Raw genomic sequence first — 56,744 nt, 5'->3', positions numbered from 1 at the left:
CGACGCCGGGGGCCTTCATGTTGAACAGCAGATCCAGCCTGCGCCCCTCGTCCACCCCGAGGATCTGCCAGGAGTCCAGCATGTCCCCCTTCACGAAGCGATCCGGGTTGGTGCGCCCCCGGGTCAGGGCCGGGCCGCCGATCAGGTGATCCATCCACTCCCGTACCACCCACAGCTCGTTCATGTAGAAGTAGCGCTGCTCGCCCCCCAGCTGCTGCAGCACCTGCCACACCACCTCGGGGGAGGCGAGGCTGTCCGCCTCGCCGCTGGCGGTACGGTCGTAGAAACCATATTCGGGGTGGCGCCAACGCAGGCCGAGCGGCGTCTCCTCTCCCTGCTGCTCAGCGCCGAGCCTCTGCTCCAGGGCCAGGCTCTCGGTCAGCGCCTCATCGAAGCTGAGCAGGGTCTGGGGCAGCAGGGCGCGCAGCGGGCCGTCGTCCGCCGGGATGTCGTGCTTGAGGCCGCCCACCAGTGCCTTGGCCACCGGCTGGGGCACCGAGGTGGCGAACTGCAGCCACCAGGCGGAGAGCCGCGGGCTCAGGAAGGGGAGCGGGATGATGGGGCAACGCTTGCCGATATGGGCGGCGAACTTCTGGAGCTGCTGCTGGTAGCTGAGCAGCTCGGGGCCGGCGGCGTTGAAGATCTGGCCGTCCACCCCTTCCGCTTCCACCAGCCCGACCAGATAGTGCAGCAGGTTGGAGAGGGCGATGGGGGGCGTGCGGGATCGCACCCATTTGGGCGTCACCATCATGGGCAGGTTGAACACCAGATCCCGCATCACCTCGAACGCCGCCGATCCGGGACCTATGATGATGCCGGCCCGCAGCTCCACCGTGGGCACGCCGGCCTCCCGAAACAGCTCGCCGCAGTAACGGCGGGAGTTGAGGTGGCGGCTGTTGCAGGGGTCGGGCTGGATGGCACCGAGATAGACGATGCGCCGCACCCCGGCCGCGCGGGCGGCGGCGGCGAAGTTCTTCACCCCCTGCTGCTCCAGCCGGTGAAAACCGGCTCCCGCCCCCATGGCGTGCACCAGATAGAAGACGGTGTCGACCCCCGCCAGCGCGGGCAACAGGGTGATGGGCTTGAGGCTGTCGGCGAGGCGAAACGCCACCCCCTCCGGCAGGCGGCAAGGGTGGCGAGCCCCGGCGATGACCCTGTACCCCAGACCCTGCAGATGGGGCACCAGGTAGGATCCTATGTACCCGGCCGCCCCCATCACCAGACATGTGCGCATCGGCTCTTCTCCCTTGGTTGAGCCAACACCATAGGGCAAAGCGGGGAATTACAGAATGCCGCGCAATAAAAAAGGCACCCGATGGGCGCCTTTTTCAGAATTCTTCAGAAGCAAGATTACTTCTTGGAGGTCAAGCCACCGAAACGCTTGTTGAACTTGTCTACGCGGCCGCCGCTAGAAACTTCTTTCTGCTTGCCGGTGTAGAAGGGGTGGCACTCGGAGCACACGTCCAGGTTCAGATCTTTACCGATGGTAGAGAAAGTGTTGATGACGTTACCGCAAGAGCACTTGCAGGTGATGGCTACGTAGTCAGGATGGATACCAGCTTTCATGGACAACCTCAATTATCAGGCCGTGTCGCCATCCGATCTCTTGTCGGACACCACACGATTGTTGAACACAGTTTCAAAGGCTGCGAATAATATAGGAAACGCCTGAGATCAGGCAAGTGGCTTCGCAGAAAAAATAGGCAATCCCTGGTGAATTCTTCCCAAACCCTTGATCTGGTTCGTGTGGCAGTGCCGGTGCCCTTGCGCCGTCATTTCGACTATCTCTCCCCCCTGCCCTTGCCTGCCCCCGGCTGCCGGGTCGAGATCCCGTTCGGCCCCCAGACCCTGGTCGGCCTGGTGGTCGATCATCCGGCCGAGAGCCAGGTGCCGCGCAACAAGCTCAAGCCCATCAAGCGCGTACTCGACAGCGCCCCCGTGCTGGGGCCCGACATACTGGCGCTGATGGCCTGGAGCGCCGGCTACTACCAGCACCCCCTGGGGGAGGTGCTGCCCCACGCCCTGCCGGTGCTGGTGCGCAAGGGGGAGCCCGCCGCCTATCGGGAGCTGGAGTTCTGGTTCGCCACCGAGGCCGGCATGGCCATCGACCTCAACGAGCTCAAGCGGGCCGCCAAGCAGCAGCAGGCGCTCGCCCTGCTGCGCAAGGGACCGCAGACGCCATCCGCCCTCAAGCAGGAGGAGATCCAGGGCGCCGCCCTCACCGCGCTGGAGAAGAAAGGCTTGCTGGAGAAGCGCTCGCTGGAGCCAAGCCATGACGGCGACTGGGCCGCCCGCTTCGAGCCGGGGGAGGGTCTGCGCCTCAACGGCGAGCAGGCGCTGGCGGTGGCCGCCGTCACCAGCCAGAGCGACAGGTTCGGCGCCTTCCTGCTGGATGGCATCACAGGCTCCGGCAAGACCGAGGTTTACCTGAGCATCCTCGAGCCCCTGCTCAAGGCGGGCAAGCAGGCCCTGGTGATGGTGCCGGAGATAGGCCTCACCCCGCAGACCATCAACCGCTTCCGGCGCCGCTTCAAGGTGCCCGTGGTGGCCATGAACTCCGCCATGAACGACAGGGAGCGGCTCGACGCCTGGCTGGCCTGTCGCGACGGCGGTGCCGCCATCCTGATCGGCACCCGCTCCGCGGTGTTCACGCCGTTCAAGGATCTCGGCATCATCATCATCGACGAGGAGCACGACGGCTCCTTCAAGCAGCAGGACGGTTTTCGCTACCACGCGCGGGATCTCGCCGTGATGCGGGCCCATCGCGCCGGCATCCCTATCCTGCTCGGCTCGGCCACCCCGTCGCTGGAGACGCTGCACAACGCCCGCACCGGCAAGTATCACCACCTCAGCCTGACCCGGCGCGCCGGCAACGCCCAGACCGCCCGCCAGGTGATCCTCGACATCAAGAACGTGCGGCTGCAGGCCGGGCTTTCCCCCCAGCTGGAGCAGCTGATGGCGGAACACCTGGCGGCGGGCAACCAGGTGATGCTGTTTCTCAACCGCCGTGGCTATGCGCCGGCCCTCATCTGCCATCAGTGCGGCTGGAGCGCCGCCTGCGAACGCTGCGACGCCTGGTACACCTGGCACCAGGCCGGGCGGCGGCTGCACTGCCATCACTGCGACAGCGTGCGCCCCCTGCCCCACCACTGCCCCGAGTGCGGCAGCAGCGAGCTCATCGGCTCCGGGGTGGGCACAGAGCAGCTGGAGCAGCTGCTCACCACTATCTTCCCGCACTACCCCGTGGTGCGCATCGATCGGGACAACACTCGCCGCAAGGGGGAGCTGGAAGTCCATCTCGGCGACATCAAGGCGGGCAAGTACAAGATCCTGATCGGCACCCAGATGCTGGCCAAGGGCCACCACTTCCCGGACGTGACCCTGGTGGGTCTGCTGGATGTGGATGGCGCCCTGTTCAGCGCCGATTTTCGGGCAGCCGAGAAGCTGGCACAGCTCTACACCCAGGTGGCGGGCCGGGCAGGCCGGGCCAGCAAACCCGGGCTGGTGGTGCTGCAGAGCCACCACCCGGAGCATGCCCTGCTGCAGGATCTGACCCAGAACGGCTATGGCCATTTCGCCGACACGGCGCTCAAGGAGCGCCGCCTGCTGGGGCTGCCGCCGTTCAGCCATCAGGGGCTGTTTCGGGCCGAGGCCAACGGCCGGGACGAGGTGCAGCTGTTCCTCGCTCGCCTCGCCGATACCCTGCGCAGCGCCCGCTACCCCCAGGTGCAGGTGCTGGGGCCCATCAGCGGCTTCATGGAGCGCAAGGCGGGGAAGTTTCGCATGCAGTTGCTGGTGCAGGGACCGAGCCGTGCACCGCTGGCCCAGCTGCTGGACTGGGCGGTGAAGGAGCTGGAGGCCTGGCCCGAGACCAAGAAGGTGCGCTGGAGCCTCGATATAGACCCCACGGAGTTGAATTGAGGGTCGCTGCGCTGATCCGATTACGCTTCGCTAATCGAACCTACGTCCCTGCTCCCTTCTCCCCTCGCGGGAGCAGGGTTGGGGATGAGGGGGGAGCCAGAACGCAACGAGGGGGCCTTGGCCCCCTCGTTGTTTTTACCCCATGACGGCACCGGCCTATTCGGCGACCTGGGACACCCCGGTCAGCCGCACCTCGACCCGGCGATCCGGGGCCAGGCAGGCGATCATCTGCGCCTTGGCGCCATCCGGGCAACTGCCCCCCGTCACCGGGGAAGACTCGCCCCGCCCCTCGGCGCGTACCTTGTCGGCAAACAGCCCCTTGGCGATGAGATAATCCGCCACGGTACGGGCCCGCTGCTCGGAGAGGGACTGGTTGTAGGCCTCCGAGCCGATGCGATCGGTGTGGCCGATCACGGTCGCTACCCCGTCCTTGGGATTGGCGGCCAGGATCTGGGCAAACAGGTTGTCCAGGGCCTGGCTGGCTTCGGGCTTCAGGGTCGCCTTGTTGAACTCGAACAGCACGTCGGAATCCAGGTTGAACTGCTTCTCCACCAGCACGGGAGCCGGGGCGGGCGCAGGCTCGGGCGCGGGGGTCGGCGTCACCGGCTCGTCGCCTATCTGGCCGAAACGATAGAGCATGCCGACCGACAGCAGGCCGTTGTCCATCTCTATGCCGGACTCATCCAGCGAGGTCTTGCCGAGCGGCGTGGTGTACTGGTATTCGAGGCGGGCGGCCCAGTCCTTGTCGATGGCGTATTCCACCCCCAAGGCCCCCACGAAGGCGGCACCGTGGTACTTGCCCCCACCCGACTCGGTGAGATTGGTGGTGCCGTCGTTGGCCCAGGCATCTATGGTGCTCTCCGTCCAGGCGTAGGCGCCCCCCAGCCGACCATAGATGTCCAGCGCCGTGGTCGCCGGGAAGCCGATCTTCATGGTGGCCTGGATCATCTGGGCCTTGGCTTCCCCATTCAGACCCGCATCGACACCGTTGCCCGAGAAGCGCTGATCCACCTGGTACTTGCCGAGCCAGTCGTAACCCAGCTCGATCGCCACGTTCCGGTTGACCTGATAACCGGCGAAGAGCCCCAGACCCAGGTCGCTGTGATCTTTGTCCGGATCATAGGTATCGAGCAGATCCTTGACCTGATCGTCGTAATCCACCCCGTAAAAACTGGACCAGCCGGCCTTGCCACCGGCGTACCAGGTGTTGTCCTGGGCGGCAGCCTGCACCGTCCCCGTTGCCATCAGAGCGCCGATCAGGACGGCGAGCATAGATCTGTTCATGGATGAGCCCCTGCAATGAATTGTTATGACGCGACTGCGCCTCTCTTCCCTGACGGGGCCCCGAATCCAAGCCCCGTCTTCAGATTATCCCATCTGCAACCAGCCTCAAACGACCAGGGCCTCAGGAGTGTGATATTGGCGACATTATCGGCCACCGCGCCCCCAATCATGGGGGGTTGGAACGTCGCCCATAAAAAAACGAAGAGCCGGGCTCTTCGTTTCTCATCTCGTAGCGCGGATCGTCAAGCCGCCGTCACTGACTGCCCTGGCTCGCCAGGAACAACCGGTAGGCGGGATCGTCGCTCACCTCCTTCCAGCCGTAGCCGATCTCGTGCAGGTAATCGTGGAAGGCGGCCACGTCCTCGTCCGGCAGCTCGAAGGCACAGAGCACCCGGCCATAGTCGGCACCGTGGTTGCGGTAGTGGAACAGGCTGATGTTCCAGCGGCAGCCCAGGGTCTCGAGGAAGCGCATCAGGGCCCCCGGCTGCTCCGGGAACTTGAAGCTGTAGAGCCGCTCACCGAGCGGCCGGGCAGGCCGGCCACCGATCATGTAGCGCACGTGGTTCTTGGCCAGCTCGCTCTCGGTCATGTTGACCACCGGATAGCCGTTGCCGCCGAGCTGATCGATGATCTGGCCGAGCTCCTCGTCACCGCCGGTGAGGCGCACCGAGACGAACAGCGACGCCTGCACCGCATCGGCATAACGGTAGTTGAACTCGGTCACCATGCGGGGCCCGAGCTGACGGCAGAAGTCGAGGAAGGCCCCCTTGCGCTCGGGGATGGTCACCGCCAGCATGCCCTCGCGCTTCTCGCCTATCTCGCAGCGCTCCGACACGTAGCGCAGGCTGTGGAAGTTGACGTTGGCGCCCGACAGGATGGCCGCCATCCGCCCGCCCTTCACCTGCTCCCGCTCGCTATAGGCCTTGAGGCCGGCCAGGGACAGGGCCCCCGACGGCTCGGCGATGGCGCGGCAGTCGTCGAAGATGTCTTTCAGCGCGGCGCAGATCTGGTCGTTGGAGACGGTCACCACCTCGTCCAGATACTGGTTGCACAGGCGGAAGGTCTCCTCGCCGATGCGCTTGACCGCCACCCCATCCGCAAACAGGGAGACCCGCTCCAGGTTGACCGGCTCGCCGGCCGCCAGCGCGGCCTTGAGGCAGGCGGAGCCCTCCGCCTCCACCCCGATCACCTTGACGTCCGGCAGCAGCTGCTTGATGTAGACCGCCACCCCGGCGGCCAGACCGCCGCCCCCCACCGGCACGAAGACATGGGTGAGGTGGGTATCCTGCTCTAGCAGCTCCTTGCCGATGGTGCCCTGACCCGCGATCACCTCGACGTCGTCAAACGGCGGGATCAGGGTATAGCCCTCGCTCTCGGCGAGGCGGCGGCTCTCGCCATAGGCCTCGTCGAAGCTGTTGCCAAACAGCAGCACGTTGCCGCCCTGACGGCGCACCGCGTCGATCTTGATGTCCGGCGTGGTCTTGGGCATCACTATGATCGCCTTGATACCGAGCTTGGCCGCCGACAGGGCGACCCCCTGGGCGTGGTTGCCCGCCGAGGCCGCCACCACGCCGCGCGCCTTCTGCTCCTGGGTCAGGGTGGCGATCTTGTGGTAGGCGCCGCGCAGCTTGAAGGAGTGAACCGGTTGCAGGTCCTCCCGCTTCAGGCTGACGTGATTGCCGAGCCGCTCGGAGAGCTTTTTCAGGGTTTGCAGGGGGGTGACCCGCGCCGCCTCGTAGACGGGGGAGAGCAGCACCTTGCGCAGATAATCCGCCGCAGAGACCATGGCTTATTCCTCCGTCTCGTGGCGAAGGGCGCGTAATGCGCCCACATCATGACTGGTCATCATCTTCACTCCCCCAGCAGGGTACGATCGCGCACCGCACCCTTGTCGGCACTGGTGGCGAACATGGCGTAGGCACGCAGGGCGAACGAGACCTCGCGCTGACGATCCAGCGGCTTCCAGCCACGCGCCTCGACGGCCACGCGACGGGCGGCCAGCACGCTGTCGGCCACCTCCAGCACCATGCTGCGGGCCGGGATGTCGATGTTGATGATGTCGCCATCCTCCACCAGGCCTATGGTGCCGCCGGAGGCCGCCTCCGGCGAGACGTGGCCGATGGAGAGACCCGAGGTACCGCCGGAGAAGCGGCCATCGGTGATCAGGGCGCACGCCTTGCCCAATCCCATCGACTTGAGATAGGTGGTGGGGTAGAGCATCTCCTGCATGCCAGGGCCCCCTTTCGGCCCTTCGTAGCGGATCACCACCACCTCACCGGCTTTCACCGTGCCGTCCAGGATGCCGCTCACCGCGCTCTCCTGGCTCTCGAACACCCGGGCCGGGCCACGGAAGCGGAGGTTCTCCTCATCCACCCCGGCGGTCTTGACGATGGCGCCGTTCAGCGCCAGGTTGCCGGCGAGCACGGCGAGGCCGCCCTCCTGGCTGTAGGCGTTGTCGAAGGAGCGGATGCAGCCTTCCGCTCTGTCCAGATCCAGCTCGGGCCAGCGGCAATCCTGGCTGAACGCCTTGGTGGTGCGGATCCCGGCCGGGCCGGCGCGGTAGAAGTCGTGCACCGCCTTGTCATCGCAGCGGCTCACGTCGTACGCCTCAAGCAGCTCGCTGAGCGAGGTGCCGAGCACATTGCGGGCATCCCCGTGCACCAGGCCCGCCTTCTCCAGCTGGCCAAGGATGGCGACCACGCCGCCGGCTCGGTGCACGTCCTCCATGTGGTATTTCTGGGTGGAGGGCGCCACCTTGCACAGCTGGGGCACCTTGCGGGACATGCGGTCGATGTCGGCCATGGTGAAGTCGACACCCGCCTCCTGGGCCGCCGCCAGCAGGTGCAGCACGGTGTTGGTGGAACCCCCCATGGCGATATCCAGCGCCATGGCGTTCTCGAACGCCGCCTTGGTGGCGATGTTGCGCGGCAACGCCGAGGCATCGTCCTGCTCATACCAGCGCTTGGCCAGGGTGACGATGCGCTGGCCCGCCAGCTTGAACAGCTGCTCGCGATCCGCGTGGGTCGCCAGCAGGGAGCCGTTGCCCGGCTGGGAGAGACCGAGTGCCTCGGTCAGGCAGTTCATGGAGTTGGCGGTGAACATGCCGGAGCAGGAGCCGCAAGTGGGGCAGGCGCTGCGCTCGATCTGATCGCTCTGGGCATCGGAGACCTTGGGGTCTGCCCCCTGGATCATGGCGTCCACCAGATCCAGCTTGATGATCTGGTCGGAGAGCTTGGTCTTGCCCGCTTCCATGGGGCCGCCGGAGACGAAAATCACCGGGATGTTGATGCGCAGGGCCGCCATCAGCATCCCCGGGGTGATCTTGTCGCAGTTGGAGATGCAGACCATGGCGTCGGCGCAGTGGGCGTTGACCATGTACTCCACCGAGTCGGCGATGAGTTCGCGGGACGGCAGGGAATAGAGCATGCCACCGTGGCCCATGGCGATGCCGTCATCCACGGCGATGGTGTTGAACTCCTTGGCGACCCCGCCGGCGGCCTCGATCTCCCGGGCGACCAGCTGGCCGAGATCCTTGAGGTGGACGTGGCCGGGCACGAACTGGGTGAAGGAGTTGACCACGGCGATGATGGGCTTGCCGAAATCCTGATCGGTCATGCCGGTGGCACGCCAGAGGGCGCGGGCCCCGGCCATGTTACGTCCGTGGGTGGTGGTGGCGGATCTCAACTTCGGCATTGTCTCTACTCCCTGAATGCCCCTGGGGCGCATTGTCTTTCAACATGAATGTGTGATTCGCGGATCGGGAATCGATCCTGGTGAAGGCACCGCGGGGCGCCTTCACCGGAAGCGACTCGGGGAGGCGTGACGCCTCCCCGCTCTGATCAGTCGTTGACGGGGGTCAGCCAGCCCCACTTGTCTTCGGTCTTGCCGTTGAACAGGCCGAAGAAGGCGTTCTGCAGCTGTTCGGTCACAGGCCCGCGACAGCCCGCGCCCACCTTCATCCGATCCACCGAGCGCACCGGGGTCACCTCGGCGGCCGTGCCGGTCATGAAGATCTCGTCCGCCACGTAGAGCGCCTCACGGGGCAGCGCCTGCTCGCGCACCTCATAACCCAGATCGCGGGCCAGCGTCATGATGGTGTCGCGGGTGATGCCGGGCAGGATGGCGGCGGTGGCAGGCGGGGTGAACAGCACGCCGTTCTTCACCAGGAACAGGTTCTCCCCCGCCCCTTCGCTCAGGTAGCCGTTCACGTCCAGCGCCAGCCCCTCGGCGAAGCCGTTGCGCTTGGCCTCGCGGCTGATGAGCTGGGAAGAGAGGTAGTTGCCGCCCGCCTTGGCGCCGGTGGGGATGGTGTTGGGGGCGAGCCGGTTCCAGGAGGTGACGCACACATCCACCCCGTTTTTCAGCCCCTCTTCACCGAGATAGGCGCCCCAGGGCAGGGCCGCGACCATGAGGTCTGCCTTGGCATCCAGCGGTGGATGCAGCCCCAGCCCCACGTTGCCGACAAAGGCCAGCGGGCGCAGATAGCCGCTCTTGAGGCCGTTCTCGCGCACCACGGTGCGGCAGGCTTCATTCACTTCGGCCTCGCTGTAGGGGACGTCCATCCAGTAGATCCTGGCGGAGTCGAACAGGCGACGGGTGTGCTCCTGCAGGCGGAAGATGCAGGTGCCCCTGGGGGTGTCGTAGGCGCGCACCCCCTCGAACACGGAGGAGCCGTAGTGCAGGGCGTGGCTCATGACGTGCACCTGGGCATCTTGCCAGGGCACCAGCTTGCCGTTGAACCAGATGTATTGAGGGTGGGAAGGCTGTGACATTGGCTTGGCTCCTTAAGCGCTGATCCGGGATGGCTGTTCCAGTGCATCGACCCGGGAGACGTCCACCAGCTTGTTCAGCTGGCTCCACAACTGCTGGATGGGACGCACCGACTCGACAGTAACCGTGATCCGCAGCTGTTGGCAATCCTGCTCCATGTGCAGGGCATTGAGGGCGAAGCCGCGGTGGCGGACCACCCGCAGCACCCGCTCCATCACTTCGGGTCTGGGCTGGGCATGGATATGCAAGGTGTGCTGGTGCTGACTGTGCTGACTCATGGGCGTTGCTCCATCATCTGGTGGTTGGCGACTCCTGGCGGTACCAGGGGCCAGACGTTTTCTTCCTCTGAAATGGCCACATGCAGCAGATAGGCGGTCTCGCTCGCCAGCAGGCGATCGAGGGCAGGGGCTATCTCCTCCTTGCATGTGATGGCCTCGCCCGGGATGCCGAAGGCAGCGGCCAGGGCGATGAAGTCGGGGTTGTCGGACAAATTGGTCTCGCTGTAGCGACCGTCGAAGAACAGCTCCTGCCACTGACGCACCATGCCGAGGCGCTGGTTGTCCAGCAGCACCATCTTCACCTTGAGCTGGGCACGGCGGATGGTGCCGAGCTCCTGCACGTTCATCATGAAGGAGCCGTCCCCGCTCACCAGCACCACTTCGTCATCCGGGCGCGACATCTTGGCGCCGATGGCGGCGGGCAGACCGAAACCCATGGTGCCGAGACCGGCGCTGGAGAGGTGGTTGCGCGGGCAGGTGAAGCGCATGTGCTGGGCCACCCACATCTGGTGCTGACCCACGTCGCAGGCCACCACGCTGGTCTCTGGTAGCAGGCTCGACAGCTGCTTGAGCAGGGCCGGGGCGTAGATGGCCTGGCCCGGGTGGTCGTAGCGGAAGGCATATTCCCGGGCCATGGCGGCGCAGTGTTCACGCCAGGGGTCGATGGAAAGGGTCATGGCGAGGCGCGGCAGCACCTGTTTGAGATCCTGGGTGATACCTACCTCGGCGGCGCGGCGCTTGCCGAACTCGGCAGCATCCACGTCCAGGTGGATCACCTTGGCCTCCGGGGCGAACTCCTCCAGCTTGCCGGTCACCCGGTCGTCGAAACGGGCGCCCACCACCACCAGCAGGTCGCACTGCTGCACCGCGAGGTTGGCGGCCTTGGTGCCGTGCATGCCGAGCATGCCGAGATAGACGGGACTGTCGGGGTCGAGCGCCCCTATCCCCTTGAGGGTGGTGACCGCCGGCATGCCGGTCGCGGCGGCAAATTCGCGCAACTGCTGCTCGGCATTGGCCATCCCCACCCCGCCACCGACGTAGAGCACGGGACGCTCGGCACCGGCCAGCAGGATGCGGGCGGCCTTCAGATCGGCCGGATTGAGATGTTCTGGCTCTTCCACCGCAAACAGCGGGCCCAGGGAGGGAACGGCGGCCAGTTGCACATCCTTGGGCAGGTCGATCAGCACCGGGCCAGGGCGCCCCTCGCTGGCGATGGCGAACGCCTCGGCAATCACCTGAGGCAGATCCGCTGCGTCGGTGACCATGAAGGAGTGCTTGGTGCAGGAGAGGGACATGCCGAGCACGTCAACCTCCTGAAACGCATCTGTCCCGACGGCGGCGCAGGGCACCTGGCCGCTGATGGCCACCAGGGGCACGGAATCCAGCAGCGCCTCCGCGAGACCGGTCACCAGGTTCGTGGCGCCGGGGCCGGAGGTGGCGATGCAGACCCCCACCTGACCGGAGGCGCGGGCATAACCTACCGCCGCCATGGCGGCCCCCTGCTCATGGCGGCAGAGCTGATGGGCCAGGCCGCCGTCATACAGGGCGTCGTAGACCGGCATGATGGCCCCGCCCGGGTAACCAAACACCTGGGTCACCCCCTGTTTCTTGAGAGCCTGTACCAAAAACTGCGCGCCGTTCATGTGGAAAATCCTGTCCTTTGGTCGAAAAAAAACCCCCGGGCCTTGAGGCTCGGGGGTCGCTTGTTTCGTTCTGTCCGGTGGTGGGTCTATCCCTTGTTCCGTGCAGCCAAACGAGCCCCGAGCGGTGAGATAATAATCACCACTAGGACCACGATAATGCTGACGAAACGGGAGGCCATGTTCATAGTTACAACCGGAAATCCTGTGAAATAGGGGCGGAGCTTGCCGCGAATGGCTATTAGAACTAGCACGGTGATTTTTATTGGGCAAGCGTTTTTTGCCTGACAAGACTCTGAATTTGACTGAGTCAGAACGCGCCAGTTGGAACAAAAAACTAATAAAAAACGGTTAACCAGCACATACATCAAACCAAGGACGGGATTTATGTCATTAGCTGTGGTTTATAGCCGTGCCAGCCTGGGGATCACGGCGCCGCAAGTCACGGTGGAGGTGCACCTCTCCAACGGTCTGCCCGCCTTCAACATGGTGGGGCTGCCGGAAACCTCGGTGAAAGAGTCGCGGGATCGGGTGCGCAGCGCCCTGCTCAACGGCAACTTCGAGTTCCCGGCCAAGCACATCACGGTCAATCTGGCCCCCGCCGACCTGCCCAAGGAGGGGGGACGCTTCGATCTGGCCATCGCCATCGGCATTCTCGCTGCTTCCAAGCAGATACCGGCAAAATACCTGCTTGATCACGAATTTTTGGGGGAGCTGGCCCTGACCGGCGAGATCCGCCCCGTACTCGGGGTGCTCCCCTCGGTGCTGGCCTGCCGGGACGCTGGCCGCACCCTGCTGGTGCCGCGGGAGAACGGCCCCGAGGCTTCGCTTATTCAGGATGCCGAGGTGCGCACCGCCCACCAGCTGCTGGCGGTCACCGCCTGGCTGGCGGGCCAGTACGAGCTCCCGTTGCCGGAGCCCCAGAGCACGGAGACGCCGCCCGATGTGCCGGATCTGCAGGACGTGATCGGCCAGTCCCAGGCCAAGCGGGCACTGGAGATCGCCGCCGCCGGCAGCCACAACCTGCTGTTCATCGGCCCGCCCGGTACCGGCAAGAGCATGCTGGCGAGCCGGCTGCCCGGCATTCTGCCGCCGCTGAGCGAGCAGGAGGCGCAGCAGACCGCCGCCATCCACTCCATCGGCGGCCTCACCCCGCGGGCCGGTCACTGGCACCACAGACCCTATCGTACGCCGCACCACAGCGCCTCGGCGGTAGCCCTGGTGGGCGGTGGCAGTCACCCTCGTCCCGGCGAAATATCCCTGGCCCACAACGGCGTGCTGTTTCTGGACGAACTGCCCGAGTTCGAGCGCAAGGTGCTCGACTCCCTGCGCGAACCGCTGGAGACGGGCCACATCACCATCAGCCGCGCCGCCCGCCAGGTGGACTTTCCCGCCCGCTTCCAGCTGGTGGGGGCCATGAACCCCAGCCCCTGCGGCCACTACGGCGACGGCCAGACCCGCTCCAGCCCGGACCAGATCCTGCGCTACCTCGGCAAGCTCTCAGGCCCCTTCCTCGACCGGTTCGACCTGACGGTGGAGGTGCCGCTGCTGCCCAAGGGGAGCCTGACCGGAAAGGCACAGCGGGGGGAATCGAGCGGTCAGATCCGCGAACGGGTGCTGAGGGCGCGCGAGCGGATGCTGGCCCGCAACGGCAAGCTCAACAACCTGCTGGACAGCCGTGAAATCGAAGAAATTTGCCGCTTATCACCGCAGGATGCCGAATTTCTGGAGAACGCCATCCAGAAGCTGGGGCTCAGCATCCGGGCCTGGCACCGGATCCTGCGGGTGTCGCGCACCATCGCCGATCTCGCAGGGCGGCCCGCCATCGAGAGGGAGCATCTCATCGAGGCGCTCGGTTACCGGGCCATGGACCGGCTGCTGACGCGCCTGCGCGGCGGCCAGTGAAGGCGGAGCAAGCGACACGGGGATCCCCGTCCGGGGAGGGCGTCTCCATGGTCTAGCCGCGGATCGGCTGATATCATGACCACAGATCTGACCACTTGGTTGCCATCCACCGACACGAAAACGGATTCCACCATGCCCAACAAGCTGATAGAGCGACTGCGCGGCAGCCTCTCGACCCTGCTCTATTTCATCAACACCCTGTTCTGGTTTGCCCCCGTCCTGCTGCTTGGCGTCATCAAGCTGCTGCTGCCCATCAAGGGGTGGCGCACCCTGTGCAACGCGCTGCTGGATGGCTGCGCCGGCTGCTGGATAGGTTTCAACAACCTGATCCAGAAAACCATCATTAGGACCCCTTTCGAGGTGGTCGGAGTGGACAAAGGGCGCCGGAATGAGTGGTATATGGTGATTGCCAACCATCAATCCTGGGTCGACATACTGGTATTGCAGCGGATTTTTAATCAGAAAATCCCCTTCCTGAAGTTTTTCCTCAAGAAAGAACTGATTTGGGTACCTTTTCTCGGTCTGGCCTGGTGGGCCCTCGACTTCCCCTTCATGCGACGTTATTCCCGAAAATTTCTGGAAAAACACCCGCATCTGAAGGGAAAAGACATAGAGACCACGCGAAAGGCCTGTACCAAATTCCGCCACATTCCGGTGAGCGTGATGAACTTCGTGGAGGGCACCCGCTTCACCACCGGCAAGCACGACAAACAGGGGGCACCCTATCGTCATCTGCTTTCCCCCCGGGCGGGTGGCATCGCCTTTACCCTGGCGGCCATGGGGGATCAACTGCACAAGCTGGTGGATGTGACCATAGCCTATCCGGGTGGCATCCCCAGTTACTGGGACTTCATGTGCGGTCGAGTCAGGGAGATCAAGGTTCGGGTCCGCTTTCTGCCGATCGAACGCAATCTGGTGGGGGATTACTTCAATGACCCCGAGTTCCAACAAGAGTTTCAACAGTGGTTGAACGGGATCTGGCACGAGAAAGATCAGACCCTGGGCCAACTGCTGGCGGACAAGACGCAGTAAGACATCCATGCCAAACCTGCTCCCCGGCCCCCTGGTGCTGCTCATCAGCGCCGGCCTGACCATATTGTTTACCGCCCTGTGCGCCAGCCTGATCCTGCTGGTGTCCCTGGCCAAGCTGCTGCTCCCCGTGCCGGCCTTCGGCCGTGCCTGCAGCCGGCTCAACAACCGCTTCATGCGGTTGTGGCTGGCCTGCAACGCCCTGGTGATCCGCCTCACCACCCGCATCGACTGGCAGGTGGAGGACGACACCCGGCTGCGCAAGGATGGCTGGTATCTCATCATCAGCAACCACCTGAGCTGGACCGACATTGTCGTGCTCGGTCACCTGTTCCGCGACCGGCTGCCGGTGCCCAAGTTCTTCATGAAGCACGAGCTCATCTACATCCCGCTGCTGGGGCTCGCCTGCTGGGGGCTGGACATGCCCTTTATGCGCCGCTATTCGAGAGAGTTTCTGCTGCGCAACCCGCACCTGCGGGGCAAGGACATCGAGACCACCCGCAACGCCTGCGAGAAGTTTCGCCATATCCCCACCACCGTCATCAACTTCGTGGAGGGCACCCGCTTCACCGAGGCGAAGCGCGACGCCTCCCGATCCCGCTTTCGCCACCTGATGCCCCCCAAGGCAGCGGGGCTCGCCTTCACCCTGGCGGCCATGGGCGATCAGTTCGACAGCCTGATCAACGTCACCATCAGCTACCCGGACAACCCCGAGACCCCCTTCAAGGACTTCCTGATGGGGCGGATGAAGCGCATTCGGGTGCAGATCGAGGAGCTGCCGGTGGACGAGCAGCTGGTGGGGGATTACTTCAACGACAAGCAGTTCAAGCGCGGCTTCCAGGAGTGGCTGAACCGGCGCTGGCAGGAGAAGGACGAGGTGCTGGAAGGCTGGCAGCAGGCTCAGGCGCCCGCGGCGTTGACCGCCAAGGAGAGCGCCGACGCCAGCTCGGGCAGCTGATCCTCGCTGAACACGGCGATGCCGTGGCGGCGCAGCAGGGCCGTGGTCTTGCCCTCGCCCACCACGGATTGCCCCTCGAAGCGGCCGTTGTAGATGCGGCCGCTGCCACAGGAGGGGCTCCCTTCTTTCAGCAGGGCGAAGCGGATGCCCTGGGCCTGGCAGAGCTCGAGCGCCAGCAGGGCACCCCGATCGAACTCCGCCGTCACATCCAGCCCACCCTCGGTCACGACCCTCTCCCCCTGCCGCTCGGCGGGTGGACGCGGGGTCGGCAGACCGCCCGCCACCTCGGGGCAGAAGGCCAGCACCCGCCCCTCGGCACCGAGGGCCTTCAGCCAGTCGCTGACAATCCCCTTGCTCCGACCGTCGTAGCGCACCGGCTGACCCAGCAAACACGCGCTCACCAGCACCTTGTGCAAGCAGACATCCTTCATGCTTCCGCTCCGTTCATCACCTGGTCGAACATCACGCAGCAGGGGCTCTCCAGACGGTAGAGGATGGCGGGGCGCTGCTTGCCGGTGCGCTTGCGACCGGTGTCCACCAGGATCTCGGCACGGTGGATCCGCTTGCGAAAGGCGGCCGTGTTCATGGGGGTCTGCAGGACGATCTCGAACGCCCGCTGCACCTCCGAGAGGGTGAACTCGGCCCCCAGCAGGTGCAACGGCAAGGTGCTGTAGCGGCTCTTGATGCGCAGCCGCTCCAGCCCCATGGCGACCAGCTGGCCGTGATCGAAGGCGAGATCCAGGCCGGGCAGGTCGGCAAGCGGGTGCCAGCAGCCGCGCACGGCCCCTGCCTCTGGCTCCGCCAGGCACAGATAAACGAGCGTGGTCGACCATCCCCGGGGATCCCGCTCCAGGTTGCCCAGGGTACAGACCTGCTCGCTGTAGCACTGCTCCAGTCCCCACTGCGCCAGCAATCGGTGGCGGGCGGCATCCAGATCCCGGTCCCGGGTCTCGTCGATGCGCAGGGCCGGCAGTTGCCAGCAGTGGGCAAAGGGGGGGCGATCCCGGGTCTCGAGGAGCAGTTCGAGCCGCTCCTCGCGCAACCGCAGCACCACCATATCCAGACTCATTCTCGGCATCCTGGTCGACCTGCTCGCCTTCTAATAATGTTTGGTAGATAATATCACAAGAATACTATGTGAAGGAGCCGTCCATGGGAATCGTCGCCAGCCTGGATATTGATGCGCAGAAGGGGTTCAGCCCCCTCTGCCCGAATGAACTGCCCGTCGCGGGCGGGGACGAGATAGTGGCCGCCCTCAACGCTCAGGCTACCCTCGCCAGCCTGCGGATCGGCAGCAAGGATGCCCACCCCGTGAACGCCGCCTGGGTGGTGAGCGAGCCGGCCGCCATGCTGCAACCCCTTGCGCTGGCGAATGCCGATCTCACCTGGCCGGCCCATTGCGTGCCGGGCACCCCGGGGTTCGAGCTGCTGGACGGCCTGCCCGCCCCCATCGATTACGACTTCTTCGTCTGGAAGGGGGTCGAGCCTGATCTGCATCCCTATGGCGCCTGCTACCACGATCTGGCCGAGCGGCGCAGCACCGGGCTCATCGAGTTCCTGCAGGCCCGCAATGTCGCGACTGTGCTGGTGGGCGGCCTCGCCACCGACTACTGCGTCAAGACCAGCGTGCTGCAGCTGCGCCGCGCCGGTTTTAGGGTGATCGTCCATCTCGATGCCTGCCGCGGCATCGCCCCCGGGACGGTGGCCCAGGCCCGCACCCAGATGATCGAGGCCGGTGCCGAGCTGGCCCAGACCCTGGCCGATGTACAACGCCTGCTGGACGCCTGATATGCCCCCCATCCTCTACAGCCTGCTCGATACCGACGCCCGCACCTTACCCATGCAGCAGGGGAACGACACTGTTCGCTCCCGCCTGCGAGGAGCCTGACATGCCTCCCATCCTCCACAGCCTGCTCGACACCGACGCCTACAAGCTGCACATGCAGCAGGCGGTGTTCCACCGCTACCCGGATGCCGAGGTGGTGGCCGAATTCCACAGCCGCAACGAAGAGGATCTGCTGCCCATGATGGGCCAGATCGAGGAGCAGTTGCGCCTCGCCGGCTCCCTGCGCCTGACCCGCTCCGAACTCGATTTCCTGGCCGAACGCCCCTTCTTCACCGCCGACTATCTGGATCACCTGCGCCGCAAGCCACTGGATGCCTCATTGCTCAAGGTGTTCGAGCGGGATGGGCGCATCAACGTGCGGGTCGAGGGGCCCTGGCAGGACGTCATCCTGTGGGAGATCCCGGTGCTCGCCATCATCAGCGAGATGCGCAACCGCTTCCGCTACCCCCAGTTCGGGGTGAGCCAGGCACTGGCGCGACTCGACCAGAAGCTCGACAAGCTGGAGCGGGAGCTGAGCCCGGCGGAGATGCAGGAGTTCAACCTCATCGACTTCGGCACCCGCCGCCGCTTCTCCCACGCGGTGCAGGATGCCGTGGTGGGCCGCCTCCAGGAGCGGCTGCCGGCGTTTCGCGGCACCAGCAACTACCAGCTGGCACACAAGTACCGGCTGCCGGCGGTGGGCACCCAGGCCCACGAGTGGTTCCAGGCCCATCAGCAGCTCGGCTTCCCGCTGGAGCTCAGCCAGCGCGCCGCCCTCACCAGCTGGCTGGATGAATTCACCAATCACCTCGGCATCGCGCTCACCGACTGCATCACCATGGATGCCTTCCTGCGCGACTTCGACTTCGAGCTGGCCAGCCGCTACCAGGGGCTGCGCCACGACTCCGGCGACCCCGTGGTGTGGGGGGAGAAGGCCATCAGCCACTACCAGCGCCTCGGCATCGATCCCGCCACCAAGACGCTGGTGTTCTCGGACGGCCTGGATCTCGACAAGGCGGTCAAACTGTTCCGCCACTTCCGTGGCCGCATCAACACCAGCTTCGGCATCGGCACCAAGCTCACCTGCGATCTGCCGGGCGTCACCCCCATGAACATCGTGTTCAAGCTGATGGAGTGCAACGGCGGCCCGGTCGCCAAGATCTCCGACAGCCCGGGCAAGACCCTGTGCCGGGACGCAGATTTCATCCGCAACCTCAAGCAGGCGTTCCACGTCGGGGTATAAGACGCCTTTTTGAGTGCCCCATCTTGCGCACTGCGCCGATGGCCCCCTACCATGACTCACCTGAAAGGTCCGGCCCCCGTCGGACCTTTCGCTTGTTTGAACACCAGACCACAAGGAACCGCCCATGACCTCCAAATGGATATTTGCCCTCACCACCCTGCTCGCCAGCCTGGGTGCCGTCGCCGCCGAGCCGCTGCGGGTCTCCGCCATCCCGGACGAGGCCCCCACCGAACTGCAGCGCAAGTTTGCCCCCCTGGGTGACTACCTGGCCGAGAAGACGGGCCGCGAGGTGGTGTTCGTGCCGGTCAACGACTACGCCGCCGTGGTCGAGGCGCTGGCCGCCGGCAAGCTGGACATGGCCTGGCTCGGGGGCTTCACCTATGTGCAGGCCCATCGCCGGGCCGACAAGGTGGTGCCCCTGGTGCAGCGCCAGGAAGACGCCCAGTTCACGTCCAAGTTCATCGCCAACGTCGACAGCGGCATCAAGACCCTGGCCGACACCAAGGGCAAGGACTTCGCGTTCGGTTCCCCCTCCTCCACCTCGGGTCACCTGATGCCGCGCCACTTCCTGGCCGAGCAGGGCATCAACCCGGAGCGTGACTTCGCCCACGTCGCCTTCTCCGGCGCCCACGACGCCACCGTCGCCTGGGTCGCCTCCGGCAAGGTGCCGGCCGGCGCGCTCAACGCCTCGGTGTGGGAGAAGCTCGTGGAAGAGGGCAAGGTCGATACCGCCAGGGTCAAGGTGATCTGGACCACGCCGACCTACTTTGACTACAACTGGACGGTGCGCGGCGATCTGGATCCGGCCCTTCAGGAGAAGATCAAACAGGCCTTCCTCAGCCTGGATCCGGCGGTGCCCGCCCAGGCCGAGATCCTCAAGCTGCAACGCGCCAGCCGCTTCATCGAGACCAGGCCCGAGAACTACCAGGGCATCGAAGCCGCCGCGACCCAGGCCGGCCTGCTGAAGTGACCGCCGTCGCGCTGGACGGGAAAGGATTGCGGCTCGGCGAGAGCCGCATCCTGCACCCGCTTCATCTGCAGATAGCCGCGGGGGAGTGCGTGGCCGTCATCGGGCCGAGCGGCGCGGGCAAGACCAGCCTGCTGCGGCTGATCGCCACCGAGCTGCGCGGCGAGGGCGAGCTCACCCTCTGGGGCCAGGACCCCTGGGCCCTCTCCACCCGGGCCCGCCAGCGGCTGCGCAGCCGGATCGGCATGATCTGGCAGCAGCCTCCGCTGCCCGCCTCCCAGCCGGTGGTGACCGCCGTGCTGGCCGGCAGGCTCGGCCAGTGGTCCCTCGCTCGCGCCCTGCTCTCGCTGCTGCGTCCCTGCGATCCGCAAGGTGCACGGGCCGAACTGGCCCGCCTCGGCCTCGCCGACAAGTGGCAGCAGCGCTGTGGCGAGCTCTCCGGCGGTCAGCTGCAACGGGTCGGCATCGCCCGGGTGCTCTACCAGCAGCCGGACCTGATCCTGGCGGACGAACCCGTCTCCGCCCTCGATCCCGTGCTCGCCCAGAGCAGCCTGGATGCCCTGCTGGCCCAGGCCCGCGCCCGGGGCAGCACCCTCGTCGCCAACCTGCATGCGGTCGAGCTGGCCCTCGGCCGTTTCCCCCGCATCATCGGCCTGCGGGAGGGGCGGGTGCAGTTCGACTGCCCGGCGGCGGCCGTCACCCCGGCCATGCTGGCCGAGCTCTACGCCGGTGACGACGAGGCGGCAGCGTGTTTGGTCTGACCCTCCACTGGCGTCATCCCCTGCCCTGGTTGCTGCTGCTCATCGGCTACAGCCTGTGGCAGCAGGCAGACGGCTGGCTCGGCCTGTTCGATGGCCAGAGCTGGCGGCAGATGGGCAACTTCCTCGCCACCAGCTGGCCGCCCCGTTTTGATCAGGACTTTCTCGCCCTGACCCTGACCGCGACCCTGGAGAGCCTGGCGGTGGCGACCCTGGGGCTGGCGGGCGCCCTGCTGCTCGGCGTGCCGTTCGCCCTGCTCGGTTCCCGCGCCCTCTCGCTCGCCGAGCTGGGGCCGGTTCCCAGCCCCCTGCGCGGCGCCTTGCGGGCCCTCTCGCGCCTCGTCGCCATCCTGCTGCGCAGCCTGCCCGAGCTCATCTGGGCGCTGCTGTTCGTGCGCCTGTCGGGGCTCGGACCGCTCGCCGCCATCCTGGCCATCGCCGTCAGCTATGGCGGCATGCTGGCCAAGGTCTACAACGAGATCATGGAGAGCGGCGCCCTGCAACCGGCCCGCGCCCTGCTGCTCGGCGGCAGCGGCCGGTTGCAGGCGCTCTGGTATGGCGTGCTGCCCGCGGTGCGCCAGGAGCTGCTCTCCTACACCGTCTATCGCTGGGAGTGCGCCCTGCGCGCCTCCGTCATCATGGGCTTCGTCGGGGCAGGCGGGCTCGGCCAGCAGCTCGAGCTCTCCCTGCGCATGTTTGCCGGCGGCGAGGTGGTGACCCTGCTGCTGGCCTTCATCCTGCTGGTGACCCTGGCGGACGGCCTCAGCGCCTGGCTGCGCCACAGCCGCTCCCCCGGCCTGCTGTTGCTGATCTGCCTGGGGCTGGCCGGGGTCCTGGCCCTCTATCGGCTCGACTGGCGCATGCTGAGCTTCTCCCTGGACGGCCTGGGCGCCTTCGTGGGGGAGTTTCTGCGACCGGACTGGTCATGGCCCTTCCTCAAGGCTGTGGGCACCGGCCTGCTCGATACGGTGCAGATGGCGCTGCTGAGCACCCTCTTCAGCGCCCTGCTGGCCCTGCCGCTGGCCTGCCTCGCGCGCCACTGCTGGCCGCTGCGGCTGCTGTTCAACCTGCTGCGATCCGTGCCCGAGCTCATCTTCGCCAGCCTGCTGGTGATCGCGGTCGGGCTGGGGCCGGTGGCGGGCATACTGGCGCTCACCCTGCACACCACCGGCGTGCTGGCCAGGCTGTTCGTGGAGACCCTGGAGAATGCGGACCCCGCCCCCCGCCTCGCCCTGCAACTGAGCGGCGCCGGCGCCGTGGCCAGCTTCTGGTACGGGCTGTTTCCCCTGGTGTCACGCCAGTGGCTGGCCTACAGCCTCTATCGCGGCGAGATGAACCTGCGCGCCGCCACCATCCTCGGGGTGGTCGGGGCCGGCGGGCTGGGGCAGCAGCTCTATGTCTCCTTAAGCCTGTTCCGCTACGATCAGGCGGCCACTCTGCTGCTGGCCATACTGCTGCTGGTCTGGCTGGCGGAGGCCCTCAGTCGCCGTACCCGTCTGCCACGCCCGGCCCCCACCCAGCGGGATTGCCAGATCTGAGCCCTTCCCGTCGTCATGGGCCCGATAAACAAAAAGCCCGCCGGTTTGCACCGGCGGGCTTTTTTTCACGAGGTCAGTCTGGATCAGTCTTTCTTCGCCAGCAGGAACTGCACCAGCTGGTTGAACTGTTCCTGGGAGGTGATGGATTCAATCTTCACCATGTACTTGCCGTTGACCAGGAAGGCCGGCACGCCGCGCACGTTGTAAGTCTCGGTGTTGCGATCGAACTGGGAGACCATGCCGGAGACGGCGAAGCTGTCGACGGCGCCGTCAAACTCCTCGGCCGGCACGCCGTTGTCCACGAAGATCTGCTTCACGTCGGCACGGCTCTGGGGGATCTGACGCTGGGTGTGGATCTTGTCGAAGATGGCCGGGGTCAGCTTGGCCTCCACGTTCAGCAGGTTGGCGACGGCGTAGGCACGCTGCATCTCCGGACCCATCTCGCGACCCAGGAAGGCCACCGGGTTCTTCTTCAGGGGCACGCCTTCGGGCAGGCTCTTCTTCAGATCTTCGGCGATCGGCTCGAACTTGGCGCAGTGCGGGCAGTAGTAGGAGAAGAACTCCAGTACTTCCGGCTGGGCGCTGCCGGTCTGGGTGACCACGTCATAGTTGACGCCTTCCTTGAATTGCGGGGCGGCGTGAACCATGGGGATCATCAGCATGGCGGCGAGGAAAAATAGGATTTTTTTCATGACGTTTCCTGTTAAGGGATCACTGTGAGGCACGCCCGGCGAACCGAAGCAGTCCAAGCCTATTGCGTCACCCTCGTGCCGTCAATGGCAAAGGCAGCCGGGGGAGGCTGGCATGCCTCCCCCAGCTGCCTCCCTCACCACTGCGGCATCAGGCTCAGCGGCGGCGCCTTCAGGGCCGCCAGCTGGTCGTGCAGAGTGGCAATCTGCTGGCGCCAGTAGTGCTCGGTGTTGAACCAGGGGAAGTGGCGGGGGAAGGCGGGATCCTCCCAGCGCCGGGCCAACCAGGCCATGTAGTGGACGATGCGCATGGCCCGCAGGGGCTCGATGAGCGCCAGCTCCCGCTGGTCGAACTCCATGAACTCCTCGTAACCCGCCAGCAATGTGTCGAGCTGAAGCTGCTGCTCGTGACGCTCGCCACTCAGCATCATCCAGAGATCCTGGATGGCAGGGCCGGTGCGGCAGTCGTCGAGATCGACGAACAGCGGGCCGTCACGCCACAGTATGTTGCCCGGGTGGCAGTCGCCGTGCAGGGAGATGCGCGCCACGTCCAGGGTCATGGCGTCGCTCACGTGCCGGATCAGCTCGTCGAGCACCCCGAAGAAGGGCTTGGCCAGGCCGCTCGGCACCCATTCGCCTGCCGCCAGCAACTGGCGCGGCTCGTGCAGCATGGTCTCCACGTCCAGGGGGACGCGGTGATGAAACCCGTGGCTGGCACCGACCCTGTGGATGCGGCCAAGGTAGCGCCCCACCCACTCCAGCTGATCCAGGTTGTCCACCTCGAACTGACGGCCACCGACGCTCTGCCAGATGGCGAAGGGGTAGCCCTGATGCTCCAGCAGGGTCTCGCCGGCGAAGCTGAGGGGTGCGGCGACCGGGATCTCCGTCTCCATCAGGCGGGCGGCGAATTCGTGCTCCTCCAGGATCTGGGCCCGGCTCCAGCGACCGGGACGATAGAACTTCACCACGTAGCGGCGGCGATCCTCGTCCTGAAACTGGTAGACCCGGTTCTCGTAGCTGTTGAGCTCGATCAGGCCGGAATCGATGCGCAGGCCGCTGAGATCGATGGCATCCATGATGAGATCGGGATTGAGGTCGGAATAGTTGAAACGCATGTCATCCACCATAGGAAAGGGGCGCTGTTGCGCCCCATTCTATCCGATCCAGCCCGGGATGGACGACCCGCCCTCCCGGAAACCGTCACAACCCGCTGATAAATCTGCTGGCTTGCTTCAAAGCAGGGTGCCCCGTGGTCACAACCTGCTGATAAATTTACTGGGCTGACGCAGGGTGCCCTTGCTGTCGTCCGCAGCCGCCCCCTCCCGCTTCAACACGAACTGTACATCCAGGGTCGGCCGCTTCAGGTTGAAGGGATCCACCGCCAGGCTCACCGGCAGGGTGAAAATCTCCCCTGGTTTGAGAGTCACCTCCCGCGGACCGAACCACTGATGCTCCGGCAGCCCCTCCACATCCAGCAGATAGGTCTGGGACTGCAGGGTCTTGTTGAGGATCTTCAGGGTGTAGGTGTTCTCGATGAGCCCCTCGCTGTTCTCGCGGAACAGCTGGTTGCGATCCCGCAGTATGTCGAGCCCCATGGGCATGATGGACATGGCGTTGTAGACGAAGACCCCCAGCATGATGACCATCACCAGGCCGTAGCCGATCAGCTTGGGCCGCGCGACCTGGGTCTCGCTGTGGGCCAGCTTGTGCTCAGTGGTGTAGCTGATGAGGCCGCGCGGGTAACCCATCCGATCCATGGTCTGGTCGCAGGCATCGACGCAGGCGCCGCAGTTGATGCACTCGTACTGCAGGCCGTCGCGGATGTCGATGCCGGTCGGGCAGACCTGCACGCAGAGATCGCAGTCGATGCAGTCCCCCAGCCCCAGGGCCTTGGGATCGGCCTTGCGACCCCGGGCACCCCGGGTCTCGCCGCGCTGGCTGTCGTAGCCGACGATGTAGGTGTCCTTGTCGAACATGGCGGACTGGAAGCGGGCATAGGGGCACATGTGGATGCACATGATGGCCCGCATCCAGCCGGCGTTGCCATAGGTGCAGGCGGCGAAGAACAGCACCCAGAAGATGACCCAGCCGCCCGCCTGCAGGGTGAAGAAGTCGGGCACCAGATGGAAGACATCTTGGAAGTAGGCGACGAAGGTGAGCCCAGTGCCCAGCGACAGCAGGATCCAGGCCAGGTGCTTGGCCCCCTTGCGCGCCAGCTTCTCGCCGCTCCAGGGAGCCTCATCCAGCTTGCGCCGCTTGTTGGCGGCCCCTTCCAGCTTCTCTTCGAACCAGATGAACATGAAGGTCCACACCGTCTGGGGGCAGAGATAGCCGCACCAGACCCGGCCGAGGAAGGTGGTCACGAAGAAGAGGGCGAAGGCGGCGATCATGAAGACCCAGGCCAGCAGGGTGAGGTCCTGCGGCCAGATGGTGGCGCCGAAGATGTGGAACTGCTGGTGCTCCAGATCGAACAGCACCGCCTGGCGACCGTCGTAACGCAGCCAGGGCAGGGCGACGAAGAGCGCGACGAAGAACCAGCCCATGGCCTTGCGCACCCGCTGCCAGTAGCCGGTCTGGGAGCGGACATAGATGCGCTTGCCGGGGTTGAACCTGTCGTCACCCGCCTTGAAGGTATTGGGATTGAAGGTCCCGGTGACGTCACCGGTCACGTCCTTGATATCGATCTTGTCCTGGTCGGCCATCGCAACACATAGCTCCACTCACATTGTTATGAAGCCGATTATATCTTAAACAACCTGCTAATTGTGTGGGTTAAATGTATCTATAGTTCGAGTGCCGTCGCAATTTCAGGCAACAAAAAAGGCCCATAGCCAGTTGACTATGCGCCTTTTGCGAGATTCCCTTGAAACCTTCCTCTTCCGGCAACCCGGCGGTCGGGTTACTTGATGCCGCGGGCCTTGAGCAGGGCTTCCTTGAAGTCGGGCACATGATCCTTGGCCAGCCCCGGGATCATCGCCTGCTTGTCGGACTCGCGCATCTTGAGGTGATAGATCAGCATGTCGTCGGTCAGCTCGGACAGGGAGCCTTCAAATCCGGCCTCCTCGGCCAGCTTGGCGACAAACTGCACCAGGCTGAGGTCCTGTTCCTTGATCCAGGCGGGCTGCAGCAGCTCCAGCAGCTCTTCGATACGATGACATTGCATAGACGACCTCTTCAACTCTGTCTTGTGAAACTCAGGCAACCTTACCCATCAAGGCTACTTCGATACGATCCCGGCCATTATGCTTGGCCTGGTAGAGGGCCGCATCCGCTTTTTGGATGAGATCGGCGATGGAGTGGTGCTGGTCCGGCACCAGGGTCGCCACCCCGAAGCTGCAACTGACCCGCCCCGAGACCCGGGACTTGTGGTGGGGAATGCCGAGCGTGCGCAGGGCCGTGCGCACCTGCTCGGCGATCTGCATGGCCCCCTGCAAGGTGGTGCAGGGCAGCAGCAGGGCGAACTCCTCCCCCCCGTAACGGGCGGCCAGATCGTCCTCCCGGCGCAGCACCTCGGCCAGCAGGCTCGCCACCTGCTGCAGACACTGGTCCCCCAGCTGGTGGCCATAGTGGTCGTTGAACTGCTTGAAGTAGTCCACGTCCACCAGCACCAGGGAGAGGGGGGCCTGGGCCCGGTGACAGCGGCGCCAGGCCCGCGCCAGGCTGTCATCGAGGTGGGCCCGGTTCGCGATGCCGGTCAGCCCGTCCAGGCGGGAGGTGAGCTTGAGGTGCTCGGAGACCGCCTTGAGCTCCGCCACCAGCTCGGCGTTGGAGAAGCTGTGGTAGAGGGAGGCCACCTGATCCCGCCGCAGGCGTCGCAGCAGGGTGGGCAGAAACACGAACAGATAGCCCGCCAGCATGCAGGAGACGATGCGCTCCTGCTCGTTGCCGCCACCCAGTTCGAACAGCATGGCAGACCCGAGCGGCAGCACGGCCCCGTAGAGGGTGCGGCGGCTGCCGAACAGCATGATGGCACTGCCGGTGAGGATCAGGCTGGCGAGCATCATCATGGCGGCGCGGTAGGTGTCCGGCAGCCTGTCCATGTAGAGCAGCACGCCCAGGGCCCAGATGATGGAGGTGATGGTGACGCCGATGAACAGCTCCCGCTCCAGCACCGGCAGCGGGAGCTGCGTCAGTCTGGTCTGACGCCAGCGCAGGTGCCACCAGCGCCCCAGCAGCAGCAGGAAGACCAGCCCCAGCCAGCCGAGGGCCTCCCCCACCGGCAGGTAGTCGTGGCACAGCAGGCTCCAGCTGATCGCCAGCAGCGCCAGACAGGGCAGGCTGAAGGAGGCGTGGGTATAGAGCTGGACCATGATGGCACGCCGCACCTGATGTTTCACACTCTGGGTCAACTGGGCACTCCCTGTACAAGAGCCGCACAGTCTACCACTCCCCTTTCCTGCTCAACAATCAATCGCCCGCTATTAAGCTGACACTCAGCGCTGCCTCCGGCCCGCTCACCCTTTTTCCAGCTCGTCGAGGATGGGGCACTCGGGGCTTGCATCCCCGTGGCAGCAGCTCACCACCTCCTCGAGCGCAACGAGCATGGCCTGAAGGCCGGCAATGCGGGCGCGCAGATCGACGATCTTCTCCTGGGCCAGCTTCTTCACCTGGGCGCTGGTTCTGTGCTCGTCCCGGTAGAGTGCCAGCAGCTCCTGGCACTCCTCCAGGTTGAAGCCGGTCTCCCGCGCCCGCTTGACGAAGCGCAGCTCCCGCAGGGCGCCGTCGCCGTAGCTGCGATAGCCGTTGTCGCTGCGCACCGGCGCCGTGATGAGCCCGATGCTCTCGTAATACCGGATGGTCTTGGCGGTCAGGCCGGTGGCCTTGGCAACCTTGCTGATGTTCATGCTCGCCTCCTTATTGGCTCGAATGGGTGCTTGCGACGCGGGCGCCCGCCCTGGGCTGCCAGCGCTTAAGTAACAGGGAATTGCTCAGTACGGTGACGCTGCTGAGCGCCATGGCCGCCCCCGCCAGCTCCGGGCTGAGATAGCCCAGCGCCGCCAGCGGAATGCCGACCACGTTGAACACGAAGGCCCAGAACAGGTTCTGCTGTATGGTGCGCCAGGTCGCCGCCGAGATGTCGATGGCATCGGCCACTAGCCGAGGGTCAGATCGCATGAGCGTGATGGCGGCCGTCTCCATGGCCACATCGGAGCCGGAGCCCATGGCGATCCCCACGTCCGCCGCGGCGAGCGCCGGCGCATCGTTCACCCCGTCCCCCACCATGGCCACCAACCCGGAGGTCTGCGCCCGCAGCGCCGCCACCTTGTCCACCTTGCCGGCGGGCAGCACGGAATCGAAGGCCCCGTCCAACCCCAGTTTGGCGGCGATGTGGGCCACAGGCGCGGGCGCGTCGCCGCTCACCAGCCAGCTGGCGATGCCGCGCTGGCGCAGGGTGGCGATGGCCTCGGGGCTCTCCGGCCTCAGGGTATCGGCCAGGGCGGCGAGGCCGACGACCACGCCGTCGATGGCTACCCAGACCCGGGTCGCCCCGTCGGCAGGTTGTTCCTCCTGCACAGGCGCCTCGATGCCGAGCTGGGCCAGCAAGACACTGTTGCCGATGGCGACCCCGTGGCCCGCCACCTGACCGAGGATGCCGGCACCGACCCGCACCTCCACCGCCTCCGGCTGGGGCAGTGCGGCATCTTTGCCGGCCGCCTCGCGCATGGCCAGCGCCAGCGGGTGTTCGCTCGCCTGTTGCAGGGCGGCGGCGAGGCGCAGCTGCTCGTCGCTGCCGCTCCAGCTCGCCAGCACCGGCCGGCCCTGGGTCAGGGTCCCTGTCTTGTCGAAGATGAGGGCCTTGATGGCGTGGGCCTTCTGCAGGGTGTCGACGTCCTTGATCAGGATGCCGTGGCGCGCCGCCACCCCGGTGCCGGTGACGATGGCTGCCGGAGTCGCCAGCCCGAGGGCACAGGGACAGGCGATCACCAGCACGGCCACCGCCGCCAGCAGCGCCTGGCCGAAGTCGTTGCTTGCGGCATACCAGGCCAGCAGGGTAAAGAGGGCGATGGCCATCACCACGGGCACGAACACGGCGGAGACCCTGTCCACCAGCTGTTGCAGCGGTGCCTTGCCCATCTGGGCGCTCTCCACCAGGGCGATGATCTTGCTGAGGCTGGAGTCCTCCCCCACGGTCGTGGCCTCGATCTCCAGCACGCCGGAGCGGTTGATGGCGCCACCCAGCACGGCATCCCCCAGCGTGCGCGGCACCGGCAGGCTCTCGCCGGTGAGGATGGATTCGTCCAGTTCGCTCTCGCCGCTCGTTATCTTGCCGTCCACCGGCACCCGCTCCCCCACCAGCACCCGCAGCCTGTCGCCACGCAGCACCTCGTCGATGCCGACGCTGCGCCACTCCCCCCCGCGCCAGACGGTAGCCGTCTCGGGGCGCAGAGCCATCAGCTCGCGGATGGCGGACTGGGTGCTGCGGCGGGCTCTCGCCTCCAACAGCTTCCCGAGGGAGATGAGGGTGATGATGATGGCGCTCGCCTCGAAGTAGAGCTTGCCGCTGGCGGCAGCCCCCAGGGTCAGCAGCAGATAGAGGCTGTAGAAGTAGGCGGCACTGGTACCGGTCGCCACCAGCACGTCCATATTGGCCGCCCTGTTGCGCAATGCGAGCCAGGCGCCGCGATAGAAGCGGGCCCCGATCCAGAACTGCACCGGGGTGGCGAGCACCAGCTCCAGCCAGGCGGGCAGATGCCAGTGCAGCAGCCCGGCCATGGAGAGCATGCCCACCAGCAGCGGCAGGGTCAGCAGTGCCGAGATACAGACCTGGATCAGCGCCTGGTGCGCGGCGGCAGACTCCTGCGCCTCCCGCTCCAGCAACTGCTGGCGGCGACCGCTCGCGGAGCCCTGTGCCAGCTGGGCGTCAAAGCCGAGGGCCTCGATCCGGGTGCGCAGGGCGGCGGGGGTCTGCATCCCGGGCACCAGCACGAGGCGGGCCTGCTCGAGGGAGAAGTTGACGTCGGCCGAGATGACGCCGGGCAGCGCCACCAGCATCTTGTTCAAACGGGCAGAGCAGCCGGCACAGGTCATGCCGCCTATCTGGAACGTGAGCGTCTCCTGGCCATAGTCATAGCCCTGGGCCTTGATGCTCTCCAGCACCTCGGGCAGACGGTCGGGGCTGGCCAGGTCGATGGCCGCCTGCTCCAGCGCGAAGTTGACGGTGGCCTGCACCCCGTCAAGCTTGTTGAGGGCGGTCGTGATGCGGTTGGCGCAGTTGGCGCAGCTCATGCCGCTGAGCGGCAACTGCAGATGGATGGGTGATAGAATATCTGTGGTCATGATGTTCCTCCCAGGAACCAGTCGGCCAGAACCAATGCCGATGATCAAACCCTAACCTTTACTGTAAGGGTAAGCTCAAGTCGCGATGACCACTTTTTTATCCCATGAAAAATGGCGCCGCCCCGGCAGGGGCGACGCCATTCTCATGGATACGGAGAGGCTCAGATGCCGTACTGGGCGCGATACGCCTTCATGGCCGCCAGCTGGGAGGCCAGCTCGGGCTGCTCGGCCTGCTTCTCCTCCAGATACTGGATCAGATCGCTCATCTGGATGATGGCGATGATGTGGGCACCGTAGTCACGCTCCACCTCCTGGATGGCGGAGAGCTCGCCCTTGCCCTTCTCCTGGCGGTCCAGGGCGATCAGCACCCCGGCCAGGGAGGCACCGTTGGCCTGGATCAGATCCATGGATTCGCGGATGGCAGTGCCGGCGGTGATGACGTCGTCCACCAGCATGATGCGCCCCTTGAGCGGGCTGCCCACCAGGTTGCCGCCCTCGCCGTGATCCTTGGCCTCCTTGCGGTTGAAGCACCAGGGCACGTCCACGTCGTGCTGCTCCACCAGCTGCACCGCGGTGGCGGAGGCGATGGGGATCCCCTTGTAGGCCGGGCCAAACAGCACGTCGAATTCGATGCCGGCATCCATCAGGGCGGCGGCGTAGAAACGGCCGAGACGGGCCAGATCGCGGCCGCTGTTGAACAGGCCGGCGTTGAAGAAGTAGGGGCTCTTGCGGCCGGATTTCAGGGTGAATTCACCGAATTTGAGGACCTGTTTCTCCAGGGCGAACTCGATAAATTGACGCTGGTAGGCTTTCATTCTGGCTCCTTGCTTGGCTTGTCGTTGACTGGTGTGGGGGTATAAAAAAACGCGGTCAATGCCGCGTTTTTAAAATCATGCAAGTGACTGCTTCTGCAGCGCGATGATGTCCATGATGCCACCCTTGGCGAGCGCCAGCATCGCCAGCAGCTCCTCGTGGGTGAAGGGCTCCGCCTCGGCGGTGCCCTGCACCTCGATGATGCGGCCGTCTTCGGTCATCACCACGTTCATGTCGGTCTCGGCGGCGGAGTCTTCCACGTACTCCAGATCGCAGATGGCCTCCCCCTCATACATGCCGACGGAGACGGCGGCGATCATCTGCTTGAGCGGGCTCTGCTTGAGCATGCCCTTCTCCACCATCCAGTTCAGGGCGTCCACCAGGGCCACGCAGGCCCCTGTGATGGCGGCGGTGCGGGTGCCGCCGTCGGCCTGCAGCACGTCACAGTCCACCGTGATGGAGTGCTCGCCGAGCGCGGTCAGGTCCACCGCGGCGCGCAGGGAACGGGCGATCAGGCGGGAGATCTCCAGGGTGCGGCCGCTCTGCTTGCCGGCGGCCGCCTCGCGGTTCATGCGCGAATGGGTGGAGCGTGGCAGCATGCCGTACTCGGCGGTGACCCAGCCCTGACCCTTGCCTTTCAGGAAGCGCGGCACGCTGGTATCGACGCTGGCGGTGCAGAGCACCCGGGTGTGGCCAAACTCCACCAGCACGGACCCTTCCGCATGCTTGGTGAAGTTGCGGGTGATGGTAACCGGACGCACCTGGGCGGCGCTGCGATCGCTGGGACGGGACATGGGACTGACCTCTGGGCTGGCTGAATTGGCGCAGGAGTATAAGCGATTGCTACTCAAATATCAGCCGCTAAAACCACCTCGTCGGCTGACGGAGCAGGCCTGGCTGAGTATACTGGCCGCACACTTCATCAAGCCCGGAACAATCAATGATTCACAGCATGACCGCCTACGCCCGCAAGGAACTCAAGGGCGACTGGGGCACAGCCGTTTGGGAAATTCGTTCGGTCAACCAGCGCTATCTGGAGACCTACATTCGCCTGCCGGAACAACTGCGCAGCCTGGAGCCGGTCCTGCGCGAGCGTTTCCGTGCCAAGCTGCAGCGCGGCAAGGTGGAGTGCAACCTGCGCTTCGAGGCCGCCCAGGCCGCCGCCAGCCAGCTCCACATCAATGAAGAGCTGGCCAGGCTCATCATCGACAGCGCCAACTGGGTGATGAAAGAGGCGGGTCAGGGCCAGCTCAACCCGGTGGACGTGCTGCGCTGGCCGGGGGTCATGGCCGCCGCCGAGCAGGACATGGACGTGGTCGCCACCGAGCTGATGGCTGGGTTTGACCTGACCATGGACGACTTCCTCGCCTCCCGCGCCAGCGAAGGGGCCAACCTCAAGGCGCTGATCGAGCAGCGCCTTGACGGCATCCAGGTGGAAGTGAAGAAGGTGCGCGTGCACCTGCCGCAGATCATCGAGTGGCAGCGCCAGAAGCTCACCGACCGCCTGGCCGAAGCCAAGGTGGAGCTGGATCCCGCCCGCATCGAGCAGGAGATAGTGCTGCTGGCCCAGAAGATCGACGTGGCCGAAGAGCTGGATCGCCTGGAGATGCACATCAGCGAGACCATCAAGATCATGAAGAAGGGGGGCGCCTGCGGCCGCCGTCTCGACTTCATGATGCAGGAGTTCAACCGCGAGTCGAACACCCTCGGTTCCAAGTCCATCAACGCCGAGGTGACCCAGTCCGCCGTCGAATTGAAGGTCCTCATCGAACAGATGCGCGAGCAGATCCAGAACATCGAGTGATCCCCTCCTCGATGCACCAGCCCCCGCCACGCGGGGGCTTTTTTATGCCCGTTTCCCGCGGCGATCAGCCGCCTGACTGATGGCAGCCCAACTCGACATGCGCCATCACGCAGAGAGGGCCTGCCATGCAGACCCTCTCGCTTTTCCGAACCATTTACGCTCGTCGCCCGTGCAGGCTAGACCGGTGATTTCAACTTGCGGCTGCGCAGCAGCAGGGGGAGCTGGTAGAGCACCAGGGCGCCCAGCACCAGGCCGGCGCCGGCCAGCTTGGCGGGGCCCAGCGGCTCGTCATAGAAGAGGGTGCTTAAGATCAGGGTCCAGACCGGTTCCAGCAGCATCAGCAGGGCGGCGTGGGCCGTGGTCATCCGGCTCAGGGCATGGGTGAGCAGCCAGTAGCGCAAGGTGGTGGCGATCAGCACGCTGGCGGCAAACCAGCCCCAGATGCCAGTGCCGATGCTGGCGGGCCACTGCTCGGTCAGCAGGGAGAGCAGGGTGCCGAGCAGCCCGGTCACCGCCAGCTGGATGCAGGTGAGCCAGGTAGGGGGGATGGACTGGGCAAAGTGGCGGTGCACCGCGAGCTGCACCCCCAGGGTGGCGGCCGCCGCCAGAAACCAGAACAGGGAGAGCGACACGCCCCAGTGGGTGCTGCTGGAGAGCAGCAGCAGACCGGCCACGGCGACGGGCAGGGTGAGCCAGTAGTGACGGCCGGGTCTGGCCTTGAAGGCGGCCCAGGCGGCGAGCGGCGCCATCAGGGTGGCCACACTCATGATGAAGGCGCCGCTGCCGAGCGCATCGCTCTGGCTGATGGCGGTGACCCAGAACAGCAGGCTGGCCCCGAGCAGGGTGCCGCAGCCGGTGGCGCGCAGCAGTTGTGAGCCACTGGGGGGCGGCTCCCGCAACCAGGCGAGCGGCAAGAGCAGCAGGGCGGCCAGCAGGAAGCGGCTGCCGATAAAGGCGGCAGTGGGCAGCTCGCGAATAGCCTCTTTCGAGAAGAGCCAGCCGGCGGCGGCCAGCAGGGTGACCAGTATCATCAACAGCAGGGGAGCGCGGTTCATCGGGGCATCACAGGGTCGGGGGCAAAGGGCAGAGCATAAAGGAAAGGGGCGCGGATTGTCTCCCGGGGTTTGGCAGACGTGTTGGTGAGGCGGCCACGAGGCCGCCCCGCCTCAGTCGTCACTTTCCAGGCTGGCGAGGCAATGGGACAGGGTGCGCGCCAGCGCCCCCTGATTGCGCAGCACCACGGCGCGGGCCTGCTCCCCCATCTCGCGGCGAGCAGGGGCATCGCCGAGCAGGGTGCTCACCCGGTGGCCGAGCGCCTCGGCGTCCGCCACCACGGCCGCGCCACCCTGGGCCACCAGCTGGCGGGTGATGTCGCTGAAGTTGAAATAGACGGGGCCGGTCAGGCAGGGTTTGCCCAGCGCCGCAGGTTCCAGCAGGTTGTGACCGCCCACGGGCACCAGGCTGCCACCGACAAAGGCGAGATCCGCCGCCGCCAGCATCAGCGGCAGCTCGCCCATGGTGTCACCCAGGTAGATCTTGTCGCTCTCGCCGACCGCACTGCCCGCCGTGCGCCGCACGCAACCGTAGGGGGCGCACAGCTCGGCCACCCGATCGAAACGCTCGGGATGGCGCGGCACCAGGATCAGCAGGGCGGAGGGATGGGCCTTGAGCACCCACTCGAAGGCGGCCAGCACCTGCTCGTCTTCCCCCTGGTGGGTGCTGGCGGCGATCCAGACAGGTCGTGCCTCCCCCAGCTGCTGGCGCAGGGCGCGGCCCCTGGCCTGCACCTCGTCGCCGAACTGGATGTCGAACTTGATGGAGCCGGTCACCGCCAGTCGGTTGCGCGCGATTCCCAGACGATGGAAGCGATCCGCGTCGTCCTGGTGCTGGCAGAGCAGGTGGGTCAGCGGGTGGCTCAAGGCATCGAAGGCGCCCTGGAAGCGGCCATAGCGCCGGCAGGAGCGCTCCGAGAGGCGGGCATTGAGGATGGTCACCGGCAGGTGGCGCGCCTCGCAGGCCGCCAGCCAGTTCGGCCACAACTCGGTCTCCATCACCCAGAGGGCGCGGGGCTTGACGGTGCTCAGAAACGCCGAGACGGCCCAGGGGTAGTCGAGAGGCGCATAGCGGTGCACCACCAGCTCCCCGAGCTTGGCCGCCTGCTCGGCACCGGTGCGGGTGGTGGTGGTGAGCAGTATGGGCAGCTCGGGGCGCTCGGCCTTGAGGGCGTGGATGAAAGGGGTGATGGCCAGGGTCTCCCCCACGCTCACCGCATGGATCCAGAGGGGGGCCTCCTGTCCGGTCGGTGACAATCGTCCCAGATGCTCGGCCCAGCGCTTGCCGAAGCCGGGCTTGCCTTTCTTGGGCTTGTAGAGCGCCAGCAGTGCCAGGGGCAACCCCAGGTGGATCAGCAGGTTGTAGAGCAGCCGGTAGATCATGTTATCGGCCTTCGCCCCCGTCGGCGGCCTGAGCCACCGGCTGCAGCGCGATCACCCGATCCTCCGGCTCGCTCCGCTCCAGTCGCTTGCCAGCCTCGATGACCTGCTCCGGCATCAGCTCGATCAGGCACTTGAGGTGGCCGAACTTGCAGGTGCGCTTGAAGCAGGGGCGGCACTCGATGTCGGTGTGGACTATCTCGACCCTGTCCGCCAGCGGTGGGGTGTAGAGCGGCGAGGTGGAGCCATAGACGCCGATCAGCGGCCGGTTGAGGGCGGCCGCCACGTGCATCAGACCCGAGTCGTTGGCGATGACCCGACCGGCCAGGGCCATCAGATCGATCGCCTCGTGCAGGCTGGTCTTGCCCGCCAGCACGTGGCAGTTGGGGCGTGACAGGGGGTTGATCCGATCGCGGATGGTGTTGGCTACCTCCACGTCCTTGCCCGAGCCGAAGATCCACACCTGCCAGCCCTCGTCGAGGTGCTTCTGGGCCACCACGGCGTAGTGCCCCTCCGGCCAGCGCTTGGCCGGGCCGAACTCGGCCCCCGGACAGAGCACCAGCACGGGGCGGGCGCGATTCAGGCCGAGCCGCTCCAGCGCCTTGCCCTGGTTGATGAGATCCACGTGCAGGGAGGGATGGGGAATGGCGGGGATGTCGGCCCGGCTCTTCATCTGCCCCTTGGGGTAGGCCAGCGCCAGATAGCCTTCCACCATCAGCGGGAAGGCCTGCTTGTTGCTGCGCATGTCGTTGAGCAGGCCGAAGCGGTGCTCCCCCTTCCAGCCGGTGCGCACCGGGATCCTGGCAAACCAGGGGATGAGCGCCGACTTCATGGAGTTGGGCTGGATGATGGCCTGATCGTACTGCTCGGCGGCCAGCTGCTTGCCGAGCCGGCGGCGGGCCCCCAGCTTGAAGTCGCCGTGGCCGAGCGGCATGGGGATGGCTTTGTCCACCTCGGGCATGCGCTCCAGCAGCGCAACGCACCAGGCCGGCGCCATCACATGGAGCTCGCTGCCCGGGTGGTTGCTCTTGAGCGCCTTGTAGAGGCTCTGGGACATCACCATGTCGCCGACCCAGGAGGGGCCGATCACCAATATCTTCATCGCGCGTCTTCTCTCGGGACTAGCCCGGCTGTTGATCGTTACTGGGCGAGATTATGCCCCAAGAAAGGCCGAAGAAATAACAGAAGATACCCGTCAGCCCCGCCGGACAGCCTCTTTGTCGGGATCCGCTGCGCCCGCTCAACCACACAAGCACCTTTCCCGCCCCGATAGAGGCGTGCCGGGCGCCACCAGATGCCACGGTGGCAGGCAAGCCGGTCAAATGAGCCAGGCCCATGCCCCGGCCGGGGTTTTAGGCTAGAATAGGCGCCAATCCGAGCATGACCCGCCCGCCGGGTGCCAATGAGAGTCCCTTGCCTGTGAAAAAACCGACCCTGGCGGCCGTCCTGATCGTCAAGAACGAAGCCGACAACCTGCGTGCCTGCCTCGCCTCCCTCGAAGACCTGGTGGATGAGATCGTCGTCCTCGACTCCGGCAGTCAGGATGACACTCCCGCCATCGCCGCCGAGTTCGGCGCCCGCTTCTTCGTCAACACGGCCTGGCCCGGCTTCGGCCGCCAGCGTCGCCTCGCCCAGTCCCATGTCCAGTCCGACTGGGTGCTGTGGCTGGATGCGGACGAGCGGCTCACCCCCGAGCTCAGGAGCGCCATCCAGGACGTCATGGCCAACCCGGCCAGCGACACCATCTACTCCATCCCGCGCCTCTCCTGGGTGTTCGGCCGCTTCATCCGCCACAGCGGCTGGTACCCGGATCGGGTGCTGCGCCTCTATCCCAAGGCGCTGACCGGCTACAACGAGGCGCTGGTGCACGAGAAGGTGGAGGTACGCGCCAACATGAAGATCGTCAACCTGCACGGCGACCTGCTCCACTACACCTACCGGGATCTGGAGCACTATCTGGTCAAATCCGCCGGCTACGCCCGCGCCTGGGCCGATCAGCGCACCGCCCGCGGCAAGAAGGGATCCCTGGGCCAGGGGCTGGTGCACGCCGTCGGCTGCTTCCTCAAGATGTACCTGCTCAAGGCCGGTTTCCTCGACGGCAAGCAGGGACTGCTGCTGGCCATCCTCTCCGCCCACTCCACCTTCGTGAAGTACGCGGACCTCTGGATCCGCCAGCAGCCCCAGGCACAGGATCAGGCTGGCAAGTAAGCCTCCGCAAACCCTGGCTGCCCGTCGGCAGATCCCGTGACGAGACAGGGCCCCTCGGGGCCCTGTCTGCATTAACTGTGTTCGCTCTCAGCCCTCGGCGCGCCAGAACGGCGGCGCCCAGCGGGCGATCGCCGCCGCCATGGCCTTGGGATCGAGCTGGCTCATGTCATCCGGATGATCGCTGTCCTCCGGCGGGCTGAACGCCAGATGGCGCCCCTCGCTGTTGAGGGGTCGCCAGCGCAGCGGCGTCGCCGAACGGTGCGCCGGGAAGACGCCGACGGTCGGCACGTCCAGCGCCGCGGCGATGTGCAGCGGCCCGGTGCTGCCCGCCACGAACAGGGCGGCATTGGCCATCACCTGGCAGAACTTCGGCAGCCCCTCGTCGGAGCGATAGATCCAGCCGTTGCCCCCATGGGCCAGCAGTTCGGCCGCCAGCTGCTCCGCCTTCCCCTCCTCCCCCGGCCCCGCCGTCAGCACGCACTGCAACTCGGGACAGGCCTGGTTGAGCTTGATGATGAGGCGCGAGTACTGCTCGATGGAGAGGTTGTTGGCCGAGCCGCCGCTGCCGGCGTGCACCATCAGCCAGGGGCGGCTGGCGTCGAGCCTGAGACGGGCGGCGATCTGCTCGCGCACCTGCTGCAGGCTCTCGGGATCGAAGCTGAGGTAGGGCCCCTGGGGCTCCACCACGCTCAGTTGCTGGTCGGCGAGGAAGCGGCGCACCAGATCCAGGTTGTACTCGTACTCCGGCTTCTGGGAGCGGGAACGGCGCTGCACCAGCCGCTGGTTGTAGAGCACCTGGGCCAGCTTGGTGGCCGGGGCCAGCCGGTAGGGAATGTGCGCCTTCCACACCAGCTTGGCGTTGCGGGTGTTGGAGAAGAGGCAGATGGAGGCATCGAAGGCGGCCGCCTTGATGCGGGCCAGCAAGGCCCGTTGCTGCTCCTTGTCGGCCCGGGCACCCGGATCCAGGATGATCTCGTCGATCCAGGGGCAGAGGCGGGCCAGCGGCGCCGTGTAGGCGGGAACCAGGGCAGTCACATGACACTCCATGGAGCGCTTGAGCATGGCGAAGCTCGGCCAGGCCAGCATGAAGTCACCAATCTTGTCATTGCGGACTACCAGAATACGTTTCATAAAAAATCCCTATGCTCCCTGTCACCAATGAAGGAGGCTTGATGCGCGATGCGGGTATTCTTGCCTGATGCAGGGCTATTCTCAAGCGAAGACGCCACGGGGCCCCGATTTGTGCGGACGAAGCAGGGGGCTCACGCCAGGATCCGCGCCATCGCAGTCGCACCGGACCGGCAACAACCCCTATAATGCGACCAACTTTCCGGCTTCAGGAATCACCAGCATGACCAACAAGGTAATCTATCCCGGCACCTTCGATCCCATCACCAACGGCCATACCGACCTGATTGGCCGGGCCGCCCGACTGTTTGACGAAGTGGTGGTCGGGGTCGCCAACAGCCCGAGCAAGCGGCCCCTGTTCGATCTGGCGGAGCGCGTCCAGCTGGCCCGCCAGGTGACGGCGCACCTCCCCAACGTCAAGGTGGTCGGCTTCTCCGGCCTGCTGGTGGATTTTGCCAGGGAGCAGCAGGCCAACGTGCTGATCCGGGGCCTGCGCGCCGTCTCCGACTTCGAATACGAATTCCAGCTGGCCAACATGAACCGCCGCCTGATGCCGGAACTGGAGAGCGTCTTCCTCACCCCGGCGGAGGAGAACTCCTTCATCTCCTCCACCCTGGTGAAGGAGGTGGCGCTGCACGGTGGCGACATCCACCAGTTCGTCGACCCCGCGGTGGCCCAGGCCATCGCCGCCAAGCAGAAAGGATGACCCCTTCCCCCACCGGCAACAATGCACAAGGGCTACCCGCGGGTAGCCCTTGTTGTATTAGTCTCGTTGTGTTGACCGCGGCCAGCTTGCCGGTTACTGGCGGGCAAACTGCCCGGCCATCCCCTGCACCAGCAGATCGAGCCATTCGTAGCGGCGCCGGTACATGGCCCTCTTCTTGGAGGCGATCTCCTCCAGCGGCTTGCGCTGGGCTGGCTGCAGCCGCACGAAGTTGCTGTCCAGATCGATGGCGCCAAACTCCTGCCACAGGGCGTCATAGTCCGCCTGCAGGCAGGCTTTCTTCTTCTTGCTGTAACGTCTGGCCTGGAAGATGTGCGCCCTCATCCGCACGGCCGAGACGCGGCTTGCCCCCATGGCTCCGGCCAATGCCAGCACCAGCATCACCACCAGCGACCTGGGTCTCAGGCCGTGGCCCGCCCTGGTCAGGGCCCGCACCTGCCCCTGGGGCTCTGCGACACTGGGCTCGGGCCCCTGCACCGACCCTATCACCAGCGCCAGCTCGCGCTCGTTGCCCGCCAGGGAGAAGGCGCAGCTGTAGAGCCGCTCGCCTTTCTCGCTGACGATGGAGAGAGCCAGCTCCGCCTCCCGGCGAAAGGTGCCGTCGTGGCGCAGCACGATGCGATAATCCCCCTCGGGATAGCGGCCAAGTTCGATCCCCTCCCCCAGATAGAGCGGGTCGATGAGATCGGGATAACGGCCCAGCAGCAGGCGGTAGTGATCCTCCACCATCCTGACCCTCTGGTTTACCGTCGAGCAGGCGAACCGATAGGGCCTTATCGGCTTGTCGAGCAGTTCGGGGTGGTGGGCAGGCAGGGCCCTGAGGGGTTCGGTCTGAAACAGTTTGAACACCCGGTTCAGCTGCGGCCGGTAGAGCAGGCTGCGCAGCACGAACTTGCCGCGATTGAAGGTCTTGCGGGCACTGTCGTCGGGATAGAGGAAGCGGGCCATTTTTTGGGCGCAATAGTGCCCCTGCCGGGATAAATGATCCCAGTCTATTGATTTAGCTGTCATTTTTGTTACCTCGCAGCCTGAACTGGCGAGATGGTAGTCATGGGCTGACGCAGCTTCAACAGACTGGCAATACTCTCTTACAACTTGGCCGATCCCGGCTCAACAATCGGCCTTTCAGCGCTGGCAGTGGGAGCAGAACACCGTGGTGCGCTGGCCCATCCTCACCTCGGTCAGCAGGGTGTGGCAGTGGAAACAGGGTTGGCCGCCCCGCCCGTAGACCTGCAACTGCTGGACGAAATAGCCCGGCTTGCCGTCGGCGCTGGTGAAGTCCTTGAGGGTGGTCCCCCCCTTGCGGATGGCTTCAGTCAGCACTCGCTTGATCTCGCTCACCAGAGTGCCCAGCCGCTCGGCGCTGATGTTGCCTGCCGCCCGTTTGGGGTGGATGCCGGCGGCATAGAGCGCCTCGTTGGCGTAGATGTTGCCCACCCCGACCACCACGTGATTGTCCATCAGGAACTGCTTGATGGCGGTGCTGCGCCCCCTGGCCCGCTCCCGCAGGTAGTCGGCGCTGAAGGCGTCGGTGAGCGGCTCCGGCCCCAGCTTGGCGAGCAGGGCGTGGGCCTCGGCCGGTTCGCGGGTCCACAGCAGGGCACCGAAGCGGCGCGGATCGTTGAGTCGCAGCAGCTTGCCGTTGGCCAGCTCGATATCCACGTGATCGTGCTTCTCGGCCGGGGTGCCGATGTCCAGCACCCTCAGGCTGCCGGACATCCCGAGGTGCAGGATGGCAGTACCGAAGTCGGTCTCCAGCAGCAGGTATTTGGCGCGGCGGCGGACCCGGTGGATGACGAGATCCACCAGCTCCTGGATTTCGCCGGGCACCGGCCAGCGCAACCGGCCGTCCCGCACCACCACTCGGGTGACCTTGATGCCGGTGAGCCAGGGCGAGATCCCCTGGCGGCTGACTTCGACTTCCGGTAATTCGGGCATAAACGGGCCTCTCGCTCAGAGCAGGGTTCAGGGGGTGGGACGCATCAGGTCACGGTACTGCGCCTGGCTCAGGCTGAGCCAGGTCGAGGGAGGCAGCAGGGCGGCAAACTTGCCGTCATCCTGATAGAGCCCCACCTCCACGGGATCGCTCTGACCGGCGATCCAGATCTTGAGGGTCACCGGGGTGCCGCGCACGGCCTCGCCGGGCGGCAGCAGCCAGCCCTGCCAAGCCTCGATGCGGGCGGCCAACCGGGCGCTGTCGAGCCCGAGATCCGGCCCGCTGCGCCAGCCCTGGCCGATGCGCTCTATCTGCCAGCTCGGCCCCTGCCAGGTGAGCACCACGGCGTTCTCCGGCAACAGCGGACGCGGTCGCTGGGCGCTGTTCTCCTGCTGGGCCTGCTCCAGCCGGTGCAGCAGGGTAATGACGATCAACACGACCACGATGATCACGTTGTTCCAGCCTTTGCGGCTCAGTTTGAACATGGCTAGCCTCCCTTCGAACCGGCAGTGTACTGAATTCCAGCCATAAAAAAACCCGGCACTAGGCCGGGTTTTTGCAGCGAAACCAAGTAATTACTTGATTTTGCCTTCTTTGTAGATCACATGCTGACGAATCACGGGATCAAATTTCTTGATCTCCATTTTTTCGGGCATGGTGCGCTTGTTCTTGGTAGTGGTATAGAAGTGACCAGTACCGGCGCTGGAGTTCAGGCGAATCTTATCGCGAATACCTTTAGCCATGATCTAATTCCTTATACCTTAACGCCGCTGGCACGCAGTTCAGCCAGAACCACTTCAACGCCGCGCTTGTCGATGATACGCATGCCTTTTGCGGATACGCGCAGGCTCACGAAGCGTTTTTCACTCTCAACCCAGAAACGGTGAGTGTGCAGGTTCGGCAGGAAACGACGCTTGGTAGCGTTGTTAGCGTGCGAACGGTTGTTACCAACTGCCGGGCGCTTGCCGGTTACTTGGCATACTCTAGACATGTCAGTCTCTCCAAATCTTACTTCATTGCTCGAGCAAATATCTGCCCCGCTGGCCTTCGATTGCGGGGCAAACAGAAGGCGGCATTTTATACAGCATCCGTGATCAAAGATCAACTAATACAGTGCCAGAGCCCAGTCACAACCAACCACGCTCTGCGAAAGAAACCGTGATGCCATCACCGATCACCAGGTGATCAAGCACTCTGATATCGACCAGGGCCAGGGCGGCCAGGATCCGATCCGTGATCTGGCGGTCCGCCCGACTGGGCTCGGCCACGCCGGACGGGTGATTATGCGCCAGAATCACGGCGGCTGCATTATGTTTGAGCGCGATCTGCACGATTTCCCTGGGCCAGACGCTCGCCGAGTCCAGGGTACCGTAAAAAAGTTCGACGAACCGGACCACCCTGTGCTGGTTGTCGAGCAGCAACAGCGCAAAAACCTCCCGCTCGCGATCCCGCAACTGGGCCTGCAGAAAGTCCCGGGTCAGCTGGGGCGAGGTGAGCGCCTCTCCCCGCTGCAGCTGCTCGGCCAGATGACGCCGGCTCATCTCCAGCACCGCCTGCAACTGGGCATACTTGGCCGGCCCCAGCCCATGGGCCCCGCAGAAGGCCTGCTGCTCGGCCCCGAGCAGCGCCCGCAGGGAGCCAAACTGGCTGAGCAGCTGGCGGGAGAGATCCACCGCACTCAGGCCGCTGACCCCGGTGCGCAGGAAGATGGCCAGCAGCTCGGCATCGGAGAGCGCCGTCGCCCCGCGCCGCAGCAGCTTCTCCCGCGGGCGCTCATCCTCTGGCCACTCCTTGATGCTCATTTGTCTCTCCCTCATGACTGTTGAGAGAAAACATAGCAAAGAATCGCGGGAGCCCGACCACAACTCCCCCATGTCAGCCTCTGTCGTCGCCCACCGCCTGTGCTATCTTACCCGACCAGTCAGAGTGAGCCGGAAGAGATGCAGCAGATGAGATTGGCCGATAAACGCATCCTGTTGGGTGTCAGTGGCGGGATCGCCGCCTACAAGAGTGCCGAACTGGTACGTCGCCTGAAAGATCAGGGGGCCGAGGTGCGAGTGGTGATGACCCGCTCCGCCAAGGAGTTCATCACCCCGCTGACCCTGCAAGCCGTCTCAGGCCACCCGGTGGCCGACAGCCTGCTGGACCCCGCTGCCGAGGCGGGCATGGGCCACATCGAACTGGCCAAGTGGGCCGATCTGGTGCTGATCGCCCCCGCCAGCGCCAACCTGATGGCCCGCATGGCCGCCGGCATGGCGGACGAGCTGCTGACCACCCTCTGCCTCGCCACCCCGGCGACTGTCGCCCTGGCGCCCGCCATGAACCAGCAGATGTACCGCAACGCCGCCACCCAGGCCAACCTCAAGACCCTGGCCGGCCGCGGCATCCTGCTATGGGGGCCGGATTCCGGCAGCCAGGCCTGCGGCGACGTGGGCCCGGGCCGCATGCTGGATCCCCTCGACCTGGTGGAGCGCTGCTGCCAGCAGCTCGCCGCCGAACCACTGCTGGCGGGGGTCAGGCTGCTGCTGACCGCGGGGCCGACCCGCGAGGCGCTGGATCCGGTGCGCTACATCAGCAACCACAGCTCCGGCAAGATGGGCTATGCCATCGCCCGCGCCGCCCGTGAGGCGGGCGCCGAGGTGACCCTGGTGAGCGGCCCGGTCGCCCTGCCAACGCCCCTGGGGGTTGAGCGGGTCGACGTGGAGAGCGCCTTGCAGATGCATGAGGCGGTGATGAGCCGGGTCGGCCAGTGCGACCTCTTTATCGGCTGCGCCGCCGTGGCGGACTATCGCCCCGCCCAGGTGGCCAGCCAGAAGATCAAGAAGAGCGGCGACAACGACCAGATGGCGCTGACCCTAGTCAAGAACCCCGACATCATCGCCGATGTGGGAGCCTTGTCAGACAAACCCTTCACCGTCGGATTTGCCGCCGAAACCGTGGATGTGGAACAATACGCCCTCGACAAACTTCGACGTAAGCGGCTGGACATGATCGCCGCCAACGATGTGTCCCGTGCCGGCCAGGGCTTCAATGCCGATGACAACGCCCTGACCGTCTTCTGGCAGGGGGGTCAAGCCGCACTGCCCCTGGCCGATAAGCTGACGCTGGCTCGTCATCTGGTCGCCCTGATCGCACGCCACTATCGACCTTAAGCCCTCTCCCGGGCCCGTTGAACATGCCGGGTGCCCCGCGGGCACCCGCTGAACCACCCGATCGCCCGGCGATCCAATTGAACGATATTCATGACGACACAAATTGAACTGAAAATCCTGGATGCCCGCATCGGCACCGACTTCCCGCTGCCCGCCTACGCCACCCCGGGTTCCGCCGGCATGGACCTGCGCGCCCTGCTGGATGCCCCGCTGACCCTGGCCCCCGGCGACACCACGCTGGTGCCGACCGGGCTGGCCATCCACATCCAGGATCCGGGTCTGTGCGCCACCATCTTGCCCCGCTCCGGTCTCGGCCATAAGCACGGCATCGTGCTGGGCAACCTGGTGGGCCTCATCGACTCCGATTACCAGGGCCAGCTGATGGTCTCGGTATGGAACCGCGGCAACGACAGCTTCACCATGCAGCCCGGCGAGCGCATCGCCCAGCTGGTGATCCTGCCGGTGGTCCAGGCCAGCTTCCAGCTGGTCGACGAATTCAATCAGAGTGAACGAGGTGAAGGCGGGTTTGGTTCTTCTGGTCGCCAATAACAAGACCACACCGGCCCCGGGGCCGGTGCCAAATAACAGAATCAAGCCATTGTTTTTTTAGGGGAATCCATGGCAAGCAGTAACCAGAAACAGAGTCGGCGCGATCAGATCCTGCAGGCACTCGCCCACATGCTGGAAACCAGCCCGGGCCAGCGCATCACCACGGCACGCCTGGCGGCCGAAGTGGGCGTGTCCGAGGCGGCCCTCTACCGGCATTTTCCCAGCAAGGCGAGGATGTTCGAGGGGCTGATCGACTTCATCGAGGATTCCCTGCTGTCACGGGTCAACCTGATCATGGCCGAAGAGAAGGACACCATGGCCCGCTGCCACCACATACTGCAGCTGTTGCTGGTGTTCGCCGAGCGCAACCCGGGCATTACCCGCATCCTCAACGGCGATGCCCTGCTGGGGGAACACGATCGGCTGCGGGATCGCATCAGCATCCTGTTCGACAAGCTGGAAACCCAGCTCAAACAGGCGCTGCGGGAGAAGCGGCTGCGGGAAGGCCAGGGCTTCCAGCTCGACGAGACCATGCTGGCCAACCTGCTGCTCGCCTATGCGGAGGGCCGCATCAGCCAGTTCGTTCGTTCCGAGTTCAAGCTTAAGCCCACCGCCGGGTTTGAAGACCAGTGGCAGTTTATGCGCAGCCAGCTATTGCAAAGCTGAGTCAGAGGGCCGGATCACCCGATGCGTCCGCCCCGAGTTCAAGCTCAAGCCCACCGCCGGGTTTGAAGACCAGTGGCAGTTTATGCGCAGCCAGCTATTGCAAAGCTGAGTCAGAGGGCCGGATCACCCGACGCAGGTGGACTGGAACACGGAGGGAGGCCTTGGCCTCCCTTGTTTTTTGTGGCACAAAAGAAATGATGAGCACCAGATGCGACCCAGGCTGTCGCGCGTCGGTGTTAGATTCACGCGCCATCCACCTTTAGAGCAACAGGATACCTTATGGAACCCGAGATCATTACCGAAGCACAGACCTGGCTGGTCAACAACCAGGGACTGATCATCGAGTATGCGGTCAACATTGCCGCCGCCCTGCTCACCCTGCTGATCGGTTACATCGCCGCCAACATCCTCAGCGGTGGCGCGGTCAAGGTGATGCAGGCCCGCAAGCTGGATACCACGGTCACCCACTTCGTCGGCAGCATCCTCAAGTACACCATACTGGTGTTCGTGGTGATTGCCGCGCTGGGCAGGGTCGGGGTACAGACCGCCTCCTTCGTGGCCATCATAGGTGCCGCCGGCCTGGCCATCGGTCTGGCGCTGCAGGGGTCCCTCTCCAACTTCGCCGCCGGTTTCCTGCTGATCATCTTCCGCCCCATCAAGGCGGGGGAATTTATCGAGGTCGCGGGGACAGCGGGGGTCGTACAATCTGTGCAGCTGTTCACCACCACCCTCACCTCGGGTGACAACAAGATGGTGGTGGTGCCGAACTCCGCCATCCTCAACGGCACCATAGTCAACTATTCGCGCATGGACACCCGCCGCGTCGACATGACCTTCGGCATCGGTTACGGCTCCGACCTGCGCAAGGCCAAGCAGATCCTGGAGCATCTGGTGAGCGAAGAGCCACGCATCCTGAAGGATCCCGAGGCCACCATCGCCGTCGCCGCCCTGGCCGACTCCTCGGTCAACATAGTCGTGCGCCCCTGGGTCAAGACCGGCGACTACTGGGGCGTCTGGTTCGACTTCCACGAGAAGGTGAAGCTGACCTTCGACGCCGAAGGCATCGAGATCCCCTTCCCGCAGATGGTCATGCACATGCAAAAGCCGCAGTAATTCGCACGGCGTGATGATCCAATGCCAGCCTTCGGGCTGGCATTGTTGTTTGTGGATCCCGGCCGAGCCGGCCACCGGGATCGGCTACGGGCCTCCCGTGGGCAACCCGCGGCCGGGCCGCACTCAAACCAGCCGGTGTGCCAACCGGTTGAGCAACGGCTGCACCAGCACATAGCCACCCAGCACGGCCCCCATGACCGCCAGCACCCGTATCTCCAGGGTCGGGGCGGCCGTGGTCAATGCCAGGGTCAGCAGGCCGATGAGGCCGGTGGCAATCAGGCTAAGGGCAAACAGGGACAGTACGCGTTTCATGTCGATCTCCTCGTTCCAACAGCCATCCCTGGGAGCATCGTCCATCTGACCGGATGATAACCGGCTCCGGACGGAGCAAGTTTGCGTTTGCGCATAAAATCGACGAAAAGGTGTATTGTCTGTGGCCTTTCACCGGGATGGAGGCTGCACCTCCCCGCCCCCGGACTGAAAGCCCTTTCACCCGGGAGAAGCCGTGCCAAGCATGCGCAAACGCAAGATCCGGCCGCCATGGGTGACTCATAATCACCGCGTTTTGGTTGTAAACTCCTTCGACGACAGACAATTGGTAAAGCTCTGTTACACGGACCGCACAATGAGCCCGGTATAATAGGCCCGGCATAGTGCTCGAATAATAAGGTTTGGCGGGGCCTTGCCTGCAAGGTTCAAACACAACTTGGAAGACTGATAATCCTATGAAAAACATCAATCCAACCCGGACCCAGGCCTGGCAGGCGCTGGAAGCCCACTTTGCAGCTAACAAAGAGACTCGGCTCAAGGATCTGTTCGCACAGGATCCCAAGCGTTTCGACAAATTTTCCCTCACCTTCGGTGGCGACATCCTGGTCGACTACTCCAAGAACCTGATCACCGAGGAGACCCTCAAGCTGCTGGTGAACCTGGCCAACGAGACCGACCTGCGCAGCGCCATCGACGCCATGTTCAACGGCGACAAGATCAACATGACCGAAGGGCGTGCCGTGCTGCACACCGCCCTGCGCAACCGCTCCGACCGCCCCATCGAGGTGGATGGCAAGGACGTGATGCCGGAAGTGAACGCCGTGCTGGCCAAGATGAAGGGCTTCTGCGAGAAGGTCATCGGCGGCGAGTGGAAGGGTTACACCGGCAAACCGATCCAGCACGTGGTCAACATCGGCATCGGCGGCTCGGATCTCGGCCCTGTGATGATCACCGAGGCGCTGCGTCCCTATAAAAACCATCTGGAGATGCACTTCGTCTCCAACGTCGACGGCACCCACATCGCCGAGACGCTCAAAAAGATTGATGCGGAAACCACCCTGTTCCTGGTGGCCTCCAAGACCTTCACCACCCAGGAGACCATGACCAACGCCCTGACCGCCCGCGACTGGTTCCTCGGCCACGCCGGTGACAAGGCGCACGTCGCCAAGCACTTCGCCGCCCTTTCCACCAACGGCAAGGCCGTGGCCGAGTTCGGCATCGACACCGACAACATGTTCGAGTTCTGGGACTGGGTCGGCGGTCGTTACTCTTCCTGGTCCGCCATCGGCATGCCCATCGCCCTCTCCCTCGGCTTCGAGTACTTCGAGGCCCTGCTGCAAGGCGCCTTCGAGATGGACATGCACTTCGCAACCGCCGCCTATGAGCAGAACGTGCCGGTGCTGCTGGCCCTGATCGGCCTCTGGTACAACAACTTCCATGGCGCCGAATCCGAGGCCATCCTGCCGTACGATCAGTACATGCACCGCTTCCCGGCCTACTTCCAGCAGGGCAACATGGAGTCCAACGGCAAGTACGTGGATCGCGACGGCAACCCGGTCGACTACCAGACCGGCCCCATCATCTGGGGTGAGCCGGGCACCAACGGCCAGCACGCCTTCTACCAGCTGATCCACCAGGGCACCAAGCTGATCCCCTGCGACTTCCTGGCGCCGGCCATCAGCCACAACCCCATCGGCGATCACCATCCGAAGCTCCTGGCGAACTTCTTCGCCCAGACCGAGGCACTGGCCTTCGGCAAGAGCAAGGAAGCGGTGGAAGCCGAGTTCCTGGCCGCCGGCAAGACGCTGGAGCAGGTCAAGGATCTGGTGCCGTTCAAGGTGTTCGAGGGCAACCGCCCGACCAACAGCATCCTGTTCAAGCAGCTGACCCCGAAAACCCTCGGCTCCCTGATCGCCATGTACGAGCACAAGATCTTCGTGCAGGGCGCTATCTGGAACATCTTCAGCTTCGACCAGTGGGGCGTGGAGCTGGGCAAGCAGCTGGCCAACAAGATCCTGCCGGAGCTGGGCAACGACGAGGCCGTCACCAGCCACGACGCCTCCACCAACGGTCTGATCAACACTTGGAAAGCCTGGAAGGCCTGATCGCTCACGCCTTCCTGAACGCAAAAGCCCCGCTCGATGAGCGGGGCTTTTTATTGCCGGATACCGGTGTTGCCATCCTTTGGAGATCTGGCCAGGTGCCTAAGCCAGCCAGAAGACGGGGATCGTCACCCCCGCCCCTTCTGATACAGCGCGGTGAAGGCTTAACCGCCGACGGCAATGCGCTTCATGTCCTTCATGTAGCCACGCAGGGTCTGGCCGATCTTCTCGCACCTGGCATGGTTGCGGGTCATGCCAGATTAGCCGCCGACTGCGATGCGCTTCATGTCTTTCATGTAGCCGCGCAGGGTCTGGCCGATCTTCTCGATGGGGTGATTGCGGGTCGCCTCGTTGGCGGCCAGCAGCGCCAGGTTGTCCACGGCCTTGCTCTCGGCATGGGCACTGCCCAAATCGCCAGCCTGAAGGGTCGGCATAAAGTGCTCGCGCAGGAGCGGCACGGCGGCGTTGGCGAACAGGTAGTTGCCGTACTCCGCGGTGTCGGAGATGACCACGTTCATCTCGTACAGACGCTTGCGGGCAACTGTGTTGGCGATCAGCGGCAGCTCGTGCAGGGATTCGTAGTAGGCAGACTCCTCGTAGATACCGGAGGCCACCATGGTTTCGAACGCCAGCTCGACACCCGCCTTGACCATGGCCACCATCACCACGCCATTGTCGAAGTACTCCTGCTCGGCAATCTTGCCTGCATAGGCCGGGGCATTCTCGAAGGCGGACTTGCCGGTCTCTTCGCGCCAGCCGAACAGCTTGGCGTCGTCTTCGGCCCAGTCGGCCATCATGCCGCGGGAGAATTCACCGGCGATGATGTCGTCCATGTGCTTCTCGAACAGCGGGCGCATCAGGGTCTTGAGCTGCTCGGAGAGCTCGAAGGCACGCAGCTTGGCCGGATTGGACAGACGGTCCATCATCAGGCTGATGCCACCCTGCTTCAGGGCTTCGGTGATGGTCTCCCAGCCGAACTGGATCAGCTTGCCGGCATAGGCCGGGTCGGTCCCTTCGGCAACCAGCTTGTCGTAGCAGAGCAGGGAGCCGGCCTGCAGCATGCCGCACAGGATGGTCTGCTCGCCCATCAGGTCGGATTTCACTTCCGCCACGAAGGAGGATTCCAGCACGCCGGCACGGTCGCCGCCGGTAGCGGAGGCCCAGGCCTTGGCGATGGCCATGCCCTCACCCTGGGGATCGTTCTCCGGGTGCACGGCGATCAGGGTCGGCACGCCGAAGCCACGCTTGTACTCTTCACGCACTTCGGTACCCGGGCACTTGGGCGCCACCATCACGACGGTGAGGTCGGCGCGGATCTGCTGACCCTCTTCCACCACGTTGAAGCCGTGGGAGTAGCCCAGTGCGGCGCCTTGTTTCATCAGCGGCATCACGGTTTTCACCACGTCGGAGTGCTGCTTGTCCGGGGTCAGGTTCAGCACCAGATCGGCGGTCGGGATCAGCTCTTCATAGGTGCCGACCGCGAAGCCGTTGTCGGTGGCCTTCTGCCAGGAGGCGCGCTTCTCGGTGATGGCGGCCTTGCGCAGGGCGTAGGAGATGTCCAGCCCGGAGTCGCGCATGTTCAGGCCCTGGTTCAGACCCTGGGCACCACAGCCCACAATCACCACCTTCTTGCCCTTGAGCACGTTGCAGCCGTCCGCGAACTCCTCGCGCTGCATGAAACGACACTTGCCCAGCTGGGCCAACTGCTGACGCAGGTTCAGGGTGTTGAAATAGTTAGCCATGGTGATTGCTCCGTTCGATTGATTCCATGCCGGGTAACGGCGTTGTCCAAACCACTATAGCGTGGGACACTTATTGCCTGAACTGATATATTCGAAACAGTACGTTGCATTTATTGAAATGTGAGACGCCGCAATCTCGCCCCGTTTCGCCGCCACAGAGCGCAAGGAACCACGAACGCCGTCGCCACTACACGCCTTAGCAGGAATTGAAAGATGGATCTTCGCAATCTCGAGCTGTTTCTCCACCTCGCCGACTCCCTCCATTTCGGCAAGAGCGCCGACGCCATGGCGGTCAGCCCCTCCACCCTGAGCCGCGCCATCCAGCGGCTGGAGCAGGAGACCGGCTGCGTGCTGTTCGAGCGGGACAATCGCTCGGTGCGGCTCACCCCTGCGGGCGAGAAGTTGCGGGAGTTTGGCGGCAGCCTGTTGCAGGAGTGGCGCCGACTCAGACAGGAGCTCAAGCGCAGCGACGAAACGCTGCAGGGCCGGCTTCGGGTCTTCTGCTCGGTGACTGCAAGCTACTTCCTGCTGCCCGAGGTGCTGGAGCGCTTCCGCCGCCGCTATCCCCAGCTGGAGATCAAGCTGGAAACCGGCGACCCGGCGCTGGCGGTGGACAAGATCCTGGCGGACGAGGCCGATCTGGCCATCGCCGCGCGGCCGGACGCCCTCTCCTCCAAGCTGGAATTTGCCAGCCTGCAGCAAGTCCCGCTGGTCTTTATCGCCCCCCGGGCCTCCCCGCAGTCGAGCCAGTGGTTCCAGCAGGGCGAGCCAGACTGGGAGCGGCTGCCCCTCATCCTCTCCGAGCAGGGGCTGGCCAGAAAACGCTGCGATCAGTGGCTGCGCAACAAGGGGATAGCCCCCAACCTCTACGCCGAGGTGGCGGGCAACGAGGGCATAGTCGCCATGGTAGCGCTCGGCTTCGGCGTTGGCGTGGTTCCCGCCGCCGTGATCGATCACAGTCCCATGGGGGACAAGGTGCGTATCGTCGAGCCCAAACCCGCCCTCAAGCCATTCGATGTGGGCATCGCCGTACAGAAGAAACGGCTGGAGGAGCCGCTGATCCGCGCCTTCTGGGATACGGCGCGCGGCCAGAACGGTGCACGCTGAGCCCGCAACGGGTCGGTGTCAAATGTGTCAGTATGAAAGCCGGGTAGAAGAGGAGAAACTGGCCGCCACATACAGCCACCATCAGGGGATAGAGCGTGAGCCAGCATCTTGTCGAAATCCGGAGTGCCATCCTGTTCGCAGAATATCTGCAAAGCCTCGGGGTCCAGCGCCATGAACTCGATCGGGAACAGGAGATCTATTTGCAGGACAGGCACCTGGCCACGGTGCAATGCATTCAGGGCGAGCTGCGCTTTTATCTGCGCGCCAATACCCTGGCCCGATCGTGATCCGCAATCGGTCACAGATCGCGCACGCAAAGCGTATTAGACTGGCACCATCCGTCACCCTCGCCCCGGGGGTCGCCACGAGGAGTGCCCATGAAACCAAGCGGCCTGGATCGCCTCTTCAAACCTCACTCTATCGCCGTCATCGGCGCCTCCGGCGATCCGCAGAAGGCCGGCCATGTGGTCATCAGGCACCTGCTGGCAGGCCAGTTCAAGGGCCCCGTATTGCCGGTTGCACCTCACAGCCGGGCCGTCGCAGGGGTACTCGCCTATCCCGATATCGCCAGCCTGCCCCTCGCCCCCGATCTCGCCATCGTCTGCACCCGGCGCGAACGGGTGTTGCCGCTTATCGAGGAGCTCGGCAAGAAGGGAACCGGGGCCGCCATCATACTGGCTGCCCAGTTCTCACCTGAGGATCGCCTGCGGCTCAAGCAACTGTGCCGGCAATACGGCATCCGCCTGCTCGGTCCCAACAGCATGGGCATGCTGCTGCCGGGCCAGGGGATCAACGCCAGCTTCTCGCCCATTGCCGCCACCCCGGGGCAGGTGGCGTTTCTCTCCCAGTCCGCTGCGGTCAGCACCACCATCCTCGACTGGGCCAAGCAGCGCGAGATCGGCTTCTCGGCCTTCATCTCCCTTGGTGATCACTGCGACATCGACTTCGGTCAACTGCTGGATCAGCTCTCCCGCGACGGGGCAACCCGCGCCATCCTGATCTACATGGACAAGCTGCACGATGCGAGGCACTTTCTCTCCGCCGCCCGCGCCGCCTCGCGCAACAAGCCCATCCTGGTGCTCAAGAGCGGCCGGCACGACCCGGCCAACGGCCTCGACAACGTCTATGACGCCGCCATCCGCCGCGCCGGCATGTTGCGGGTGCGGGACACCCACGAGCTGTTTGCCACCGTCGAGACCCTGAGCCACTCCCTGACGCTCAAGGGGGAGCGGCTCGCCATCCTCTCCAATGGGCGCGGCCTCGCCAACATGGCAGCAGACGTCCTGCTGTCTCGGGGGGGCAAGCTGGCGATGCCGCCCCTCGACATCGGCAGCGATGCCGATATCGAGGCCTACAAGAGCGCGCTGGAAACTCTGTTGCAAGGGGAAGGCGCCGACGCCATCCTGCTGATCCACGCCCCATCGCTGACCGCCCGCGGTGTGACACTGGCACACGAGCTGATCGCCTTTATCAGGCAGCATCCCAGGGCCAGACGCTTCAATATCCTGACCAACTGGGCGGGGGAATACTCCGCCCAGGAGGGGCGTCGCCTGTTCAACGAGGCGGGGATCCCCACCTATCGCACTCCGGAGAGTGCCGTTACCGCCTTCATGCACATGGTGGAATACCGCCGCAACCAGAAGCAGCTGATGGAAACCCCGGCCTCTCTGCACGGGGACAGGCTCGATGTCGAGCGCTGCCAGCAACTGCTCCGGCAGGCGCTGGATCGCCAGCAGCGCGTGCTGGATACCCACCTCGCTCACCCCATCTTGCAGGCCGCCGGGCTCTCCACCCTGTCCACCTGGATTGTCTCCGATGCCATCGAGGCCGCATTGACGGCGGAGCAGATAGGCTACCCGGTGGCGGTGAAGTTGCGCTCCCCCGACATCGCCCATAAGTCCGAAGTACACGGCGTCATGTTGAATCTGCGCACCTCGGCGGAGGTCGCCCAGGCGGCGGACGCCATCCTGGACAGGGTACGCCAGCACGATCCCGGCGCCCGCATCGAGGGCTTGCTGGTACAGCGCATGGCCCGCCGCAGCGGCGGGCTGGAGCTGCGGATCCGCCTGCAGCAGGATCCCGTGTTCGGCCCCGTCATCCTGCTCGGGGAATCCGGCGCCGAGCCCCGCGAGATGGTCGCCGCCCTGCCGCCCCTCAACCAGGCGCTGGCGCGCTACCAGATCATCGGCGCCCTCAAGGACGGCAAGATCCGCGAGCAGGCCAGCCCGGTACGGCTCGATATCGACGCCCTCGGCCAGGTGTTGTGCCAACTGTCCGAGCTGCTGTTGGCCTTCCCCGAAATCCAGGAGCTGGATCTGCACCCGCTGCAGGCCTGCGGCGAAGAGATGGTGATCCTGGATGCCCGCCTGGTGTTGATGGAAAAGGGACAACCGATGTTGCCGCTGGCCATTCGTCCCTATCCCACCGAGCTGGAGGAGGGCGCCTGGCTCAAGGATCAGAGCCATGTGCTGCTTCGCCCGATCCGGCCGGAGGACGAACCGGCCCACAAGCAGTTCGTGCTGCAAGTCTCCGACGAAGACAGGTACAAGCGCTTCTTCGCCGATGTAGGGGAGCTGGGCCATGAGGAGCTGGCCCGTATGACCCAGATTGATTACGACCGGGAGATGGCCTTTGTCGCCGTGGGGCAGGATGGGAAACGGAAAGAGCAGATCTTAGGGGTGGTACGCGCTATCTCGACGCCGGATCTGAGCGATGCCGAGTTTGCCATCCTGGTACGTTCCGACCTGAAGGGGCTGGGGCTTGGCAAGCTGATGATGGAGAAGATAGTGCGCTATGCCAGAGAGCGCGGCATAGTTCAGCTGTCGGGCATGACCATGCCCAGCAACCGCGGCATGATCAACCTGGCCAAGCGCCTTGGCTTCCACATAGACATCCAGCTGGAAGATGGCGTCGTCAATATGGTGCTGCCCTGTGCGGAGTGGGTCGAAGGGGCATAACGTACAGAAAATGGAAGAGATGAAGAATTTCAGGCAATAAAAAACCCCGCTCAAATGAGCGGGGTTCTTCGTGTTGGGTGCCTGGCAGTGTCCTACTCTCGCATGGCGAATGCCACACTACCATCGGCGCTACAGCGTTTCACTTCTGAGTTCGGCATGGGGTCAGGTGGTTCCACTGCGCTATTGCCGCCAGGCAAATTCTTCAATCCAGAAAGCTGACGTGAATAACAACTCGGCTAGTTTGCTTTGTCATTACCACTGAATTTGTAAGTAGTTCATGCACTTGCTACAAGTCTTCGAACACTTCTTGGGTGTTGTATGGTTAAGCCTCACGGGTAATTAGTATGGGTTAGCTCAACACGTCGCCGCGCTTACACACCCCACCTATCAACGTTGTGGTCTCCAACGGCCCTTTAGGACCCTCAAGGGGTCAGGGATGACTCATCTCAGGGCTCGCTTCCCGCTTAGATGCTTTCAGCGGTTATCGATTCCGAACTTAGCTACCGGGCAGTGCCACTGGCGTGACAACCCGAACACCAGAGGTTCGTTCACTCCGGTCCTCTCGTACTAGGAGCAACTCCCTTCAATCATCCAACGCCCACGGCAGATAGGGACCGAACTGTCTCACGACGTTCTGAACCCAGCTCGCGTACCACTTTAAATGGCGAACAGCCATACCCTTGGGACCGACTTCAGCCCCAGGATGTGATGAGCCGACATCGAGGTGCCAAACACCGCCGTCGATATGAACTCTTGGGCGGTATCAGCCTGTTATCCCCGGAGTACCTTTTATCCGTTGAGCGATGGCCCTTCCATTCAGAACCACCGGATCACTATGACCTACTTTCGTACCTGCTCGACCTGTCCGTCTCGCAGTTAAGCTGGCTTATGCCATTGCACTAACCTCCTGATGTCCGACCAGGATTAGCCAACCTTCGTGCTCCTCCGTTACTCTTTGGGAGGAGACCGCCCCAGTCAAACTACCCACCAGGCACTGTCCGCGAGCCCGATTCAGGGCCCTGCGTTAGAACATCAAACATACAAGGGTGGTATTTCAAGGACGGCTCCAGCGCAACTGGCGTCACGCCTTCAAAGCCTCCCACCTATCCTACACATGTAGGTTCAATGTTCAGTGCCAAGCTGTAGTAAAGGTTCACGGGGTCTTTCCGTCTAGCCGCGGGTACACCGCATCTTCACGGCGAATTCGATTTCACTGAGTCTCGGGTGGAGACAGCATGGCCATGGTTACACCATTCGTGCAGGTCGGAACTTACCCGACAAGGAATTTCGCTACCTTAGGACCGTTATAGTTACGGCCGCCGTTTACCGGGGCTTCGATCAAGAGCTTCGCTTGCGCTAACCCCATCAATTAACCTTCCGGCACCGGGCAGGTGTCACACCCTATACGTCCACTTTCGTGTTTGCAGAGTGCTGTGTTTTTGATAAACAGTCCCAGCCATCTGGTCACTGCGACTCCCGTCAGCTCCATCCGCAAGGGACTTCACCAACAAGAGCGAACCTTCTCCCGAAGTTACGGTTCTATTTTGCCTAGTTCCTTCACCCGAGTTCTCTCAAGCGCCTTGGTATTCTCTACCCGACCACCTGTGTCGGTTTGGGGTACGATGACTTGTAATCTGAAGCTTAGAGGCTTTTCCTGGAAGCAGGGCATCAATGGCTTCCGCACCGTGGTGCGTTCGTCTCGTGTCTCAGTGTTGTGTCTCCGGATTTGCCTAGAAACACCACCTACGCACTTTCACCAGGACAACCGTCGCCTGGCCCACCTAGCCTTCTCCGTCCCCCCATCGCAATTACAAGTCGTGCAGGAATATTAACCTGCTTCCCATCGACTACGCCTTTCGGCCTCGCCTTAGGGGTCGACTCACCCTGCCCCGATTAACGTTGGACAGGAACCCTTGGTCTTCCGGCGAGGAGGCTTTTCACCCCCTTTATCGTTACTT

General features: G+C 64.6%; 51 protein-coding genes, 2 rRNA genes and 1 pseudogene (2 of these 54 running past the window's edge). 21 read left to right on the top strand and 33 right to left on the bottom strand.

The window, feature by feature from the left end; all coding sequences use genetic code 11:
* Both R2B70_RS00605 and rpmE read right to left on the bottom strand, forming a co-directional pair.
* Positions 1-1,234, bottom strand: partial view of a DUF2867 domain-containing protein gene (locus tag R2B70_RS00605; RefSeq protein ID WP_209794402.1) — the 5' portion only. Its footprint begins 200 nt before the window's first position; the window shows 1,234 of its 1,434 coding nt (coding positions 1-1,234); its start codon is at positions 1,232-1,234; its stop codon lies beyond the left edge, outside the window.
* Positions 1,235-1,350: 116 nt separating this feature from the next.
* On the bottom strand, positions 1,351-1,566 hold the full coding sequence (gene rpmE / locus R2B70_RS00600; RefSeq protein WP_042078184.1) for a 50S ribosomal protein L31: 216 nt from the start codon (positions 1,564-1,566) through the stop codon (positions 1,351-1,353).
* 147 nt (positions 1,567-1,713) lie between these two features.
* Here rpmE and priA point away from each other — a divergent pair, with 147 nt between their 5' ends.
* Positions 1,714-3,921, top strand: a complete 2,208-nt coding sequence (priA, locus tag R2B70_RS00595) for a primosomal protein N' (RefSeq protein WP_318162381.1) — start codon at positions 1,714-1,716, stop codon at positions 3,919-3,921.
* 156 nt (positions 3,922-4,077) lie between these two features.
* On the opposite strand, the gene ompA is transcribed toward priA, so the two are convergent.
* The 6 genes from ompA to ilvG form a co-directional block, all read right to left on the bottom strand.
* Positions 4,078-5,205, bottom strand: a complete 1,128-nt coding sequence (ompA, locus tag R2B70_RS00590; RefSeq protein WP_214003340.1) for a porin OmpA — start codon at positions 5,203-5,205, stop codon at positions 4,078-4,080.
* 253 nt (positions 5,206-5,458) lie between these two features.
* The gene (gene ilvA, locus R2B70_RS00585; protein ID WP_182787193.1) at positions 5,459-6,991 is read right to left on the bottom strand and encodes a threonine ammonia-lyase, biosynthetic; all 1,533 of its coding nucleotides are present in this window, start codon (positions 6,989-6,991) and stop codon (positions 5,459-5,461) included.
* A gap of 65 nt (positions 6,992-7,056) precedes the next feature.
* Entirely contained in the window at positions 7,057-8,898 is a 1,842-nt protein-coding gene (gene ilvD / locus R2B70_RS00580; RefSeq protein WP_042078188.1) for a dihydroxy-acid dehydratase, read from the bottom strand.
* A gap of 146 nt (positions 8,899-9,044) precedes the next feature.
* Positions 9,045-9,977: a branched-chain amino acid transaminase gene (locus R2B70_RS00575; protein ID WP_318162380.1), complete on the bottom strand. Its 933-nt coding sequence runs from the start codon at positions 9,975-9,977 to the stop codon at positions 9,045-9,047.
* 12 nt (positions 9,978-9,989) lie between these two features.
* Complete coding sequence (ilvM, locus tag R2B70_RS00570; protein ID WP_042078191.1) at positions 9,990-10,253, bottom strand: acetolactate synthase 2 small subunit; 264 nt, start codon at positions 10,251-10,253, stop codon at positions 9,990-9,992.
* Complete coding sequence (gene ilvG, locus R2B70_RS00565; protein ID WP_318162379.1) at positions 10,250-11,896, bottom strand: acetolactate synthase 2 catalytic subunit; 1,647 nt, start codon at positions 11,894-11,896, stop codon at positions 10,250-10,252. The genes ilvM and ilvG overlap by 4 nt, the downstream gene beginning before the upstream one ends.
* Before the next feature lie 384 nt (positions 11,897-12,280).
* On the opposite strand from ilvG, the gene R2B70_RS00560 reads away from it, so the two are divergent.
* The 3 genes from R2B70_RS00560 to R2B70_RS00550 all read left to right on the top strand — a co-directional run bounded on the left by R2B70_RS00560 (position 12,281) and on the right by R2B70_RS00550 (position 15,785).
* Entirely contained in the window at positions 12,281-13,798 is a 1,518-nt protein-coding gene (locus R2B70_RS00560; protein WP_216991426.1) for a YifB family Mg chelatase-like AAA ATPase, read from the top strand.
* A 132-nt stretch (positions 13,799-13,930) separates the two neighbouring features.
* Positions 13,931-14,830: an acyltransferase gene (locus R2B70_RS00555; RefSeq protein WP_318162378.1), complete on the top strand. Its 900-nt coding sequence runs from the start codon at positions 13,931-13,933 to the stop codon at positions 14,828-14,830.
* A gap of 7 nt (positions 14,831-14,837) precedes the next feature.
* On the top strand, positions 14,838-15,785 hold the full coding sequence (locus R2B70_RS00550) for an acyltransferase (protein ID WP_318162377.1): 948 nt from the start codon (positions 14,838-14,840) through the stop codon (positions 15,783-15,785).
* On the opposite strand, the gene R2B70_RS00545 is transcribed toward R2B70_RS00550, so the two are convergent.
* Positions 15,728-16,216: a DUF523 domain-containing protein gene (locus R2B70_RS00545; protein ID WP_216991423.1), complete on the bottom strand. Its 489-nt coding sequence runs from the start codon at positions 16,214-16,216 to the stop codon at positions 15,728-15,730. The genes R2B70_RS00550 and R2B70_RS00545 overlap by 58 nt on opposite strands.
* Positions 16,213-16,863, bottom strand: coding sequence for an NUDIX hydrolase (locus R2B70_RS00540; RefSeq protein WP_042078198.1), 651 nt, complete (start codon positions 16,861-16,863; stop codon positions 16,213-16,215). The genes R2B70_RS00545 and R2B70_RS00540 overlap by 4 nt, the downstream gene beginning before the upstream one ends.
* Before the next feature lie 74 nt (positions 16,864-16,937).
* On the opposite strand from R2B70_RS00540, the gene R2B70_RS00535 reads away from it, so the two are divergent.
* The 5 genes from R2B70_RS00535 (at position 16,938) to R2B70_RS00515 (ending at position 22,116) form a co-directional block, all read left to right on the top strand.
* Positions 16,938-17,573 (top strand): nicotinamidase, encoded by a 636-nt coding sequence (locus tag R2B70_RS00535; RefSeq protein WP_216991422.1) that lies wholly within the window; start codon positions 16,938-16,940, stop codon positions 17,571-17,573.
* A 101-nt stretch (positions 17,574-17,674) separates the two neighbouring features.
* Entirely contained in the window at positions 17,675-18,853 is a 1,179-nt protein-coding gene (pncB, locus tag R2B70_RS00530; RefSeq protein WP_318162376.1) for a nicotinate phosphoribosyltransferase, read from the top strand.
* 124 nt (positions 18,854-18,977) lie between these two features.
* Positions 18,978-19,823 (top strand): putative selenate ABC transporter substrate-binding protein, encoded by an 846-nt coding sequence (locus R2B70_RS00525; protein WP_318162375.1) that lies wholly within the window; start codon positions 18,978-18,980, stop codon positions 19,821-19,823.
* Complete coding sequence (locus R2B70_RS00520; protein WP_318162374.1) at positions 19,820-20,581, top strand: phosphonate ABC transporter ATP-binding protein; 762 nt, start codon at positions 19,820-19,822, stop codon at positions 20,579-20,581. Before R2B70_RS00525 ends, R2B70_RS00520 begins: the two co-directional genes overlap by 4 nt.
* Complete coding sequence (locus R2B70_RS00515) at positions 20,569-22,116, top strand: PhnE/PtxC family ABC transporter permease (RefSeq protein WP_052447026.1); 1,548 nt, start codon at positions 20,569-20,571, stop codon at positions 22,114-22,116. Before R2B70_RS00520 ends, R2B70_RS00515 begins: the two co-directional genes overlap by 13 nt.
* Before the next feature lie 83 nt (positions 22,117-22,199).
* Here the strand turns inward: R2B70_RS00515 and R2B70_RS00510 are convergent, their stop codons facing one another.
* The 9 genes from R2B70_RS00510 to rph form a co-directional block, all read right to left on the bottom strand.
* Complete coding sequence (locus R2B70_RS00510) at positions 22,200-22,808, bottom strand: thiol:disulfide interchange protein DsbA/DsbL (RefSeq protein ID WP_042078204.1); 609 nt, start codon at positions 22,806-22,808, stop codon at positions 22,200-22,202.
* Between the two features lie 134 nt (positions 22,809-22,942).
* The gene (locus R2B70_RS00505; protein WP_042078205.1) at positions 22,943-23,932 is read right to left on the bottom strand and encodes a serine/threonine protein kinase; all 990 of its coding nucleotides are present in this window, start codon (positions 23,930-23,932) and stop codon (positions 22,943-22,945) included.
* A 126-nt stretch (positions 23,933-24,058) separates the two neighbouring features.
* Positions 24,059-25,507 carry a cytochrome c oxidase accessory protein CcoG gene (gene ccoG / locus R2B70_RS00500; RefSeq protein ID WP_042078207.1) on the bottom strand — a complete coding sequence of 483 codons (1,449 nt, stop codon included), beginning with the start codon at positions 25,505-25,507 and terminating at the stop codon, positions 24,059-24,061.
* Between the two features lie 197 nt (positions 25,508-25,704).
* Positions 25,705-25,968: a YihD family protein gene (locus R2B70_RS00495; protein ID WP_198505615.1), complete on the bottom strand. Its 264-nt coding sequence runs from the start codon at positions 25,966-25,968 to the stop codon at positions 25,705-25,707.
* Between the two features lie 31 nt (positions 25,969-25,999).
* Positions 26,000-27,154, bottom strand: a complete 1,155-nt coding sequence (locus tag R2B70_RS00490) for a diguanylate cyclase (protein ID WP_318162373.1) — start codon at positions 27,152-27,154, stop codon at positions 26,000-26,002.
* 105 nt (positions 27,155-27,259) lie between these two features.
* Positions 27,260-27,649 carry a Cu(I)-responsive transcriptional regulator gene (gene cueR, locus R2B70_RS00485; protein ID WP_042078211.1) on the bottom strand — a complete coding sequence of 130 codons (390 nt, stop codon included), beginning with the start codon at positions 27,647-27,649 and terminating at the stop codon, positions 27,260-27,262.
* Positions 27,650-27,659: 10 nt separating this feature from the next.
* A complete protein-coding gene (locus tag R2B70_RS00480; RefSeq protein WP_318162372.1) occupies positions 27,660-30,083 on the bottom strand; it encodes a heavy metal translocating P-type ATPase in 2,424 nt (807 codons plus the stop codon).
* Positions 30,084-30,244: 161 nt separating this feature from the next.
* Complete coding sequence (gene pyrE / locus R2B70_RS00475) at positions 30,245-30,898, bottom strand: orotate phosphoribosyltransferase (protein WP_042078213.1); 654 nt, start codon at positions 30,896-30,898, stop codon at positions 30,245-30,247.
* 75 nt (positions 30,899-30,973) lie between these two features.
* Positions 30,974-31,690: a ribonuclease PH gene (gene rph / locus R2B70_RS00470; RefSeq protein WP_042078215.1), complete on the bottom strand. Its 717-nt coding sequence runs from the start codon at positions 31,688-31,690 to the stop codon at positions 30,974-30,976.
* 146 nt (positions 31,691-31,836) lie between these two features.
* Between rph and R2B70_RS00465 the strand changes: the two genes are divergently transcribed.
* On the top strand, positions 31,837-32,700 hold the full coding sequence (locus R2B70_RS00465) for a YicC/YloC family endoribonuclease (RefSeq protein WP_042078217.1): 864 nt from the start codon (positions 31,837-31,839) through the stop codon (positions 32,698-32,700).
* A 176-nt stretch (positions 32,701-32,876) separates the two neighbouring features.
* Here the strand turns inward: R2B70_RS00465 and R2B70_RS00460 are convergent, their stop codons facing one another.
* The 3 genes from R2B70_RS00460 to waaF all read right to left on the bottom strand — a co-directional run bounded on the left by R2B70_RS00460 (position 32,877) and on the right by waaF (position 36,234).
* Positions 32,877-33,755 carry a DMT family transporter gene (locus tag R2B70_RS00460; protein ID WP_042078218.1) on the bottom strand — a complete coding sequence of 293 codons (879 nt, stop codon included), beginning with the start codon at positions 33,753-33,755 and terminating at the stop codon, positions 32,877-32,879.
* Between the two features lie 111 nt (positions 33,756-33,866).
* Positions 33,867-35,135, bottom strand: a complete 1,269-nt coding sequence (gene waaA, locus R2B70_RS00455) for a lipid IV(A) 3-deoxy-D-manno-octulosonic acid transferase (protein ID WP_318162371.1) — start codon at positions 35,133-35,135, stop codon at positions 33,867-33,869.
* Between the two features lies 1 nt (position 35,136).
* Positions 35,137-36,234 (bottom strand): lipopolysaccharide heptosyltransferase II, encoded by a 1,098-nt coding sequence (waaF, locus tag R2B70_RS00450; RefSeq protein ID WP_318162370.1) that lies wholly within the window; start codon positions 36,232-36,234, stop codon positions 35,137-35,139.
* A 317-nt stretch (positions 36,235-36,551) separates the two neighbouring features.
* Between waaF and R2B70_RS00445 the strand changes: the two genes are divergently transcribed.
* Positions 36,552-37,340, top strand: coding sequence for a glycosyltransferase family 2 protein (locus R2B70_RS00445; RefSeq protein ID WP_318162369.1), 789 nt, complete (start codon positions 36,552-36,554; stop codon positions 37,338-37,340).
* 87 nt (positions 37,341-37,427) lie between these two features.
* On the opposite strand, the gene R2B70_RS00440 is transcribed toward R2B70_RS00445, so the two are convergent.
* Positions 37,428-38,471 carry a glycosyltransferase family 9 protein gene (locus R2B70_RS00440; protein ID WP_318162368.1) on the bottom strand — a complete coding sequence of 348 codons (1,044 nt, stop codon included), beginning with the start codon at positions 38,469-38,471 and terminating at the stop codon, positions 37,428-37,430.
* Between the two features lie 220 nt (positions 38,472-38,691).
* On the opposite strand from R2B70_RS00440, the gene coaD reads away from it, so the two are divergent.
* Positions 38,692-39,174, top strand: coding sequence for a pantetheine-phosphate adenylyltransferase (coaD, locus tag R2B70_RS00435; protein WP_216991411.1), 483 nt, complete (start codon positions 38,692-38,694; stop codon positions 39,172-39,174).
* A gap of 93 nt (positions 39,175-39,267) precedes the next feature.
* Here the strand turns inward: coaD and R2B70_RS00430 are convergent, their stop codons facing one another.
* From R2B70_RS00430 to radC, 6 genes are all read right to left on the bottom strand, one after another.
* Positions 39,268-40,140, bottom strand: a complete 873-nt coding sequence (locus R2B70_RS00430) for a VirK/YbjX family protein (protein ID WP_318163307.1) — start codon at positions 40,138-40,140, stop codon at positions 39,268-39,270.
* Between the two features lie 177 nt (positions 40,141-40,317).
* Entirely contained in the window at positions 40,318-41,130 is an 813-nt protein-coding gene (gene mutM / locus R2B70_RS00425) for a bifunctional DNA-formamidopyrimidine glycosylase/DNA-(apurinic or apyrimidinic site) lyase (protein ID WP_318162367.1), read from the bottom strand.
* A gap of 27 nt (positions 41,131-41,157) precedes the next feature.
* Positions 41,158-41,613 (bottom strand): hypothetical protein, encoded by a 456-nt coding sequence (locus tag R2B70_RS00420; protein WP_042078225.1) that lies wholly within the window; start codon positions 41,611-41,613, stop codon positions 41,158-41,160.
* Between the two features lie 90 nt (positions 41,614-41,703).
* On the bottom strand, positions 41,704-41,871 hold the full coding sequence (gene rpmG / locus R2B70_RS00415) for a 50S ribosomal protein L33 (RefSeq protein ID WP_005323752.1): 168 nt from the start codon (positions 41,869-41,871) through the stop codon (positions 41,704-41,706).
* An 11-nt stretch (positions 41,872-41,882) separates the two neighbouring features.
* Positions 41,883-42,119: a 50S ribosomal protein L28 gene (gene rpmB, locus R2B70_RS00410; RefSeq protein ID WP_005307492.1), complete on the bottom strand. Its 237-nt coding sequence runs from the start codon at positions 42,117-42,119 to the stop codon at positions 41,883-41,885.
* A gap of 136 nt (positions 42,120-42,255) precedes the next feature.
* The gene (radC, locus tag R2B70_RS00405; protein ID WP_318162366.1) at positions 42,256-42,930 is read right to left on the bottom strand and encodes a RadC family protein; all 675 of its coding nucleotides are present in this window, start codon (positions 42,928-42,930) and stop codon (positions 42,256-42,258) included.
* Between the two features lie 147 nt (positions 42,931-43,077).
* On the opposite strand from radC, the gene coaBC reads away from it, so the two are divergent.
* The 5 genes and pseudogenes from coaBC (at position 43,078) to R2B70_RS00385 (ending at position 46,608) form a co-directional block, all read left to right on the top strand.
* Positions 43,078-44,280 carry a bifunctional phosphopantothenoylcysteine decarboxylase/phosphopantothenate--cysteine ligase CoaBC gene (gene coaBC / locus R2B70_RS00400; protein ID WP_318162365.1) on the top strand — a complete coding sequence of 401 codons (1,203 nt, stop codon included), beginning with the start codon at positions 43,078-43,080 and terminating at the stop codon, positions 44,278-44,280.
* A 90-nt stretch (positions 44,281-44,370) separates the two neighbouring features.
* Positions 44,371-44,829, top strand: coding sequence for a dUTP diphosphatase (gene dut, locus R2B70_RS00395; RefSeq protein WP_010676116.1), 459 nt, complete (start codon positions 44,371-44,373; stop codon positions 44,827-44,829).
* Positions 44,830-44,898: 69 nt separating this feature from the next.
* On the top strand, positions 44,899-45,495 hold the full coding sequence (slmA, locus tag R2B70_RS00390) for a nucleoid occlusion factor SlmA (protein ID WP_042078227.1): 597 nt from the start codon (positions 44,899-44,901) through the stop codon (positions 45,493-45,495).
* A gap of 34 nt (positions 45,496-45,529) precedes the next feature.
* Positions 45,530-45,604, top strand: a pseudogene (locus tag R2B70_RS20165) (nucleoid occlusion factor SlmA); the annotation flags it as partial.
* 170 nt (positions 45,605-45,774) lie between these two features.
* A complete protein-coding gene (locus R2B70_RS00385; protein ID WP_318162364.1) occupies positions 45,775-46,608 on the top strand; it encodes a mechanosensitive ion channel domain-containing protein in 834 nt (277 codons plus the stop codon).
* 123 nt (positions 46,609-46,731) lie between these two features.
* Here the strand turns inward: R2B70_RS00385 and R2B70_RS00380 are convergent, their stop codons facing one another.
* Entirely contained in the window at positions 46,732-46,920 is a 189-nt protein-coding gene (locus tag R2B70_RS00380; RefSeq protein ID WP_318162363.1) for a holin, read from the bottom strand.
* Positions 46,921-47,333: 413 nt separating this feature from the next.
* Here R2B70_RS00380 and pgi point away from each other — a divergent pair, with 413 nt between their 5' ends.
* On the top strand, positions 47,334-48,983 hold the full coding sequence (pgi, locus tag R2B70_RS00375; RefSeq protein WP_318162362.1) for a glucose-6-phosphate isomerase: 1,650 nt from the start codon (positions 47,334-47,336) through the stop codon (positions 48,981-48,983).
* Between the two features lie 257 nt (positions 48,984-49,240).
* Here the strand turns inward: pgi and ilvC are convergent, their stop codons facing one another.
* Complete coding sequence (gene ilvC / locus R2B70_RS00370; protein WP_318162361.1) at positions 49,241-50,722, bottom strand: ketol-acid reductoisomerase; 1,482 nt, start codon at positions 50,720-50,722, stop codon at positions 49,241-49,243.
* A 213-nt stretch (positions 50,723-50,935) separates the two neighbouring features.
* On the opposite strand from ilvC, the gene ilvY reads away from it, so the two are divergent.
* The 3 genes from ilvY (at position 50,936) to R2B70_RS00355 (ending at position 54,786) form a co-directional block, all read left to right on the top strand.
* Positions 50,936-51,829: an HTH-type transcriptional activator IlvY gene (gene ilvY, locus R2B70_RS00365; RefSeq protein WP_318162360.1), complete on the top strand. Its 894-nt coding sequence runs from the start codon at positions 50,936-50,938 to the stop codon at positions 51,827-51,829.
* Between the two features lie 95 nt (positions 51,830-51,924).
* Complete coding sequence (locus R2B70_RS00360; protein WP_318162359.1) at positions 51,925-52,116, top strand: hypothetical protein; 192 nt, start codon at positions 51,925-51,927, stop codon at positions 52,114-52,116.
* A gap of 90 nt (positions 52,117-52,206) precedes the next feature.
* Positions 52,207-54,786, top strand: coding sequence for a bifunctional acetate--CoA ligase family protein/GNAT family N-acetyltransferase (locus R2B70_RS00355; protein ID WP_318162358.1), 2,580 nt, complete (start codon positions 52,207-52,209; stop codon positions 54,784-54,786).
* A 79-nt stretch (positions 54,787-54,865) separates the two neighbouring features.
* On the opposite strand, the gene rrf is transcribed toward R2B70_RS00355, so the two are convergent.
* Together rrf and R2B70_RS00345 are read right to left on the bottom strand one after the other, a co-directional pair.
* Positions 54,866-54,980: ribosomal RNA gene (gene rrf / locus R2B70_RS00350) — 5S ribosomal RNA — on the bottom strand.
* A gap of 124 nt (positions 54,981-55,104) precedes the next feature.
* A 23S ribosomal RNA gene (locus R2B70_RS00345) occupies positions 55,105-56,744 on the bottom strand; it runs 1,249 nt beyond the window's last position.

The sequence above is a fragment of the Aeromonas sp. XH genome (assembly GCF_033348475.1).
Classification (GTDB): Bacteria; Pseudomonadota; Gammaproteobacteria; order Enterobacterales; family Aeromonadaceae; genus Aeromonas; species Aeromonas sanarellii.
This window is presented reverse-complemented; position numbering and strand designations above follow the sequence as displayed.

Coding starts and splice junctions, on each gene's coding strand:
- R2B70_RS00480 (WP_318162372.1), bottom strand. CDS start 30,083: ATGACCACAGATATTCTATCACCCATCCATCTGCAGTTGCCGCTCAGC.
- pyrE (WP_042078213.1), bottom strand. CDS start 30,898: ATGAAAGCCTACCAGCGTCAATTTATCGAGTTCGCCCTGGAGAAACAG.
- ilvY (WP_318162360.1), top strand. CDS start 50,936: ATGGATCTTCGCAATCTCGAGCTGTTTCTCCACCTCGCCGACTCCCTC.
- R2B70_RS00550 (WP_318162377.1), top strand. CDS start 14,838: ATGCCAAACCTGCTCCCCGGCCCCCTGGTGCTGCTCATCAGCGCCGGC.
- cueR (WP_042078211.1), bottom strand. CDS start 27,649: ATGAACATCAGCAAGGTTGCCAAGGCCACCGGCCTGACCGCCAAGACC.
- ilvC (WP_318162361.1), bottom strand. CDS start 50,722: ATGGCTAACTATTTCAACACCCTGAACCTGCGTCAGCAGTTGGCCCAG.
- ilvD (WP_042078188.1), bottom strand. CDS start 8,898: ATGCCGAAGTTGAGATCCGCCACCACCACCCACGGACGTAACATGGCC.
- ompA (WP_214003340.1), bottom strand. CDS start 5,205: ATGAACAGATCTATGCTCGCCGTCCTGATCGGCGCTCTGATGGCAACG.
- R2B70_RS00555 (WP_318162378.1), top strand. CDS start 13,931: ATGCCCAACAAGCTGATAGAGCGACTGCGCGGCAGCCTCTCGACCCTG.
- mutM (WP_318162367.1), bottom strand. CDS start 41,130: ATGCCCGAATTACCGGAAGTCGAAGTCAGCCGCCAGGGGATCTCGCCC.
- R2B70_RS00380 (WP_318162363.1), bottom strand. CDS start 46,920: ATGAAACGCGTACTGTCCCTGTTTGCCCTTAGCCTGATTGCCACCGGC.
- waaF (WP_318162370.1), bottom strand. CDS start 36,234: ATGAAGATATTGGTGATCGGCCCCTCCTGGGTCGGCGACATGGTGATG.
- R2B70_RS00560 (WP_216991426.1), top strand. CDS start 12,281: ATGTCATTAGCTGTGGTTTATAGCCGTGCCAGCCTGGGGATCACGGCG.
- R2B70_RS00535 (WP_216991422.1), top strand. CDS start 16,938: ATGGGAATCGTCGCCAGCCTGGATATTGATGCGCAGAAGGGGTTCAGC.
- slmA (WP_042078227.1), top strand. CDS start 44,899: ATGGCAAGCAGTAACCAGAAACAGAGTCGGCGCGATCAGATCCTGCAG.
- pgi (WP_318162362.1), top strand. CDS start 47,334: ATGAAAAACATCAATCCAACCCGGACCCAGGCCTGGCAGGCGCTGGAA.
- rpmB (WP_005307492.1), bottom strand. CDS start 42,119: ATGTCTAGAGTATGCCAAGTAACCGGCAAGCGCCCGGCAGTTGGTAAC.
- R2B70_RS00440 (WP_318162368.1), bottom strand. CDS start 38,471: ATGAAACGTATTCTGGTAGTCCGCAATGACAAGATTGGTGACTTCATG.
- R2B70_RS00510 (WP_042078204.1), bottom strand. CDS start 22,808: ATGAAAAAAATCCTATTTTTCCTCGCCGCCATGCTGATGATCCCCATG.
- R2B70_RS00525 (WP_318162375.1), top strand. CDS start 18,978: ATGACCTCCAAATGGATATTTGCCCTCACCACCCTGCTCGCCAGCCTG.
- pncB (WP_318162376.1), top strand. CDS start 17,675: ATGCCTCCCATCCTCCACAGCCTGCTCGACACCGACGCCTACAAGCTG.
- R2B70_RS00460 (WP_042078218.1), bottom strand. CDS start 33,755: ATGAACCGCGCTCCCCTGCTGTTGATGATACTGGTCACCCTGCTGGCC.
- R2B70_RS00545 (WP_216991423.1), bottom strand. CDS start 16,216: ATGAAGGATGTCTGCTTGCACAAGGTGCTGGTGAGCGCGTGTTTGCTG.
- waaA (WP_318162371.1), bottom strand. CDS start 35,135: ATGATCTACCGGCTGCTCTACAACCTGCTGATCCACCTGGGGTTGCCC.
- rpmG (WP_005323752.1), bottom strand. CDS start 41,871: ATGGCTAAAGGTATTCGCGATAAGATTCGCCTGAACTCCAGCGCCGGT.
- R2B70_RS00495 (WP_198505615.1), bottom strand. CDS start 25,968: ATGCAATGTCATCGTATCGAAGAGCTGCTGGAGCTGCTGCAGCCCGCC.
- ccoG (WP_042078207.1), bottom strand. CDS start 25,507: ATGGCCGACCAGGACAAGATCGATATCAAGGACGTGACCGGTGACGTC.
- rph (WP_042078215.1), bottom strand. CDS start 31,690: ATGTCCCGTCCCAGCGATCGCAGCGCCGCCCAGGTGCGTCCGGTTACC.
- dut (WP_010676116.1), top strand. CDS start 44,371: ATGACGACACAAATTGAACTGAAAATCCTGGATGCCCGCATCGGCACC.
- R2B70_RS00385 (WP_318162364.1), top strand. CDS start 45,775: ATGGAACCCGAGATCATTACCGAAGCACAGACCTGGCTGGTCAACAAC.
- radC (WP_318162366.1), bottom strand. CDS start 42,930: ATGAGCATCAAGGAGTGGCCAGAGGATGAGCGCCCGCGGGAGAAGCTG.
- ilvM (WP_042078191.1), bottom strand. CDS start 10,253: ATGAGTCAGCACAGTCAGCACCAGCACACCTTGCATATCCATGCCCAG.
- R2B70_RS00355 (WP_318162358.1), top strand. CDS start 52,207: ATGAAACCAAGCGGCCTGGATCGCCTCTTCAAACCTCACTCTATCGCC.
- rpmE (WP_042078184.1), bottom strand. CDS start 1,566: ATGAAAGCTGGTATCCATCCTGACTACGTAGCCATCACCTGCAAGTGC.
- R2B70_RS00420 (WP_042078225.1), bottom strand. CDS start 41,613: ATGTTCAAACTGAGCCGCAAAGGCTGGAACAACGTGATCATCGTGGTC.
- R2B70_RS00465 (WP_042078217.1), top strand. CDS start 31,837: ATGATTCACAGCATGACCGCCTACGCCCGCAAGGAACTCAAGGGCGAC.
- R2B70_RS00430 (WP_318163307.1), bottom strand. CDS start 40,140: ATGGCCCGCTTCCTCTATCCCGACGACAGTGCCCGCAAGACCTTCAAT.
- ilvA (WP_182787193.1), bottom strand. CDS start 6,991: ATGGTCTCTGCGGCGGATTATCTGCGCAAGGTGCTGCTCTCCCCCGTC.
- ilvG (WP_318162379.1), bottom strand. CDS start 11,896: ATGAACGGCGCGCAGTTTTTGGTACAGGCTCTCAAGAAACAGGGGGTG.
- R2B70_RS00575 (WP_318162380.1), bottom strand. CDS start 9,977: ATGTCACAGCCTTCCCACCCTCAATACATCTGGTTCAACGGCAAGCTG.
- R2B70_RS00505 (WP_042078205.1), bottom strand. CDS start 23,932: ATGGTGGATGACATGCGTTTCAACTATTCCGACCTCAATCCCGATCTC.
- coaBC (WP_318162365.1), top strand. CDS start 43,078: ATGAGATTGGCCGATAAACGCATCCTGTTGGGTGTCAGTGGCGGGATC.
- R2B70_RS00540 (WP_042078198.1), bottom strand. CDS start 16,863: ATGCCGAGAATGAGTCTGGATATGGTGGTGCTGCGGTTGCGCGAGGAG.
- coaD (WP_216991411.1), top strand. CDS start 38,692: ATGACCAACAAGGTAATCTATCCCGGCACCTTCGATCCCATCACCAAC.